Annotated in this window: 54 protein-coding genes and 1 other RNA gene (1 of these 55 running past the window's edge); 39 read left to right on the top strand and 16 right to left on the bottom strand. The window is 59.7% G+C overall.

Annotated features, from left to right (window positions below):
- The 16 genes from GA0061103_RS11850 to murB all read left to right on the top strand — a co-directional run.
- Positions 1–344 carry the 3' end of an N-acetylmuramoyl-L-alanine amidase gene (locus GA0061103_RS11850; RefSeq protein ID WP_092711368.1) on the top strand. The gene continues 418 nt to the left of window position 1, outside the view, so 344 of the gene's 762 nt are visible here — the last part of the coding sequence; its start codon lies off the left edge, out of view; it ends in the stop codon at positions 342–344.
- 266 nt (positions 345–610) lie between these two features.
- Complete coding sequence (locus GA0061103_RS11845; protein WP_092711367.1) at positions 611–1,168, top strand: lytic transglycosylase domain-containing protein; 558 nt, start codon at positions 611–613, stop codon at positions 1,166–1,168.
- A gap of 78 nt (positions 1,169–1,246) precedes the next feature.
- Positions 1,247–2,440, top strand: coding sequence for an NAD(P)/FAD-dependent oxidoreductase (locus GA0061103_RS11840; RefSeq protein ID WP_092712750.1), 1,194 nt, complete (start codon positions 1,247–1,249; stop codon positions 2,438–2,440).
- Between the two features lie 67 nt (positions 2,441–2,507).
- Positions 2,508–2,907: RNase P RNA component class A (gene rnpB / locus GA0061103_RS11835), an RNA gene on the top strand.
- A 430-nt stretch (positions 2,908–3,337) separates the two neighbouring features.
- Entirely contained in the window at positions 3,338–3,778 is a 441-nt protein-coding gene (gene mraZ, locus GA0061103_RS11830; RefSeq protein ID WP_092711366.1) for a division/cell wall cluster transcriptional repressor MraZ, read from the top strand.
- A gap of 14 nt (positions 3,779–3,792) precedes the next feature.
- Positions 3,793–4,818, top strand: a complete 1,026-nt coding sequence (gene rsmH / locus GA0061103_RS11825) for a 16S rRNA (cytosine(1402)-N(4))-methyltransferase RsmH (protein WP_092711365.1) — start codon at positions 3,793–3,795, stop codon at positions 4,816–4,818.
- Position 4,819: 1 nt separating this feature from the next.
- Entirely contained in the window at positions 4,820–5,341 is a 522-nt protein-coding gene (gene ftsL, locus GA0061103_RS11820) for a cell division protein FtsL (protein ID WP_092711363.1), read from the top strand.
- A complete protein-coding gene (locus tag GA0061103_RS11815) occupies positions 5,341–7,095 on the top strand; it encodes a peptidoglycan D,D-transpeptidase FtsI family protein (RefSeq protein ID WP_092711361.1) in 1,755 nt (584 codons plus the stop codon). Before ftsL ends, GA0061103_RS11815 begins: the two co-directional genes overlap by 1 nt.
- A 66-nt stretch (positions 7,096–7,161) precedes the next feature.
- A complete protein-coding gene (locus GA0061103_RS11810) occupies positions 7,162–8,625 on the top strand; it encodes a UDP-N-acetylmuramoyl-L-alanyl-D-glutamate--2,6-diaminopimelate ligase (protein WP_092711359.1) in 1,464 nt (487 codons plus the stop codon).
- Positions 8,622–10,082: a UDP-N-acetylmuramoylalanyl-D-glutamyl-2,6-diaminopimelate--D-alanyl-D-alanine ligase gene (locus GA0061103_RS11805; protein ID WP_092711357.1), complete on the top strand. Its 1,461-nt coding sequence runs from the start codon at positions 8,622–8,624 to the stop codon at positions 10,080–10,082. Before GA0061103_RS11810 ends, GA0061103_RS11805 begins: the two co-directional genes overlap by 4 nt.
- 11 nt (positions 10,083–10,093) lie before the next feature.
- Complete coding sequence (gene mraY / locus GA0061103_RS11800; RefSeq protein ID WP_092711355.1) at positions 10,094–11,215, top strand: phospho-N-acetylmuramoyl-pentapeptide-transferase; 1,122 nt, start codon at positions 10,094–10,096, stop codon at positions 11,213–11,215.
- Positions 11,216–11,222: 7 nt separating this feature from the next.
- Positions 11,223–12,635 (top strand): UDP-N-acetylmuramoyl-L-alanine--D-glutamate ligase, encoded by a 1,413-nt coding sequence (murD, locus tag GA0061103_RS11795; protein ID WP_092711353.1) that lies wholly within the window; start codon positions 11,223–11,225, stop codon positions 12,633–12,635.
- Position 12,636: 1 nt separating this feature from the next.
- Positions 12,637–13,791 (top strand): putative lipid II flippase FtsW, encoded by a 1,155-nt coding sequence (ftsW, locus tag GA0061103_RS11790; RefSeq protein ID WP_092711351.1) that lies wholly within the window; start codon positions 12,637–12,639, stop codon positions 13,789–13,791.
- Positions 13,792–13,972: 181 nt separating this feature from the next.
- Positions 13,973–15,094, top strand: a complete 1,122-nt coding sequence (murG, locus tag GA0061103_RS11785) for an undecaprenyldiphospho-muramoylpentapeptide beta-N-acetylglucosaminyltransferase (RefSeq protein ID WP_092711349.1) — start codon at positions 13,973–13,975, stop codon at positions 15,092–15,094.
- A complete protein-coding gene (murC, locus tag GA0061103_RS11780) occupies positions 15,091–16,506 on the top strand; it encodes a UDP-N-acetylmuramate--L-alanine ligase (RefSeq protein WP_092711347.1) in 1,416 nt (471 codons plus the stop codon). Before murG ends, murC begins: the two co-directional genes overlap by 4 nt.
- Positions 16,503–17,477, top strand: coding sequence for a UDP-N-acetylmuramate dehydrogenase (gene murB / locus GA0061103_RS11775; protein ID WP_092711345.1), 975 nt, complete (start codon positions 16,503–16,505; stop codon positions 17,475–17,477). Before murC ends, murB begins: the two co-directional genes overlap by 4 nt.
- A gap of 91 nt (positions 17,478–17,568) precedes the next feature.
- Here murB and GA0061103_RS11770 read toward each other — a convergent pair whose 3' ends face one another.
- Positions 17,569–18,900 (bottom strand): MFS transporter, encoded by a 1,332-nt coding sequence (locus GA0061103_RS11770; RefSeq protein ID WP_092711343.1) that lies wholly within the window; start codon positions 18,898–18,900, stop codon positions 17,569–17,571.
- Positions 18,901–19,155: 255 nt separating this feature from the next.
- Here GA0061103_RS11770 and aqpZ point away from each other — a divergent pair, with 255 nt between their 5' ends.
- The 9 genes from aqpZ (at position 19,156) to GA0061103_RS11725 (ending at position 30,127) form a co-directional block, all read left to right on the top strand.
- Positions 19,156–19,842 (top strand): aquaporin Z, encoded by a 687-nt coding sequence (gene aqpZ, locus GA0061103_RS11765; RefSeq protein ID WP_092711341.1) that lies wholly within the window; start codon positions 19,156–19,158, stop codon positions 19,840–19,842.
- 301 nt (positions 19,843–20,143) lie between these two features.
- Positions 20,144–21,070, top strand: a complete 927-nt coding sequence (locus tag GA0061103_RS11760; protein WP_092711339.1) for a D-alanine--D-alanine ligase — start codon at positions 20,144–20,146, stop codon at positions 21,068–21,070.
- Complete coding sequence (locus GA0061103_RS11755) at positions 21,058–21,990, top strand: cell division protein FtsQ/DivIB (RefSeq protein ID WP_092711337.1); 933 nt, start codon at positions 21,058–21,060, stop codon at positions 21,988–21,990. Before GA0061103_RS11760 ends, GA0061103_RS11755 begins: the two co-directional genes overlap by 13 nt.
- A complete protein-coding gene (ftsA, locus tag GA0061103_RS11750) occupies positions 21,987–23,318 on the top strand; it encodes a cell division protein FtsA (protein WP_092711335.1) in 1,332 nt (443 codons plus the stop codon). The genes GA0061103_RS11755 and ftsA overlap by 4 nt, the downstream gene beginning before the upstream one ends.
- Before the next feature lie 103 nt (positions 23,319–23,421).
- Positions 23,422–25,164 (top strand): cell division protein FtsZ, encoded by a 1,743-nt coding sequence (gene ftsZ / locus GA0061103_RS11745; RefSeq protein ID WP_092711333.1) that lies wholly within the window; start codon positions 23,422–23,424, stop codon positions 25,162–25,164.
- A gap of 329 nt (positions 25,165–25,493) precedes the next feature.
- On the top strand, positions 25,494–26,450 hold the full coding sequence (lpxC, locus tag GA0061103_RS11740) for a UDP-3-O-acyl-N-acetylglucosamine deacetylase (protein WP_092711331.1): 957 nt from the start codon (positions 25,494–25,496) through the stop codon (positions 26,448–26,450).
- Between the two features lie 288 nt (positions 26,451–26,738).
- Positions 26,739–27,608, top strand: coding sequence for an outer membrane protein assembly factor BamD (locus GA0061103_RS11735; protein WP_208603511.1), 870 nt, complete (start codon positions 26,739–26,741; stop codon positions 27,606–27,608).
- Between the two features lie 12 nt (positions 27,609–27,620).
- A complete protein-coding gene (gene recN, locus GA0061103_RS11730; protein ID WP_092711327.1) occupies positions 27,621–29,294 on the top strand; it encodes a DNA repair protein RecN in 1,674 nt (557 codons plus the stop codon).
- A 200-nt stretch (positions 29,295–29,494) separates the two neighbouring features.
- On the top strand, positions 29,495–30,127 hold the full coding sequence (locus tag GA0061103_RS11725) for a DapH/DapD/GlmU-related protein (RefSeq protein WP_092711325.1): 633 nt from the start codon (positions 29,495–29,497) through the stop codon (positions 30,125–30,127).
- Between the two features lie 165 nt (positions 30,128–30,292).
- Here the strand turns inward: GA0061103_RS11725 and GA0061103_RS11720 are convergent, their stop codons facing one another.
- Positions 30,293–31,033, bottom strand: a complete 741-nt coding sequence (locus tag GA0061103_RS11720; protein ID WP_092711323.1) for a CDP-diacylglycerol diphosphatase — start codon at positions 31,031–31,033, stop codon at positions 30,293–30,295.
- 346 nt (positions 31,034–31,379) lie between these two features.
- Here GA0061103_RS11720 and ligA point away from each other — a divergent pair, with 346 nt between their 5' ends.
- Entirely contained in the window at positions 31,380–33,530 is a 2,151-nt protein-coding gene (gene ligA / locus GA0061103_RS11715) for an NAD-dependent DNA ligase LigA (RefSeq protein ID WP_092711322.1), read from the top strand.
- A 42-nt stretch (positions 33,531–33,572) separates the two neighbouring features.
- Here ligA and GA0061103_RS11710 read toward each other — a convergent pair whose 3' ends face one another.
- Complete coding sequence (locus GA0061103_RS11710) at positions 33,573–34,109, bottom strand: GNAT family N-acetyltransferase (RefSeq protein ID WP_092711320.1); 537 nt, start codon at positions 34,107–34,109, stop codon at positions 33,573–33,575.
- Between the two features lie 337 nt (positions 34,110–34,446).
- On the opposite strand from GA0061103_RS11710, the gene GA0061103_RS11705 reads away from it, so the two are divergent.
- The 3 genes from GA0061103_RS11705 to GA0061103_RS11695 all read left to right on the top strand — a co-directional run bounded on the left by GA0061103_RS11705 (position 34,447) and on the right by GA0061103_RS11695 (position 35,939).
- Positions 34,447–34,773, top strand: a complete 327-nt coding sequence (locus tag GA0061103_RS11705; protein ID WP_092711318.1) for an ArsR/SmtB family transcription factor — start codon at positions 34,447–34,449, stop codon at positions 34,771–34,773.
- Positions 34,774–34,811: 38 nt separating this feature from the next.
- Positions 34,812–35,255, top strand: a complete 444-nt coding sequence (locus GA0061103_RS11700; protein ID WP_092711316.1) for an SRPBCC family protein — start codon at positions 34,812–34,814, stop codon at positions 35,253–35,255.
- Positions 35,256–35,444: 189 nt separating this feature from the next.
- Positions 35,445–35,939, top strand: coding sequence for a CreA family protein (locus tag GA0061103_RS11695; RefSeq protein ID WP_092711315.1), 495 nt, complete (start codon positions 35,445–35,447; stop codon positions 35,937–35,939).
- Between the two features lie 269 nt (positions 35,940–36,208).
- Here the strand turns inward: GA0061103_RS11695 and GA0061103_RS11690 are convergent, their stop codons facing one another.
- Positions 36,209–36,673 (bottom strand): chemotaxis protein CheW, encoded by a 465-nt coding sequence (locus GA0061103_RS11690; protein ID WP_069612836.1) that lies wholly within the window; start codon positions 36,671–36,673, stop codon positions 36,209–36,211.
- 448 nt (positions 36,674–37,121) lie between these two features.
- Between GA0061103_RS11690 and GA0061103_RS11685 the strand changes: the two genes are divergently transcribed.
- The 3 genes from GA0061103_RS11685 to GA0061103_RS11675 are packed head-to-tail and all read left to right on the top strand — an operon-like array spanning position 37,122 to position 39,779.
- Entirely contained in the window at positions 37,122–37,724 is a 603-nt protein-coding gene (locus GA0061103_RS11685; RefSeq protein ID WP_092711313.1) for an SCO family protein, read from the top strand.
- 7 nt (positions 37,725–37,731) lie between these two features.
- A complete protein-coding gene (locus GA0061103_RS11680; RefSeq protein WP_092711311.1) occupies positions 37,732–38,880 on the top strand; it encodes an FAD-dependent oxidoreductase in 1,149 nt (382 codons plus the stop codon).
- Between the two features lie 20 nt (positions 38,881–38,900).
- Positions 38,901–39,779 (top strand): 50S ribosomal protein L11 methyltransferase, encoded by an 879-nt coding sequence (locus GA0061103_RS11675; RefSeq protein WP_092711309.1) that lies wholly within the window; start codon positions 38,901–38,903, stop codon positions 39,777–39,779.
- 199 nt (positions 39,780–39,978) lie between these two features.
- Here the strand turns inward: GA0061103_RS11675 and GA0061103_RS35035 are convergent, their stop codons facing one another.
- A complete protein-coding gene (locus tag GA0061103_RS35035; RefSeq protein WP_167376577.1) occupies positions 39,979–40,119 on the bottom strand; it encodes a hypothetical protein in 141 nt (46 codons plus the stop codon).
- A 342-nt stretch (positions 40,120–40,461) separates the two neighbouring features.
- Between GA0061103_RS35035 and GA0061103_RS11670 the strand changes: the two genes are divergently transcribed.
- Complete coding sequence (locus GA0061103_RS11670; protein ID WP_092711308.1) at positions 40,462–42,297, top strand: aminopeptidase P family protein; 1,836 nt, start codon at positions 40,462–40,464, stop codon at positions 42,295–42,297.
- Between the two features lie 48 nt (positions 42,298–42,345).
- Here GA0061103_RS11670 and GA0061103_RS11665 read toward each other — a convergent pair whose 3' ends face one another.
- Together GA0061103_RS11665 and GA0061103_RS11660 are read right to left on the bottom strand one after the other, a co-directional pair.
- The gene (locus GA0061103_RS11665) at positions 42,346–42,657 is read right to left on the bottom strand and encodes an AzlD family protein (RefSeq protein WP_092711306.1); all 312 of its coding nucleotides are present in this window, start codon (positions 42,655–42,657) and stop codon (positions 42,346–42,348) included.
- Between the two features lie 2 nt (positions 42,658–42,659).
- Positions 42,660–43,382 carry an AzlC family ABC transporter permease gene (locus tag GA0061103_RS11660; RefSeq protein WP_092711304.1) on the bottom strand — a complete coding sequence of 241 codons (723 nt, stop codon included), beginning with the start codon at positions 43,380–43,382 and terminating at the stop codon, positions 42,660–42,662.
- 236 nt (positions 43,383–43,618) lie between these two features.
- On the opposite strand from GA0061103_RS11660, the gene GA0061103_RS11655 reads away from it, so the two are divergent.
- Complete coding sequence (locus tag GA0061103_RS11655) at positions 43,619–43,870, top strand: DUF2164 domain-containing protein (RefSeq protein WP_092711302.1); 252 nt, start codon at positions 43,619–43,621, stop codon at positions 43,868–43,870.
- A 7-nt stretch (positions 43,871–43,877) separates the two neighbouring features.
- Here GA0061103_RS11655 and panB read toward each other — a convergent pair whose 3' ends face one another.
- The 3 genes from panB to GA0061103_RS11640 form a co-directional block, all read right to left on the bottom strand.
- Positions 43,878–44,699 carry a 3-methyl-2-oxobutanoate hydroxymethyltransferase gene (gene panB / locus GA0061103_RS11650; RefSeq protein WP_092711300.1) on the bottom strand — a complete coding sequence of 274 codons (822 nt, stop codon included), beginning with the start codon at positions 44,697–44,699 and terminating at the stop codon, positions 43,878–43,880.
- A gap of 1 nt (position 44,700) precedes the next feature.
- Positions 44,701–45,576, bottom strand: coding sequence for a pantoate--beta-alanine ligase (gene panC, locus GA0061103_RS11645; RefSeq protein ID WP_092711298.1), 876 nt, complete (start codon positions 45,574–45,576; stop codon positions 44,701–44,703).
- 264 nt (positions 45,577–45,840) lie between these two features.
- On the bottom strand, positions 45,841–46,545 hold the full coding sequence (locus GA0061103_RS11640; RefSeq protein ID WP_092711296.1) for an SDR family oxidoreductase: 705 nt from the start codon (positions 46,543–46,545) through the stop codon (positions 45,841–45,843).
- A gap of 124 nt (positions 46,546–46,669) precedes the next feature.
- Here GA0061103_RS11640 and gcvA point away from each other — a divergent pair, with 124 nt between their 5' ends.
- Together gcvA and GA0061103_RS11630 are read left to right on the top strand one after the other, a co-directional pair.
- Complete coding sequence (gene gcvA / locus GA0061103_RS11635) at positions 46,670–47,560, top strand: transcriptional regulator GcvA (RefSeq protein ID WP_092711294.1); 891 nt, start codon at positions 46,670–46,672, stop codon at positions 47,558–47,560.
- A 111-nt stretch (positions 47,561–47,671) separates the two neighbouring features.
- Positions 47,672–49,069: a polysaccharide biosynthesis protein gene (locus GA0061103_RS11630; protein ID WP_092712748.1), complete on the top strand. Its 1,398-nt coding sequence runs from the start codon at positions 47,672–47,674 to the stop codon at positions 49,067–49,069.
- A gap of 6 nt (positions 49,070–49,075) precedes the next feature.
- Here GA0061103_RS11630 and GA0061103_RS11625 read toward each other — a convergent pair whose 3' ends face one another.
- The 4 genes from GA0061103_RS11625 to GA0061103_RS11610 form a co-directional block, all read right to left on the bottom strand.
- Positions 49,076–50,161 (bottom strand): glycosyltransferase family 4 protein, encoded by a 1,086-nt coding sequence (locus GA0061103_RS11625; RefSeq protein ID WP_092711292.1) that lies wholly within the window; start codon positions 50,159–50,161, stop codon positions 49,076–49,078.
- A gap of 81 nt (positions 50,162–50,242) precedes the next feature.
- Complete coding sequence (gene pncA / locus GA0061103_RS11620; RefSeq protein ID WP_092711290.1) at positions 50,243–50,866, bottom strand: bifunctional nicotinamidase/pyrazinamidase; 624 nt, start codon at positions 50,864–50,866, stop codon at positions 50,243–50,245.
- Positions 50,867–50,977: 111 nt separating this feature from the next.
- Positions 50,978–52,261, bottom strand: coding sequence for a sugar MFS transporter (locus GA0061103_RS11615; RefSeq protein ID WP_092711288.1), 1,284 nt, complete (start codon positions 52,259–52,261; stop codon positions 50,978–50,980).
- 282 nt (positions 52,262–52,543) lie between these two features.
- The gene (locus GA0061103_RS11610) at positions 52,544–53,158 is read right to left on the bottom strand and encodes a TetR/AcrR family transcriptional regulator (protein WP_092711286.1); all 615 of its coding nucleotides are present in this window, start codon (positions 53,156–53,158) and stop codon (positions 52,544–52,546) included.
- A gap of 145 nt (positions 53,159–53,303) precedes the next feature.
- On the opposite strand from GA0061103_RS11610, the gene GA0061103_RS11605 reads away from it, so the two are divergent.
- A complete protein-coding gene (locus tag GA0061103_RS11605) occupies positions 53,304–54,041 on the top strand; it encodes an SDR family oxidoreductase (protein WP_092711284.1) in 738 nt (245 codons plus the stop codon).
- Between the two features lie 133 nt (positions 54,042–54,174).
- Here GA0061103_RS11605 and gstA read toward each other — a convergent pair whose 3' ends face one another.
- Positions 54,175–54,810, bottom strand: a complete 636-nt coding sequence (gene gstA, locus GA0061103_RS11600) for a glutathione transferase GstA (protein ID WP_092711282.1) — start codon at positions 54,808–54,810, stop codon at positions 54,175–54,177.
- Between the two features lie 150 nt (positions 54,811–54,960).
- Here gstA and GA0061103_RS11595 point away from each other — a divergent pair, with 150 nt between their 5' ends.
- The gene (locus tag GA0061103_RS11595) at positions 54,961–55,323 is read left to right on the top strand and encodes a winged helix-turn-helix transcriptional regulator (protein WP_092711280.1); all 363 of its coding nucleotides are present in this window, start codon (positions 54,961–54,963) and stop codon (positions 55,321–55,323) included.
- Here the strand turns inward: GA0061103_RS11595 and GA0061103_RS11590 are convergent.
- Complete coding sequence (locus GA0061103_RS11590; protein WP_092711277.1) at positions 55,303–55,587, bottom strand: GIY-YIG nuclease family protein; 285 nt, start codon at positions 55,585–55,587, stop codon at positions 55,303–55,305. The genes GA0061103_RS11595 and GA0061103_RS11590 overlap by 21 nt on opposite strands.
- A 264-nt stretch (positions 55,588–55,851) precedes the next feature.
- Here GA0061103_RS11590 and GA0061103_RS11585 point away from each other — a divergent pair.
- A protein-coding gene (locus GA0061103_RS11585) for an IS630 family transposase (RefSeq protein ID WP_092711274.1) occupies positions 55,852–56,800 on the top strand; the annotation gives its coding sequence in 2 pieces (ribosomal slippage) (positions 55,852–56,187 and positions 56,189–56,800; 948 coding nt in all).
- Positions 56,801–56,810 lie beyond the last annotated feature (10 nt).

Below are 56,810 nucleotides of genomic sequence, written 5' to 3'. Positions count from 1 at the left end.
GGCACTCCGATGTCGCGCCTGTGCGCAAGGTCGATCCGGGCGAAAAATTCCCCTGGGAAAAGCTGGCTAAGGCCGGTGTAGGCCATTGGGTGGTGCCGGCGCCGATCACCGGCGGGCGCTTCTTCCAGAAGGGCGATATCGGCCAGCCGATAGAGGCGCTGCAGTCCATGCTGTCGCTTTATGGCTACAGCACTGAAATAACGGGTGAATTCTCGGAAAAGCTCAAGGGAGACGTAGAAGCCTTCCAGCGCCATTTCCGGCAGGGGCGCGTGGACGGCATCGCGGATTTTTCAACGATCGATACGCTTCATCGGCTGCTTTCTGCTCTGCCGCGCTATTCGTAATTTATCCGATCTTGTCGCCGGTATTTATAGCCGGCTATAAAAGCGAAAAAGCGTAACTCCCTGCTACGCCACATCTTTTCCCTATTATCTCCGCATTGCATTGGTCTAACGACGCTCGCTGAACGACGGTCGCGCCGTCTGGGTTTGTGTGTCGCGCGACCGTAGACGACTAATGGGGACTGTGCATTCCGGCGGCTCTTTTTGCCTCCAGCCGGACGTGATGGCTTGCGCTGTCCGCGGTCCCGCCCCTGGAGACAAAAGACTACATGAAAAATTTGATTGTTGCGGCTGTGGCATGCGTGGGCGTGCTGCTGGTGGGATACGATTCTGCCTTTGCAGGCCAGCGCCACGCAAAGCAGAAAACGGTTCCTCTCAAGATCGTCAGCCGCACCACCGGCTTTCCGGTTCCCAATGTTCCCGCCGAATTGCGCGACGCCGAGACCTCCTTCGCACGGCAAAATCGCTATTCCGCACTGATTGCCAAATATGCCAAGCAGAACGGCGTTGCGGTTGAACTCGCCACCGCCGTCATTAAGATCGAAAGCAATTTCAATCCGCAAACCCGGGGTAGCGCAGGCGAGATCGGCCTGATGCAGATCAAGCCGGCAACTGCCCGGCTGATGGGATATTCCGGACGGGCCAAGGGGCTCTACGATCCCGAGACGAACATCAAGTTCGGCATGAAATATCTGGCCATGGCGCAGGATCTCGGCGGCGGTCCGACCTGCAACACCATCCTCAAATACAATGCCGGCCACGGCGCCACCCGCATGAACCCGATCTCGAAGCGCTATTGCGGCAAGGTGCTTGCCCTTCTGGACTGACATTCATGCTAGGATTTCGGGTAGGGCGGAATCGCTTTCCGTGCTATCGAAATCGCGACTATGGATGAGGGTTACAGCATGGCAGCGGATTTCAGGTTCATCGTCGTTGGCCGGGGCATGATGGGGGCAGCCGCTGCCCGTCACCTGGCGAACCAAACGGACGGTGTTGCCGTCATCGGGCCGGATGAACCTGAAGATCGCGCCAGCCATCAGGGCGTATTCGGCAGTCATTACGACGAGGGCCGCATCACCCGTACGATCGACCCGGACACGGACTGGGCCCGTCTCGCAAACCGTTCGATCGGCCGTTATGCGGATATCGAACGGGATAGCGGCATTCAATTCTATGCCCCGGTCGGCTGCCTTGTTGTCGGGCCGAAGCGAGGTGGTGAAACAGCTTATGTCGGCGATGTCGTAGAAGCGGCCAGGCGGCTCGGCGTGCAAACCGATATTCTTGACGATGCCGAACTCAAGGCGAAGTTTCCCTTCTTCTCCTTCGTATCGGGAAGCGAAGGGGTCTTCGAACCGCACGGGGCCGGCCATATCAGCCCGCGCCGGCTGGTCAAGGCACAATCCCTATTGGCGGAAAAGGCAGGCGCGCGGGTCATCAAGCAAACGGCGCTGTCGATCCGCGACGAGGGCGGCCTAGCTGTCGTGACGACTGCCGAGGGCGAGACGTTCAGCGCCGAAAAGATCCTGCTCGCCGCCGGCGGTTTCTCCATTGCCGAGAGTCTCTTGCCGCGACCTGTTGAGATGAAGGTTTATGGCCGCACGGTCACGTTCTTCGAGGTCAGCGAGGCGGAAGCCCAAGCCCTTTCCGGCATGCCGTCGCTGATATCGAAGGCAGCTGATGACGTGGACAGCATCTATATGCTGCCGCCGATCCGCTATCCGGACGGCAGATATTACATGAAGATCGGTGGCGATCCCGACGATCTGCAATTCACGACCGAGGCGGAGCTGCGTGCCTGGTTCCGTACTGCCGGCCGCGACAAGGCGCGCGAGCATCTGGTGCGAATCTTCCATGAGCTCGTTCCCGGCGTGACGCGGCCACCGGCTTTCACCAATTCCTGTGCCGTCTCCTATTCGCCATCAGGCTACCCCATGATCGGCTATACGTCTTCGCCGCGGGTTGCTGTTCTGACGGGCGGCTGCGGTACGGCCGCCAAGAGCTCCGACGAAATCGGCCGGCTCGGGGCGGAACTGCTGCTCGCAGGTCGAATCAAGGACGAAGGCTACAGCACGGATTTCTCAGCGCATTTCCGCAATTGACATCCGCTCTTCACAAACCAGCATATTTCGTTGGCAATTGCGGGCGGTCTCGGTTAATGAGCCTGTGCCAGTTGGCCGGGCAGCCGCGCTTCATCAATGCCGAAAGGCGATGGGGTGAGGAAAGTCCGGGCTCCACGGAAACACGGTGCCGGATAACGTCCGGCGGGGGCAACCTCAGGGAAAGTGCCACAGAAAGCAAACCGCCCGATCTTCGGATCGGGTAAGGGTGAAAGGGTGGGGTAAGAGCCCACCGCGTCTCTGGAAACAGCGACGGCACGGAAAACCCCACCGGGAGCAAAACCGAATAGGGATGACACGGAGCGCGCAAGCGCTCCAGCCTGTTTCCGGGCCGGTCATCCGGGTGGGTTGCAAGAGGCGTCGCGCAAGCGCCGTCCCAGATGAATGGCTGCCACGTTCCGGCCTCGGCCGGAGCCATACAGAACCCGGCTTACAGGCCAACTGGCAAATCATCGCGTCACTTCGAGCGGCGCGTCCAACGCTTCTGCCAAATAATTTTTGAAGCTGCCGAATGACCTGAATTTCAGGGCTTTCCGGCCTCGATGGGCGAGGGTTTTCACCTGTGAAAACAATCCGTTTCGGGACGTATCCTGAAGCCGATCCTAACCTTTCGTTAAACTTAACGTCTTATGAATATTCAGGCTGCGGCCACGTCTGACGTGGCTTCATCCCATTGACGCCCATATGGTCCCATGGTATCCCAAAAGAACACTGCACAAGGGCAAATCAGAGCCCAATCATCGCAAAGCCATGATTGCTCCCGTTCTGGGAGTGTCGAAGGGGTGTCGGCTCTTTCGGCTTGCGAAGCTGTGTCCGATTTTGGCTGTGCCTGTAAGCGAGTAGCGGCTTGCAGGTCATGGGGGACGGGTGTTTCGCGTCATGAACCGCTTCCTGTCAAATGCGACCAACCGGATCGATTCCAAGGGGCGGGTTTCCGTGCCTGCGGCGTTTCGTTCCGTGCTGGCCGAGCGCAATATCCAGGAGCTTTATTGCTTCCAGGATTTTGTGTTTCCGGCGATCAGCGTCGGTGGTCTCGATCTGCTCGATCGCTTCGAGCGGCAGATTGCGGCGGACGATCCGTTTTCGCCGGCGGCGAACCAGATGTCGCTCCTCATTCACGGGGGCGGGGTCTTCATGAAGCTCGATGCGGAAGGGCGGCTGATGGTCACGGATTTCATCCGCGACTTCACCGGAATTTCAGGCGAAGTGACCTTTGTCGGTCGGGCGGATCATTTTCAATTATGGCGACCGGAGGCCTTCCTGGCCTTGCAGTCGCAGGCACGAGAGGAGCGCAGGCTGGCGGGCAGGCGCTCGGAATAGAGCGGAGAGGCGGAATGGCGGCGAATTCAGGCGGAGGTTCTTCTGATGCCGGTGGCGGACCAGTTCGTCACATTCCGGTTCTTCTTCCAGAGGTGATCGAGGCGCTGGCTCCGGCGCCCGGCAAGATCATCCTCGATGGAACGTTCGGGGCTGGTGGCTATACATCGGCCATCCTCAAGGCCGGCGCCAATGTGATCGCGCTCGATCGCGATCCGACGGCGATCATGGCGGGGCAGGCGCTCGTTTCCGCTCACGCCGGCCATCTTAATCTTATTCAATCGCAGTTTTCCGAGCTGGCCGATCATGCGCCTGATGGTGGCCTTGATGGCGTCGTGCTCGATATCGGCGTCTCGTCCATGCAGATCGACGAAGCCGAGCGCGGCTTTTCCTTCAGCAAGAACGGCCCGCTCGATATGCGCATGTCGGCAAGCGGCGTGTCGGCCGCAGACGTCGTCAACCGCGCCAAGCTCGCGGATCTCATTCGCATCTTCGTGTTTCTGGGCGAGGAAAAGCAGGCGCCGCGCATCGCGCATGCGATTGAGAAGCGTCGCGCTGAGGCGCCTTTCGTGACCACCCGCGATCTGGCCGGCCTGATCGAGATCGTGACGCCGCGAAAGGCGAAGGACAAGATTCATCCGGCGACGCGGGTCTTTCAGGCTTTGCGGATTTTCGTCAATGACGAGCTCGGCGAGTTGGCTCAGGCATTGTTTGCAGCCGAGCGCGCCCTCAAGCCGGGCGGGCGCCTTGTCGTCGTGACCTTCCATTCGCTGGAAGACCGGATCGTCAAGAAGTTCTTCGCCGACCGCTCGGGTCGTGCGGCCGGGTCGCGTCACATGCCGATCGTGAATGAGCGGCCTGCCACTTTCGAGCCGGTCGGCAAATCGATGATTTCTGCGAGCGACGCTGAGGCGGAAACCAATCCGCGCGCTCGCTCGGCCAAATTGCGTGCGGGGGTTCGCACTTTGGCTCCGGCGGAGGCTGCAGATCTTTCTATTTTCGATCTGCCCAATCTCGCCAGTCTCGGAAAGCTTGGGGGTTGAAATGCTGAAGACTTTTGACATCGTGCTGATCGGCGTCATGACGGCCATGGCCAGCGTGACCTATACGATCAAGCATCGTGCCGAGCTGAAGCTGGAAGAGGTTCATCGCCTCGAATCCGAAATCAAGCTTGAGAGGGATACGATCGATCTCCTCAAGGCTGACTGGGCGCTGGTTTCGCAGCCGAACCGTCTCGAGCGCCTCGTCAATAATTATAATAGCGAACTTCAACTGCAGCCGACGCTCTCGACGGCGATCGTTCAGCCGAGCGAATTGCCGATGCTGCGCTCGCAGCTTCCGCCGCCAACGGTAGTGGCCTCCAGCGATCCGAAGAGCGGCAAGGCAGGCGGTGTCAAGAGCGGTACGTCGGTGGCCTCGAGCAATGGCGATACGACGGATGCGCAGATCAGGAAGGCTATCGCCGATGTCGCGGCCGCGCCGGCACCACGACCGAAACCGCCCGCTCTTGCCAAGCGCAAGAAGCCGGATGTCGACAACATGGCAACGGGATCGGTGAGGGAGTAATGTCTTTTCTTTCTCGCATCATGGTCCTGAAGAGCAAGGCCCACTTCTCTACGGACGGTAACAACCGCCCAAGCGACGGATTCTCTCGTTCGAGCTTCGAGGGCGCGCGCAAGCGCAAGTCCAATCAGGCAAAAAGCCGCGTCGTCCTGTTGGTCGCAAGCTTCATCGCCGTCTATTGCGTGATTGGCGGCAGGCTTGCCCAATTCGCCATGACATTGCCGGATGTGACGTCAAGCATTCTGCCGCCGGATCGTCTGATGGCCTCGCGTCCTGATATCGTCGACCGCAACGGCGCCCTGCTGGCAACCGACATCCGCACTGTTTCGCTGTTTGCCGAACCGAACAAGATCATCGACGCGGACGAGGCTGTCGAGGAATTGCGCAAGGTCCTGCCGGATCTCGATACCAAATCCACCTACAAGAAGCTTTCGACGAAGTCCTCGCACTTTGCCTGGCTACGTCGGCAGTTGACGCCGAAGCAGCAGAACCAGATTTTGGCACTCGGTATTCCCGGTATCGGCTTCCGTCCCGAGAAGCGCCGCTTCTATCCGGGCGGTACGACCGCTCCTCATATCCTCGGCTACGTCAATATCGACAATCGCGGCGTTGCGGGCATGGAGAAATATATCGACGACCAGGGGCTCGCCGATCTCGCTGCTGCCGGCATGACCAACGATCAGCCGCTGCAGCCGGTAAAGCTTTCGATCGATCTACGCGTGCAGGGCATCGTTCGCGATGCGGTCGTCAACGCCGTCAAGAATTTTCAGGCCAAGGGCGCGGGTGCTGCGGTCCTCGATGTCCACACTGGCGAGGTTCTGGGCATGGCCTCGGCTCCGGACTTCGATCCGAATTATCCGAACGAAGGTGCCACGGAAGGCTGGCTCAACCGCATGACGAACGGCACGTTCGAAATGGGATCGACCTTCAAGACCTTCACCATGGCTATGGCGCTGGATGATGGCAAGGTAACGTTGCGTAATGCCTTCGATGCTACCAATCCGATCCGCATCGGTGGCTTTACCATCAAGGATTTCCACGGCCAGCGCCGCGTTCTGACCGTTCCGGAAATCTTCCAGTACTCCTCGAACATCGGCACGGCCAAGATCGCCGACATCGTCGGTATCGAGGGGCATAAGGAATTCCTCACCCGTATCGGTCTGCTCACGAAGATGCAGACCGAATTGCCCGAGGTGAAAATGCCGTCGCAGCCACGCGTCTGGAAGAAGATCAATTCGATTACGATCTCCTTCGGTCACGGTGTCTCGACGACGCCGCTGCAGACAGCTGTCGCGGGAGCGGCGCTCGTTAATGGCGGCAAGCTGATCGAGCCGACCTTCCTGCCGCGCACGCGCGATCAGGCCGATGCCATCGCCAAGATGGTCATCAAGAAGAGCACCAGCGATGACGTGCGCTTCCTGCTCGAGTTCAATGGCACCAGGGGTTCTGGTCGTAACGCCCGCGTTCCCGGCTACAATGTCGGCAGCAAGACCGGCACGGCCGATAAGGTGGTCAACGGCCGGTATTCCAATACGTTGAACTTCAATACCTTCATGGCCGTGTTTCCGATCGACAATCCGCAATACATCGTCATGACCTTCATCGACGAGCCGAAGAGCGGCGAGCGCGGCGGCGGGACGATTTCGGCCTTCACGGCCTTGCCGATCGCCCGTGATATCGTCGCCCGCTCGGCGCCGATTCTCGGGGTACAGCCCAGTTTTGGAAAAGATGACTCGGCCTTGCTGGCGTCTTATTAAGCGTGAAAGAATACACACGTCGATTCGCGAGGGGCGGACTGATCGAGAAGGCGAAAAGTACATTCGATGAACTTGCGGGATATTGCCGGGAATGCGTTTCCGGAACTCAACACATATATTGGCGGGGCGCTTGGCGATCTTGAGATAAGCGGGATCTCCGCTGACAGCCGTAAGGTGGCACCAGGCATGGCGTTTGTCGCCGTTGCCGGTACCAAGGCCGATGGCGCAAGCTTCATCGCCGACGCTGTTTCGCGCGGCGCTTCAGTTGTGATTGCAGGTCATGCGGCCGATGCCGGAAAGGTGCCGCTGCTGCAGGTCGTTGAGCCGCGACGGTTCCTCGCTGTTGCCGCCGCCCATTTCTACGGACGCCAGCCGGAAACGATGGTGGCTGTGACGGGAACGGCCGGCAAGACCTCCGTTGCTTCTTTCACGCGCCAGATCTGGGCCTATGCCGGCCATCCGGCCGCCATGATCGGCACGACGGGCGTCGTTTCTCCGACCCGCAACGAATATGGCGCGTTGACGACGCCCGATCCGGTGTCGCTGCACAAGCTGCTTGCCGAACTGGCGGATGAGGGCGTTACCCATGCGGCCATGGAAGCATCCAGCCATGGCCTCGACCAGTTTCGGCTCGACGGCGTGAGGCTTGCTGCTGCTGCCTTTACCAATCTTGGCCGTGATCACATGGATTACCATCCGACGGTCGAGGACTATATGGCCGCCAAGATGCGGCTGTTCCGAGACCTGCTGCCGAAGGGGTCGCCGGCTGTTATCTTTGCCGATGATGCCTGGTCCGTGCAGGCGATCGCCGCCGCCAGAGACGCTGGGCATGCTGTCCGCACCGTCGGGCGCAAGGGCGATTTCCTGACGTTGAAGCGCGTCGAACACTTCCGCCACAAGCAGATCGCCGAGGTTCATGTCGGCGACGACATCTTTGAAGTTCATATCCCGCTCGCAGGCGATTTCCAAATTGCCAATGCGCTGGTCGCAGCTGGCCTTGCCATTTCGACGGGTGTTGCCGCATCCGTTGCCATGACTGCGCTGGAGAAGCTAGTCGGTGCGTCCGGCCGTCTGGAGCTCGTCGGTCATACGCATGACGGCGCACTCGCCTATGTTGATTATGCACATAAGCCGGATGCGCTGGAAAACGTCCTGAATTCGGTGCGGCCGTTCACGACGGGCCGGGTCATCGTGGTCTTCGGTTGTGGCGGCGACCGCGATCGCGGCAAGCGTCCGATCATGGGCGAGATTGCCTGCCGGCTTGCTGATGTCGTCGTCGTCACAGATGACAATCCGCGCTCCGAGGATCCGGCGACGATCCGCGCGGAGATCATGGCGGCTGCCACCTGCGCAACCGAGATCGGCGACCGCGCCGAAGCGATCCGTAAGGCTGTCGAGCTGCTGAAATCCGGCGACACGCTGATCGTTGCCGGCAAGGGGCATGAGGAAGGTCAGACGATCGGCGGCGTGACGCTGCCGTTCTCCGACCATGCCGAATTGCGCAAAGCATTGGAGGATTTGAAGTCTTGAGCTGGCTATGGACAACTGAGGATTTGATCGCTGCAATCTCGGGCCGCTTCGTCGGATCGCTGCCAGAGGGCATTACGGGCATTTCCATAGACAGTCGCTCCATTCAGCCCGGCGAGGCCTTTTTCGCTATCAAGGGCGATCGCGTCGACGGCCATGACTACGCCAATATCGCTATGGCGAATGGCGCCGCCTTCATCGTGATCAGTGAGGCACGGCTGCCGGCGATGGGCAGCCTGACCGTGCCGAAAGTGGTCGTGGATGACGTCTTGGCCGCGCTTGCGCGGCTCGGTGTTGCCGCCCGTAAGCGTACGCAGGCGAAGATCATCGCTGTGACTGGTTCGGTCGGCAAGACGACGACCAAGGAGATGCTGCGCCGGGCGCTGACGCCGTCGGGCAAGGTGCATGCCTCCGTCGCCTCGTTCAACAATCATTGGGGTGTGCCGCTGACATTGGCCCGCATGCCGGAAGATACCGATTTTGGCGTCTTCGAGATTGGGATGAACCATCCCGAGGAGATCAGGCCGCTCGTCAAGATGGTGCAGCCGCATGTCGCGATCATCACTACGATCGCGCCGGCCCATCTCGGCAATTTCAACAGTATCAGCGAAATCGCGGCAGCGAAGGCGGAGATTTTTGACGGCGTCGTGCCCGGTGGTCATGCCATTCTCAATCACGACAACGATCAGTTCGAGATGCTGGAGAAGGCTGCTGCCGCGGCCGGCATAGAGCATATTCATAGCTTCGGACAGCATGCGAAGGCCGATGTGCGCCTTGCCGAGTTCAACGCCTCGGAAGAGAATTCGACACTGTGGCTGACGATCGGCGGCGAGACCATGGAAGTGGCGCTCGGTGCGCCGGGTCGCCATATCGCGGAAAACGCGCTTGCCGTGCTCGGTGCGGTCATGCTCGTTGAAGCCGACCTCGACGAGGCCGTCGATGCTCTTGCGGACCTGCAGCCTGAAAAAGGCAGGGGACAGCGCCACAAGCGCGCGATCGGCAACGGCTATTTCACGCTGATCGACGAAAGCTACAACGCCAATCCCGCATCCATGCGCGCGGCCATTGCGCTGCTGGCGACGACATCGCCGCATGCGGGACCAGGCGGACGTCAGGGCAGGCGTATCGCCATGCTAGGCGACATGCTGGAAATGGGGGATTACGCCCAGCGCGTGCATGCCAACCTTGCTGGGCCGCTCTTGGCGGCCGGTATCGAGTATGTCTGGCTGGCCGGTCCGGAGATGGCGGCTTTGAGGGATGAGCTGCCGGAAAGTGTTCATGTCGAATATCGCGAGACGACTGAGGAGCTCTCGGAATTCGCGCTCAATTCTGTCGCTTCTGGCGACGTCTTGATGGTGAAATCGTCGCTGGGAATGGGGTTTGGAAAGATCGTTGCGGGCTTGCTTGACAAGTTTCCCGCATTTTCCGACACGGGCCTCCACACCCATCAGGGGCTTTAGAAAGGGCTCTTATGCTGATCTGGCTTGCCGAACTGTCGGACCATATTCATTTTTTCAGTACCCACTTCAGATTCCTCAATCTGTTCAGATACATCACATTCCGTACCGGCGGCGCCCTGTTCACGTCAGCGTTGATCGTTTTCCTATTCGGGCCGCGAATCATCTCTTCCCTGCGCGTACGCCAAGGCAAGGGACAGCCGATTCGCGCCGATGGTCCGCAAACGCATTTCAAGAAGGCCGGTACCCCGACCATGGGCGGCCTGATGATCCTCGCTGGCATCGTCGTCTCGTCGCTGTTGTGGGCTGATCTTGCCAATGTCTATGTCGTTGCCACCCTGCTCGTGACGCTCGGCTTTGGTGCGATCGGCTTTTACGACGATTATCTCAAGGTGACGAAGCAGAGCGACAAGGGTTTTTCCGGTCGCGCCCGCCTCGGCATCGAATTCGTCATTGCCGCGATTGCCGTCTATTTCATGATGACGACCGCGCTGTCTTCCGGCCCTGCGGGTTCGACCTTCGGCTCGTCGGTTGCCTTCCCCTTCTTCAAGAGCCTGTTGCTCAATCTCGGCATGTTCTTCGTGCTGTTCGGCGCCTTCGTCATCGTTGCCGCCGGTAACGCCGTCAACCTGACGGACGGCCTCGATGGACTGGCGATCGTGCCCGTGATGATTGCCGCGGCCTCCTTCGGTATCATCTCCTATCTCGCCGGCAACTTCGTCTTTGCCGACTATCTGGCGATCAATTTCGTGCCCGGCACGGGTGAGCTTGCCGTGGTGCTTGGTGCCGTCATCGGTGCGGGTCTCGGTTTTCTCTGGTTTAATGCGCCGCCGGCCGCAATTTTCATGGGTGACACTGGTTCGCTGGCACTGGGCGGCATGATCGGTTCGGTTGCCGTCGCCACGAAGCACGAGATCGTCATGGCGATCATCGGCGGCCTGTTCGTCCTCGAGGCGCTTTCCGTCATCATCCAGGTCGGCTTCTTCAAAATGACCAAGCGGCGCGTCTTCTTGATGGCGCCGATCCACCATCACTTCGAAAAGAAGGGTTGGACGGAAAGCCAGGTCGTCGTGCGGTTCTGGATCGTTGCGGTCATTCTGGCGATGATCGGCCTCTCCACCCTGAAGCTGCGGTGAGGCACCGATGATCCCCGTCTCCACGCTGAAAGGAAAAAAGGTCGCGCTCTTCGGCCTTGGCGGTTCCGGCTTTGCCACGGCGCGGGCGCTTGTCGCCGGCGGCGCTGACGTCACGGCCTGGGACGATAATCCGGACAGCGTGGCGAAGGCTGCGGCCGAAGGGATCGCGGTCGCCGATCTGAGGACGATCGATTGGAATGGCCTGTCGGTCTTCGTTTTGTCGCCCGGCGTGCCGCTGACGCACCCGAAGCCGCATTGGACCGTCGATCTCGCGCACGCCGCCGGCGTCGAGGTCATCGGCGATGTCGAGCTTTTCGTGAGGGAGCGGCGGGCACATGCGCCGGATTGCCCGTTCATCGCCATTACCGGAACGAACGGCAAATCGACGACGACGGCATTGATCGCCCATATCCTGCAATCGAGCGGGCGCGATACGCAGCTCGGCGGGAATATCGGCACGGCCGTGCTGACGCTCGATCCGCCCAAGGCTGGCCGTTTTTACGTGGTCGAATGCTCCTCCTACCAGATCGATCTGGCGCCGACGCTCAACCCGTCCGCCGGTATTCTTTTGAACCTGACGCCTGATCACCTCGATCGCCATGGTACGATGCAGCACTATGCCGATATCAAGGAGCGGCTGGTGGCGGGCAGCGATGTTGCCGTCGTCGGCGTCGATGACAGCTATTCCTCCTTGATTGCCGACCGCATCGAACGGACGGGCGGCAAGGTCACGCGGATTTCGCGCCGGCATGCCCTCGCGGATGGCCTCTATGCCGAGGGCAGCCGCATCATGCAGGCATCGAACGGTGCGGCAAGCCAGATCGCCGATCTCGATGGTATCCAGACCTTGCGCGGCGGCCATAATGCGCAGAATGCGGCGGCGGCGGCCGCCGCTTGCTTGGCCGTCGGCGTGTCCGCCGAGGAGATCCGGGCCGGGCTGAAATCCTTCCCTGGCCTCAAGCATCGCATGCAGCCGGTCGGACGGCGTGGCCGGGTCGTCTTCGTCAATGATTCCAAGGCGACCAACGCGGATGCGGCGGCACCCGCGCTTTCGAGCTACGAGAATATCTACTGGATCGCAGGCGGCCTGCCGAAGGAGGGTGGCATCACCAGCCTGGCGCCGCTCTTTCCGCGTATCGCCAAGGCCTATCTGATCGGTGAGGCCGCGCCCGCCTTTGCGGCGACGCTCGGCGAGCAGGTTCCTTACGAGATTTCCGGCACGCTGGAACGCGCCGTGGCACATGCCGCCGCGGATGCGGACAGGGATGAACGGGAGACTGCGGCGGTGATGCTGTCACCGGCCTGCGCAAGCTTCGATCAGTATAAGAATTTCGAGGTCAGGGGCGACGCCTTCGTCAGCCATGTGGCTGCGATCGATGGCGTCACCATGCTGATCGGTTCAGCAACTGGAGGCAAATGATATGGTAAGCCGCGTTGAACGTGGGGCCTTGGCCGAATGGTTCTGGACCATCGACCGCGTGTTCCTCGCCCTTTTCATCCTCTTGATCGGCATCGGCTTCATGCTGTCCTTTGCAGCGTCGCCGGCGGTGGCGGAGCGCATTGGGCTCGAGCCGTTCCACTTCGTCAAGCGCCACGCCCTGTTCCTCATTCCGGCGATTGCGGCGATGATCGGCATTTCCTTCATGACGCCTAGACAGGTGCGAAGGACCGCCGTCATCCTGCTGATCGTGTCGCTGGCGATGATGCTTTTCGCGCTTTTCTTCGGCATCGAAGTCAAGGGCTCGCGGCGCTGGGTCAATATCGCCACCTTGTCGATCCAGCCTTCGGAATTTATGAAGCCGGCCTTCGTCGTCGTCTGCGCCTGGCTGTTTTCCGAACACGCCCGCCAGCCCGAGATTCCCGGCAATCTCTTCGCCATCATTCTTTTCGGCATCGTCGTCGCCTTGCTCGTCGCGCAGCCTGACCTTGGCCAGACCATTTTGACGACCGCGGTCTGGGGCGGCATGTTCTTCATGGCCGGCATGCCCTGGCTGTGGATCATCGTGCTTGGCGGTCTCGGCGCGGGCGGTTTCGTCACCGCCTATTACGTTTTCGATCACGTCGCGCAACGCGTGAACAAGTTTCTGACGGGTGAGGGCGATACGTTCCAGGTCGACACCGCCAAGGAAGCGATCGTTCACGGTACCTGGTTTGGCGTCGGCCCGGGCGAGGGCACCGTCAAGCGCATCATTCCCGACGCCCACACCGACTTCATCTTCTCGGTCGCGGCCGAGGAGTTCGGCGCCATCTTCTGCATGGTGCTCGTGCTGATCTTCGCCTTCCTCGTGCTGCGCGGCCTCTCGCATGCCTATAAGGAGAAGAACGATTTCAACCGCTTCGCCGTCGCCGGCCTCGTTCTGCAGATCGGCATCCAGTCGATCATCAACATCGGCGTGAACCTGCAGCTGCTGCCGGCCAAGGGCATGACGCTGCCGCTCATTTCCTACGGCGGCTCGTCGATGACCGCGATCTGCGTCACGGCCGGCTTCATTCTGGCACTGACGCGTCACAGGCCGGAAAAACGCGCACAGGACCGTACCATGTTCCGCGTGACGCACGGTTTGCCGGCGGAGTGATCGTCTTGGAACTGCCGCTTATTTGCTCTTCATATCTCCGGCCTTCCTCTCATTCTCCGGTCGCTTTTCACGAGGCGCCGGTCTATGAGGGGAGCTTGGCCCGCGCCGATGACGCGGTCGAGGCGGCTTCCTATATTAGGGAGATGCCCCGAGTAGTGGGGTATTCGCGGGAGCGAAAATTATGAGTAAAGGCATTGTCCTTCTTGCCGCCGGCGGTACCGGCGGTCACGTATTTCCGGCCGAGGCGCTGGCCTATAAGCTGAAGGAGCGCGGCTATTCCGTGCACCTCGTCACCGATAGCCGCGCCGAACGCTATGCCGGCAAGTTTCCAGCCGATGAGATTCATGTCGTGCCCTCGGCAACGATCGGTTCGAAGAACCCGGTAAAGGTCGCGCAAGCTCTTTGGACGCTGTGGACCGGCATGCGCGCAGCGCGCAAGCTGATCCAGCGTATCAAGCCCGTCTGTGTCGTCGGCTTCGGTGGTTATCCGACCGTTCCGCCGCTCCTCGCCGCCACGCGCATGGGCGTGCCGTCCATGCTGCACGAGCAGAACGCGGTCATGGGCCGCGCCAACAAGATGCTGGCGACGCGCGTTCGCGCCATTGCCGGCGGCTTCCTCACGGAAAATGGCGCCTTCGCCGAGAAAACGGTGACCACGGGTAATCCCGTTCGCCCGGCCGTGATCGAGGCTGCCAAGCGTCCCTATGTACCGTCTGTTCCGGATGATCCCTTCAATCTTGTCGTGTTCGGCGGCAGCCAGGGTGCACAATATTTCTCCAAGGCCGTACCTACGGCGATCAGCCTGCTCGAGGAGCCGCTGCGCAAGCGCCTTCGGATCACGCAGCAAGTGCGCCCCGAGGATATGGAGACGGTCAATAGCTGCACGAGAAAACTTGACATGGGCGCCGATGTCGCGCCGTTTTTCAACGATATGGCGGAGCGCATCGGCGCTGCGCATCTGGTTCTCTGCCGCTCCGGTGCCTCCACGGTTTCCGAGCTCGCCGTCATCGGTCGTCCGGCGATCCTGGTGCCTTATCCGCATGCGCTCGACCACGACCAGGCCGCCAATGCCGCGGCGTTGGCGGCAACCGGCGGCGTCAAGGTCATCGCGCAGTCGGAGCTGACGTCGGAGAAACTTTCCACCATCCTGCGCGGCGCCATGACCATGCCGGAAAAGCTTGCAAAGATGGCGGCATCGGCCAAGCAGGCCGGCAAGCCGGACGCTGCAAACTTGCTTGCAGACATGGTTGAGGCTATTGCCGCGGGACGTTCAATTCAGCAATTCAAGGGGGCAGGCGCATGAAGCTGCCGAAGGCAATCGGCCTTGTGCATTTTATCGGTATAGGCGGTATCGGAATGAGCGGGATCGCCGAGGTGTTGCATAACCTCGGCCATCGCGTACAGGGTTCCGATCAATCGGAAAGCGCCAATGTGCAGCGGCTGCGCGACAAGGGTATTCCGGTCCATATCGGTCACAAGGCAGAAAACCTCGGTGATGCCGAAGTCGTCGTTGTCTCCACCGCCATCAAGAAGAGCAATCCCGAGCTCGTTGCCGCGCGTGAAAAGCTGCTGCCGGTCGTGCGCCGTGCCGAAATGCTGGCCGAGTTGATGCGTTTCCGCAATGCCATCGCCATTGGCGGCACGCATGGCAAGACGACGACGACCTCGCTCGTGGCGACGCTGCTCGAAGCCGGCGGCCTTGATCCCACTGTCATTAATGGCGGCATTATCAACGCCTATGGCACCAATGCGCGCATGGGCGCCGGCGAATGGATGGTGGTCGAGGCTGATGAATCGGACGGTACCTTCCTGAAACTGCCGGCAGATGTTGCCATCGTCACCAATATCGATCCCGAACATCTCGACCATTACGGCAATTTCGATGCTGTGCGTGCCGCCTTCCGGCAGTTCGTGGAGAATGTGCCGTTCTACGGCTTCGGCGTCATGTGCATCGACCATCCGGAAGTGCAGTCTCTTGTCGGGCGCATCGAGGACCGCAAGGTCATCACCTATGGCGAAAATCCGCAGGCCGACGTGCGCTTTTCGAATGTACGCATCGATGGTACGCGCTCGCTGTTCGATATCGAGATCCGCAGACGCCGTACGGGCAAAGTGATCCAGATCAAGGATCTGGTCATGCCGATGCCGGGCCGCCACAATATTTCCAATGCGACCGCCGCCGTTGCCGTTGCCAATCGGCTCGGAATTTCCAGCGAGGCGATCGCCAAAGGGCTGGCTTCCTTCGGTGGCGTCAAGCGCCGTTTCACGCTGACCGGCGAGTGGAACGGGGTCAAGGTCTTCGATGATTACGGCCATCACCCTGTCGAGATCAAGGCGGTGTTGAAGGCTGCACGCGAAGCCTGCAAGGGCCGCATCATCGCCGTTCATCAACCACACCGCTATACGCGCCTGTCGAGCCTCTTCGAGGAATTCGCGGCCTGCTTCAACGATGCCGACAGCATCTTTCTGGCACCTGTCTATGCCGCCGGCGAAGATCCGATCGAGGGCGTCGATTCGCAGACGCTGGTTTCGCGCATCAAGGCCGGCGGTCATCGCGATGCACGCTATCTGGCTTCACAGGAAGATCTTGCCGCCATGGTTGCAGAGATTGCGCGGCCAGGTGATTTTGTGGTTCTGTTGGGAGCTGGTAGCATCACATATTGGGCAGCATCATTGCCAAAGGAATTGGAAGGCCTCTCGGGTAAGTCCGCATGAAACAGGTAGATGGGGAAAAACTTCTGGCGTCGCTCGGCGACGGCGTAAAAGACATCAGGGGGCGGCTGACGCCGGATGCTCCGATGGATCGTGTGACGTGGTTCCGCGCCGGCGGGTTGGCGGAACTGATGTTCCAGCCGCATGATACGGATGATCTCATCACGTTCCTGAAGATCCTGCCGGAAGACGTGCCGCTGACGGTCGTCGGCGTGGGTTCGAACATATTGGTGCGTGATGGCGGCATTCCGGGCGTTGTCCTCAGGCTTTCAGCCAAGGGTTTCGGTTCGGTCGAGCTTGCCGGCGAGAACCGCATCCTGGCCGGTGCGATCTGCCCGGACAAGCATGTCGCCGCCATGGCGATGGACAACGGCATCGGCGGTTTCCATTTCTATTACGGGATTCCAGGCAGCATCGGTGGTGCGGCGCGCATGAATGCGGGCGCAAACGGTGCTGAAACGCGCGAGCGCGTTGTCGAGGTGCATGCGGTCGATCGGAAGGGCGACAAGCATATTCTGACCAATGCGGAGATGGGCTATAGCTACCGTCATTCCGATGCCTCCGAAGGCCTGATTTTCACGCATGTCCTTTTCGAAGGCTATCCGGAGGATCGCGCCAAGATCCGCGCCGAGATGGATGCCGTGCGTGCGCATCGCGAGACTGTGCAGCCGATCCGGGAAAAGACCGGCGGTTCGACCTTCAAGAATCCGGACGGGCTTTCGGCCTGGAAGCTGATCGACGAGGCGGGTTGCCGCGGCCTGGTTATCGGCGGCGCTCAGATGTCGTCGCTGCATTGCAACTTCATGATCAACATGGAGCAGGCGACGGGCTACGATCTGGAATATCTCGGCGAGCAGGTGCGCCGCGAGGTTTTCGAAAAATCCGGCGTCAAGCTGGAGTGGGAAATCAAGCGCCTCGGCCACTTCATGCCGGGTCGGGAAGTCCGTCCGTTCCAGGGTGTGACGACGGAGTAGGTCCGGCTGCAATCGGCGCCAGCTTCACAAAATGATTCAAGAAAAAGGCCGAGTTTTTACCCGGCCTTTTCAATTGGTTATGACGAAGTTCTCAGACTTCGTCATTGCCTGAGAGCAGGATGCCGATCAGCGAGAGCACTGCTGCCGCCGCCAGATAATAACCGACATAGACGAGGCCGTAATTGGTCGCGAGCCATGTAGCGATGTAGGGCGCCAGGGACGCACCGACGATGCCGCCGAGATTGAACGTCATGGACGCGCCGGTATAGCGCACGGTGGTCGGGAAGGGTGCCGCCAGAGCTGCGCCGATCGGGCCATAGGTAAAGCCCATCAGCGCCAGACCGATGATCGAGCAGGCGAAGGCACCGGCAAGGCCAGCCGTCAGCAGCGACGAATAGAACAGGCCGAAGATCAGGATGCCGATCGTCGTCAGGATGAGGACCAGACGGCGCGAATACCGATCCGACAACAGGCCCGAGATCGGGATCATCAGGCCGAAGAAGACGACGCCGACGAGCTGAACGACAAGGAATTGGCCCTGGGAATAGCCGAGACCGGCCGGAAGCGCACCGTTGCCCGGGGGGCGAGTGCCCCAGCTCAGCGTGAATGCTGTCATCAGATAGAACAGCACGAAGGTCGCCACCGCGATGATGGTGCCGAGAATCAAGCTGCGGAAGTGCGAACGGAAGATGACCGCGATCGGAACGGAAACGCGCTCTTCCTTCTCGATGGCGCGCTGGAATTCCGGGGTTTCGGTGATCTTCAGGCGGACATAAAGACCGATGGCGACCAACACGATGCTGATCAGGAAGGGAACGCGCCAGCCGTAGTTGAGGAAATCCGCATCCGCCATGCTTTCGCGCAGAATCAGGAAAAGACCTGCCGAAAGGATGAAGCCGATCGGTGCACCGAGCTGCGGGAACATGGCATACCAGCTGCGCTTGCCTTCCGGTGCGTTTTCCGTCGCAAGCAATACAGCGCCGCCCCATTCGCCGCCAAGGCCAAGACCCTGGCCGAGGCGGCAAAGTGCCAGCAGAATCGGTGCGAGGACACCGATCGACTCATAGGTCGGCAGCATGCCGATCACGACCGTCGAGAGGCCCATGGTCATCAGAGCAGCAACCAGCGTCGCCTTGCGACCGATCCGGTCACCGAAGTGACCGAAGATCATCGCGCCGATCGGGCGCGCGAAGAAGGCAATGGAGAAGGTCGCGAAGGACTGCAGGGTTGCGGACGTCGGATCGCTTGCCGGGAAGAACAGCTTCGGGAAGACGATCACCGCCGCCGTTGCATAAACATAGAAATCGAAAAATTCGATCGTTGTGCCGATGAGGCTCGCGATCAGAACACGTGCCGGGGAATTCGCAACAGCATTGTTCGATGACGAGGGGGTCGGCGATAAGGGAGATATCGCGTCAGTCATGTTCCCACCAATTCAGATGATGCTAAGGCGCGCTTAGCGGATAAAAATTGTCCTTAGCGTAATTTTTGTTCAACGCAAACGTTAACTGCGCAAGAAATCAGCGGTTGCGTGCTATTATTTTGCCGTAATTGTTGATTCGTGAGCAATCAGGCGGGCGTTTGTTGTTGGAGAGGCGTACTCCGGCGAGTCCTTACCGGAATCTTTTTCACCAATGGCCGATTCTCGCTTGGATTGCGGGCTGAGGAGAAGGATTTCATGCAGAAAAAACTCATCGCTGAGTTTCTTGGGACGTTTTGGCTCGTATTCGGCGGCTGCGGCAGTGCGATCTTCGCAGCGGCATTTCCGAGCCTCGGTATCGGTTTTCTAGGCGTTGCCTTTGCGTTCGGTCTGACCGTGCTGACCATGGCTTTTGCCGTCGGCGGCATATCGGGAGGGCACTTCAATCCGGCCGTTTCGGTCGGCCTGACGGTGGCTGGCCGCTTTCCCGGCGGGCAGCTCATTCCCTATATTATCGCGCAGGTGATCGGCGCGGTCGCCGCGGCGGCGGTGCTCTATCTGATCGCAAGCGGCAAGGCTGATTTCCAGCTCGGAGGCTTTGCTGCGAACGGCTATGGGGAACATTCTCCCGGCGGCTATTCCATGGTGTCGGCATTGGTGGCCGAAATCGTGCTGACGCTGTTCTTCCTGGTCGTGATTCTGGGCTCGACGAGCAGCAAGGTGCCGGCCGGCTTCGCGCCGATCGCCATCGGCTTGGCGTTGACGCTGATCCATCTGATCTCGATTCCGATCACCAACACGTCGGTCAATCCGGCCCGCTCGACGGGGCAGGCACTGTTTGTCGGCGGTTGGGCTTTGCAGCAGCTTTGGCTGTTTTGGGTCGCCCCTATCGTCGGCGGAGCGCTGGGTGGACTGGTCTGGAAACTGGTCGACGACAGCGAGTGATATCGTCGTCATTTTAATGCCTTGAGCCCCGTATCGAACTATCGATGCGGGGCTCATTGTTTAAAAAAATCTAAATGTAGCGATTTCAAAAGTAGCAACTCCATGATTCCAATGGCAGAATTCTTTAAGTCGGTTTGATTCGAACCATTCGACCATCGCCGGGACGGCGGAAAGTTAACGAAAGTAAACGCTTCATTAACCTTAATGTCGTTCTAATCGACCTATTGAAAGCGGGGTGAGAATCGCGGTTAGGCGAGGCCCAGCAAAAGCAAAGTTAGAGACCGTGGAGTCGGGGGTATTGATGGGTGGCAAGCATGTGGCTGTCCTTTTGGGCGGATTTTCCTCGGAGAGGCCGGTCAGCCTTTCCTCGGGAAAGGCATGTGCCGATGCCCTCGAAGCCGAAGGCTTCCAGGTAACTCGCGTCGATGTCGATCATGACGTTGCCAGCCGCCTGGCTGAGCTGAAGCCCGATGTGGTCTTCAATGCATTGCATGGTCCTTTCGGCGAAGACGGCACCATTCAGGGCATTCTGGAATATCTGCAGATTCCCTACACACATTCCGGCGTGCTTGCCTCGGCGCTTGCTATGGACAAGTCCCGCGCGAAGACGGTTGCCGCCGCGGCCGGTGTTCCGGTTGCCGGTTCGATCGTCATGGATCGCTTCGATATCGTTCGCGAGCACCCGATGCCGCCGCCCTATGTCGTAAAGCCGGTGCGCGAGGGGTCCAGTTTCGGTGTCGTGATCGTCAGGGAAGGCCAGGCGCATCCGCCGCAGATCATTACGTCGGCCGAATGGCGCTATGGCGATGAGGTTCTGGTCGAGCGTTATATCCACGGCCGCGAGCTGACCTGTGGCGTCATGGGTGGCAAGGTTCTGGGTGTGACCGAGATCGTGCCTCTTGGCCACAGCTTCTATGATTATGATGCCAAGTACGCGGCAGGTGGTTCAAAACATGTCTTGCCGGCGGAAATTTCACCGAATCTTTACCAAAAGATACAAACATTATCGTTAAGGGCGCATGAAGCTATCGGCTGCCGCGGTGTTAGTCGATCTGACTTCCGTTTTGACGATCGCTTTTCCGAAGAGGGCGAACTTGTCTGGTTGGAGATCAATACCCAGCCCGGCATGACTCCTACCTCCCTGGTGCCTGAAATGGCCGCGCATGCCGGCTACTCTTTTGGTGAATTTCTCCGGTGGATGGTGGAGGACGCGTCGTGTTTGCGCTGACGGTCAAAAATATAAGGCGGTCCCGTCATCGCGTCCCGCTCGCCATCGACGACGTCGAGGACGCATTTGTCCTGCCGCGTCCGCTGCGCCGCGCCGTTCGCTTCCTGGTCAGTCTTGGTTCGGGTCGCATTAACATTCCCGCTCATACGGGAACTATCTCGACTCTCGTTCTCCTTGCTGCGACCGGGCTTTATGGCATGTCGGTCGGTGGCCACACCCAGGCGGTCGCGGAAGCAACGACGTCTGCTGCGGGTTTTGCGATTGAGGATGTGAAGGTCTCCGGCAATGACGAGACCTCAGAAATCGAGATCCTGCAGCTGCTCGGCCTCGACGGCACGACCTCGCTCGTTGCCCTTAATGCCGATGCGGCCCGCCAGAAGATCGCGAATCTGCCCTGGGTTCAGAATGTCGAGGTTCGCAAGGTCTATCCGCGGACCGTCGAGGTGAAGCTCAAGGAGCGCAAGGCCTATGCGATCTGGCAGCACGGTTCCGAGCTTTCGCTGATCCAGAAGGATGGCAGCGTGATTGCGCCGCTGCGCGACAACAAGTTCGCAAAGCTGCCGCTCTTCGTCGGTCGCGATGCCGAAACCGCAGCCGCCTCCATCGACGACCAGTTTGCCAAGTGGCCCGATGTTCGCGACCACGTGAAGGCTTTCGTGCGTGTCGCCGGCCGTCGCTGGGATCTCTATCTGGATAACGGCGTCATCATCAAATTGCCGGAAGACAACATCGATGGTGCGCTCGCACGGCTGACCAAGCTCGACAAGGACGAAAACCTTCTGCAGCGCGATATCGCTGCCGTCGATCTCCGTATCGATGATCGTACCGCCATTGAGTTAACCCCGGATGCCGCAGTTCGTCGCCAGGCCGCAGTCGATGCAAGAAACAAGGCTTTGAAGAAAGCAGGTCAGGATACATGAGCTTATTCGGTTCGTCCCATTTCGGCCTGCCTCGGTTGAAGCCGCTCTCTTCGAAGCGGTCGCATATCGTGTCGGTCCTCGACATCGGCTCGACAAAGGTCGTCTGCATGATCGGCCGCCTGACGCCGCGCGAGGAGAGCCAGGTTCTCCCGAACCGCACGCATAATATCGAGATCATCGGTATCGGCCATCAGCGTTCCCGCGGCATCAAGACCGGCGTGATCGCCGATCTCGATGCTTTGGAAGGTGTCATCCGTCTTGCGGTGGATGCTGCAGAACGTATGGCTGGCCTCACTGTCGATAGTCTGATCGTCAATGTTTCCGCCGGCCGTCTCGGCAGCGACATCTACACGGCGACCATCGATCTCGGCGGTCAAGAAGTCGAGTCCAACGATCTCAAGAAGGTTCTGGCCGCAGCCTGCCAGCAGTCGGTCCGCCAGGAGCGCGCCGTGCTGCATTCGCTGGCAACCGGTTATTCCCTGGACGGCGAGCGCGGCATCCGCGATCCGCTGGCCATGTTCGGCGATGCTCTTGGTGTCGACATGCATGTGGTGACGGCAGAGCGCGCGGCACTTCGCAATCTCGAGCTCTGCATCAATCGCGCCCATCTCTCGGTCGAAGGCATGGTGGCAACACCCTACGCCAGCGGCCTTGCAGCTCTGGTCGACGATGAGGTCGAGCTCGGCTGCGCTGCGATCGATATGGGCGGCGGCACCACGACGATTTCGGTCTTTGCCGAGGGCAAGCTCGTGCATACCGATGCCGTCAGCCTTGGCGGCCATCATGTCACCACCGACCTTGCCCGCGGCCTTTCCACCCGCATCGAGGATGCGGAGCGCCTGAAGGTCGTCCATGCCTCGGCGCTCGCGAATTCTTCGGAAGAGCGTGAACTGATTTCCATCCCGCCGATCGGCGAAGACGAGCGTGACCAGCCGACACAGGTGCCGAAAGCACTGGTGTCGCGCATCGTCAAGGCTCGTATCGAGGAAACCCTCGAACTCATTCGCGATCGCATTCAGCGTTCGGGCTTCAGCCCGATCGTCGGCAAGCGCGTCGTCCTGACCGGCGGCGCCAGCCAGCTGACCGGTCTGCCCGATGTGGCGCGCCGGGTACTTGCCCGCAATGTCCGCATCGGTCGTCCGATGGGCGTGTCTGGTTTGCCGACGGCAGCCAAGGGGCCGGCTTTTTCGACCGCTGTGGGACTGATGATCTATCCGCAGGTCGCAGACATGGAAACACATGCGCCGAGCAGCGGTCTGCTCTCGTCGTTTGGAGGCAACAACAGCCGGATCGGCCGCGTCGGCCAATGGCTGAAAGAGAGTTTTTGAGTGCCTGATCCCGGAAATCCATTCCGGGGCAAGCGTCAGGCAAGTGAAATCGAGTGAATTGGCCGGCGTGGCGATGCGGCCATAAAGAGAAGGAACGGGTACAATGACTATCAAGCTGCATAAGCCAGATATCACCGAGCTTAAGCCGCGAATCACCGTGTTCGGTGTTGGTGGCGGTGGCGGCAATGCCGTCAACAACATGATCACGGCAGGCTTGCAGGGCGTCGATTTCGTCGTCGCCAACACCGATGCGCAGGCGCTGACCATGACGAAGGCAGAGCGGATCATCCAGCTCGGCGTCAACGTCACGGAAGGTCTCGGCGCCGGTTCGCAGCCGGAAGTCGGCCGTGCAGCTGCTGAAGAGTGCATCGATGAAATCATCGATCACCTGAACGGGACGCATATGTGCTTCGTCACCGCCGGCATGGGCGGCGGCACGGGTACGGGTGCTGCTCCGGTCGTCGCACAGGCCGCTCGCAACAAGGGCATCCTGACCGTCGGCGTCGTGACCAAGCCGTTCCACTTCGAAGGCGGCCGCCGCATGCGTCTGGCCGAAATGGGCATCCAGGAACTGCAGAAGTCGGTCGACACGTTGATCGTCATTCCGAACCAGAACCTCTTCCGTATCGCTAACGACAAGACGACTTTCGCCGACGCGTTCTCGATGGCCGACCAGGTTCTCTATTCGGGCGTTGCCTGCATCACCGATCTGATGGTGAAGGAAGGTCTCATCAACCTCGACTTCGCCGACGTCCGTTCGGTCATGCGCGAAATGGGCCGCGCCATGATGGGTACAGGCGAGGCTTCCGGCCAGGGCCGTGCAATGCAGGCTGCTGAAGCCGCCATTGCCAACCCGCTGCTCGACGAAACCTCGATGAAGGGTGCACAGGGCCTGCTGATCTCGATCACCGGCGGCCGTGACCTGACGCTATTCGAAGTCGACGAAGCTGCAACCCGCATCCGCGAAGAAGTCGATCCCGACGCCAACATCATCCTCGGCGCCACTTTCGACGAATCGCTTGAAGGCATCATCCGCGTTTCCGTCGTTGCAACGGGCATCGACCGTGCGATGAACGAAGCCGCAGACAGAGGTATGGAATTCCGCCCGGCCGCGAAGCCCGCTATGCGTCCTTCCGCGGCCGCCGCTCCGGTAGCGGCCGCAGCTCAGCCTGCCCACGTCGCGCAGGCCCAGACCGCACAGGCTGCCGCTCCGGCTCCTCGCACTGTCGATCCGGTTGCTCAGACGATTCGTGCGGTAGAAGCCGATCTGGAGCGCGAACTGGAATTCCAAATGGGCCGCCAGGCACATGCCCAGCAGCAGCCGGTCATGCCGCAGGCCGCAGCGCCGGAAGACAACTTCCGTCCGCAGAGCCGCATCTTCGCAGCAGCCCCGGAAGCCCAGCCGGTCCGTCAGGCTCCGGTTCAGCCGCAGCCTCAGCAGCAGGCGCCGGTCATGCATCAGCAGCCGGTCATTCGCCAGGCTCCCGAGCAGGTCCGCATGCCGAAGGTCGAGGATTTCCCGCCGGTCGTTAAGGCCGAAATGGAACATCGCGCCCAGCCGGCAGCCGCCCAGGCGACCGAAGAGCGTGGCCCAATGGGTCTCCTGAAGCGAATCACCAATTCGCTCGGCCGCCGCGAAGAGGATCCGGCCTTCGACGACATGATGGCTCCGACGAACAACGCCGCTCCGCAGCAGCGTCGTGCGCCGTCGCCGGAAGCAAGCCTCTACGCTCCGCGTCGCGGCAACCTCGACGATCATGGCCGCCAGGCTCCGCAGGCTCGCATGGCAAGCCATGAGGACGATCAGCTCGAGATTCCGGCCTTCCTGCGCCGCCAGTCGAACTGACCCGCAAAGGGCAGCCTTTTAATAGGTTGCTAACCATCTTGATGAAATCCGGGGCCGAAAGACCCCGGATTTCCTTATTTTATACCTGTTGTAATATTTAAAATTATTCAATGATTTCAATCTGCTGCTTTCGTAACAAAACGAAAGAAACAGTGATTTGGAATGCGATGTCCTGGCGCGTATGTAGATATCAAGCAAGCCCGCTGAATCACATTCGATGACGAATGTATGTGAGGTGCGTGGCATAGTTAACAGACTGAACCGGCGATAAGGGTAAGTGTCCGAAGATGACCGCCCGGCCTGGATCAGATAGACGAAGGCAGAATTACATGGCAATTGGATTGCTTGGTTTTCAGACCACCATTGCAAACCCTGTGACACTTTCCGGTATTGGCGTTCATTCCGGTGCTAACGTGTCGATCACCTTCTACCCCGCCGAAGCCGGCACCGGTGTCGTTTTCCAGCGCCTGCACGACAATGGCGATGTGACCGAACTGCGTGCCGTTTCCTCGCAGGTCGGCAATACGGATCTCTGCACGGTTCTCGGTTTTTCTCCGGCGCGCTCCGTCGCGACGGTCGAGCATGTCATGGCGGCGATCTATGCGATCGGCCTCGATAACGTCGTCGTCGAAGTGTCAGGTGCGGAAATGCCGATCATGGACGGCAGCTCCTATCCCTTCATCGAGGCGATCGAGCAGGTGGGTGTCGTTTCGCTCGGCGTCAAGCGTCGCTACATCCGCGTCATCAAGCCGGTGCGGATCGAAGCAGGCGGTTCCTGGTGTGAGTTTCGTCCGTATGACGGCACGCGCTTCGAAGTCGAGATCGACTTCGAATGCCCGCTGATCGGCCGCCAGAAGTGGGAAGGCGACCTGACCGCCGAGACCTTCAAGACGGAACTGTCGCGCGCCCGTACCTTCGGCTTCATGCGCGATGTCGAGCCCCTCTGGGCTTCGGGTCATGCGCTGGGTTCGTCGCTGGAAAATTCCGTCGTCATTTCTGACGACAACACCGTCATCAACGTCGAAGGCCTGCGTTACGCGAAGGACGAGTTCGTCCGCCACAAGACGCTCGATGCGGTCGGCGATCTGGCTCTCGCCGGTGCACAGTTCATTGGTTGCTACCGCTCCTATCGCGGCGGCCATCGCATGAATGCGAATGCCCTGAAGGCACTGCTCAGCGACGCTTCGGCTTATGAAGTCGTCGAAACCTCTGCACCGCGTCAACGCGGTCACGGCCGCGAGTTCATTGCGGTCAACGCCCCTGAATTCGCTCCCTGGTCGGCGTGATTTTTTCGGGATCGAAATGAAAAAAGGCGGCCGCTCTGATGAAGGGCGGCTCTTTTTTTGACGGACGACTCATCGGGTTTGTCTTCGGTCGCGAAGCGGCGGCAGGACGGTGCGGGCCGATATGAGAAATCCCTGTCAAAACAGTGATTAAAGGCTGCGGATATGCGGTCTTTGCCACAAAAATGCGTTAATGCACCATCAATGCGTTGCCCTGATGGTGTTTTTGCGGCTAGAAACGCCAGCGAGAGAACGCCGTCTCCGCAACGACGGCTATGGGACAGTCATCCGATGGGTTTTGCAAGGTCTGAACGCATGAATATCACAGCACGGGCTTTGCTCGTATCGCTCCTTCTGGCCGGTACCGGTGCGGTGGTGACGGGGTGTAATACGAAAAAGGATATCGACATCACCAAGCTCGGTGTCGAGACCGATCCGCCGGAGATGCTCTACAATCAGGGCCTTGCCAACATCAAGGCCGGCAACATGACGGAGGCCGGCAAGAAGTTCGATGCCATCAATCAGCAGCAGCCCTTCTCCGAATGGGCTCGCAAGGCATTGGTGATGAGCACCTTCGTGAAGTATCGCACTGGTCGTTATGATGATGCGGTGCAGACCGGCAATACCTATCTCAAGCAATATCCGGGCTCGGAAGATGCCGACTATGTGCAGTATCTGGTCGGTTCGTCCTATGCCAAGCAGATCGTCGACGTGACGCAGGACCAGCGTGCGGCGCAGCAGACGATCGAGGCGATGACCAAGCTCGTCAATACCTATCCGAAGTCGCAATATGTCAGCGACGCTCAGGAAAAAATCCGCTTCGCCAAGGATCAGCTTGCCGGCAAGGAAATGCAGGTCGGCCGTTATTATCTGGAGCGCAAGGATTATCTGGCTGCCATTTCCCGCTTCCGCGTGGTGGTGGAGCAGTATCCGACGACGAACCAGATCGAAGAAGCCCTGGCGCGGCTCGTCGAAGCTTATTATGCGATGGGTATCGTACCCGAAGCGCAAACGGCGGCTGCCGTTCTCGGCCACAACTATCCGGACAGCCGCTGGTATAAGGATTCCTATCAGCTGCTGCAGAAGGGCGGCGTAGAGCCGAGTGAAAACTCGGGCTCGTGGATTTCCAGAGCGGGCAAAAAACTTCTTCTTGGGACGTGAGATTGAGCGCAGATGCTGATCCAGCTTTCGATCCGCGATATCGTTTTGATCGAGCGGCTGGATCTTGCCTTCGAGTCCGGACTTTCGGTGTTGACCGGCGAGACGGGTGCGGGCAAATCCATCCTGCTTGACAGTCTGTCGCTGGCTCTCGGCGGGCGCGGCGATGGCGGGCTTGTGCGCCATGGCGAGGATCGTGGCCAGGTGACTGCGGTTTTCGATGTCGGCACGCAGCACCCGGCCCGAAAGCTTTTGCGCGACAATGATATCGATGATGACGGCGATCTGATCTTCCGCCGCGTCCAATCCGCTGACGGGCGTACAAAGGCCTTTGTCAACGACCAGGCGCTTAGCGTACAGCTCATGCGCCAGATCGGCCAGCTCCTCGTCGAAATTCACGGTCAGCATGATGACCGCGCGCTCGTCGATACCGACGCGCACCGCACCTTGCTGGATGCCTTTGCCGGCCTCGCCGAAGAGGCGCAGGAGGTCGGCGGGCTGCACAAGGTCTGGCGCGATACCGATCGGACTTTGAAGAGGCACCGGGAGCAGGTCGAGAAGGCCGCGCGTGAAGCGGATTATCTCCGCGCCTCTGTCGAGGAGCTGGAGAAGCTCTCGCCGCAGGACGGCGAAGAGGATGAACTTGCCGAAAAGCGCTCGCGGATGATGAAGGCCGAGCGCATCGCCGGCGATATCGCCGAGGCTTCCGAATTCCTCAATGGCAACGCATCGCCTGTGCCGCATATCGCATCGCTGGTGCGCCGGCTGGAGCGCAAGAGCCACGAGGCGCCGGGCCTGCTGGAAGATACTGTGGCGCTGCTCGACGCCGCTCTCGACCAGCTTTCCAACGCACAGATGGAAGTAGAAGCAGCACTCCGCAAGACGGAATATGATCCGCGCGAACTAGAGCGCGTCGAAGAGCGTCTGTTCGCGCTGCGGGGTGCCTCGCGTAAATATTCGGTGCCGGTGACGGAACTGCCGGCCTTGGCAGCGCGCATGATTTCGGATCTCGCCGATCTTGATGCGGGCGAGGAGAGGCTGTCGCGCCTTGCCGCGGAGCTTTCCGCCGCCAAGGCGGAGTATGATGTTGCCGCGCGCAGTCTGTCGGAGAAACGTCGCCATGCCGGCGAGGCTCTTGCCGCAGCCGTCATGGCCGAGTTGCCGGCCCTGAAGCTTGAGCGCGCGCGTTTCATGGTGGAGATATCAAGCGATCCAGAGGCCGGGACGGCCGAGGGCATCGATGTCGTAGAATTCCACGTGCAGACCAATCCTGGCACGCGGCCGGGGCCGATTACCAAGGTTGCCTCCGGCGGTGAGCTGTCGCGTTTCCTGCTGGCGCTGAAGGTTGCGCTTGCCGATCGCGGCTCGGCGCCGACCCTCGTCTTCGACGAAATCGATACCGGCGTCGGCGGCGCGGTTGCCGATGCGATCGGCCAGCGGCTGAAGCGCCTGTCCGATCGCGTGCAGGTGCTGTCGGTCACCCACGCGCCACAGGTCGCGGCCCGCGCCGCAACGCATCTGCTGATCTCCAAGGGACCGGTTGCGGACGGCTCGGAAAAGATTTCCACGCGCGTCGCAACCATGGAACCGAAGGATCGCACCGAGGAAATCGCTCGCATGCTCGCGGGTGCTTCGGTAACCGAAGAGGCGAGGGCGGCCGCCAAGCGCTTGCTGGCTGGTAACGGGTGATCTCTCCTATGGTGTTGTCGAGGGATATGCCTGCGACGACTTGCCCGAAGCGGACATAGCAGCAAGCTCAGCGACGATAGCGCTGACGCGCGCCTGAACTCATCATCTGCCGCCGGCATGTTGCTTCGGTTTTTCGACGGTCTTGCGTCATATATCCTTCATCGTCCCCGGTTAGGCAGGCCAGAATCCGGAGACTTTCAATGCATTCGACTGCACAGCCAAATCGGCCAAAAATCGCAGAAACCGTCATCCACCCGACGGCGAACATAAGGGATTCGAGCGTTGGCAGATGCTGTGAGATTTTGGCGGACACATCTTTGCACACGGCCGAAATCGGAGATTTCTCTTACTTGGGGCCGCGCTGCATTGTCGGTGACGCAACGATTGGAAAGTTCTGTGCCATTGCGGCGGAAGTCAGGATTGGCGCTCCCAATCATCCAATGGACCGCCCATCCATGCACCGCTTCACCTACTGTCCGGAATATTATGCGGCAGGCGCCGTCCGGGATCACGCCTTTTTCGATCAGCGAAAGGAAGACCGCGCTGTCATCGGCAACGATGTCTGGATTGGTCACGGCGTGATCGTTTTGCCCGGCGTAAAGGTTGGAGACGGCGCCGTGCTTGCAGCAGGCGCGGTCGTCACCAAAGATGTCCAACCATATACGATTGTCGGTGGCATTCCCGCCAAATTCATTCGAGAGCGCTTCACACGAACCATCGCAGAGAGACTTGCGTCTATCGCCTGGTGGAATTGGCCCTTCGAAACCATCATGGAGCGGCTTGCCGATTTTCAGTCAAGCGACATCGAAGCCTTTTGCGAGCGCTGGTCTTAACCCGCCTCTGACGATTTTGCCGTCAGCCTTTGGCCTGACTATTCTGCGGAATGGGTGTGGTGTGCTGGTAGTGAGTGACGAAATACGGCTGTGTGACGTAGCTTGTCGTCGGAGCTTCGTAAGGCTCCTGGTTCCGCTGATGGGCACGCTTTTGTGCGACACGCATTAGAGCTGACACTTAGGATCGATCATGTCCTCCGCGGACCCGCGGGATTTGTGTGCTTCGTTTATTCTCGCGAGAATATAGAAACCACGCTGTCCATCCGGCAATATCGAGCCGAAAACGCCGACCACGACGTTTTCCATATTTGAGCGGGCGCCATCAACTCCGTCTGCGACGAGCTTCAGTGGGTTCAAATTCGAGAGGTCGTCGGCTGCATGGAAGGTTGCCCACCAACCAGCTCTGGTCTTCAAATCTGTAAACCGGCCGCTTTCAATCTCCGTCACATGGCTCTTCAGCAAAGCCCTGAAGCGAGGCGTCTCGCACCCCATGTGGATATGAAGCCGATCTTGCGTGCGCCAGCTGGCAGCGTTTATCGCAAGCGCAAAATTCTGTGGCGAAGCCTTCATTGCACGCGGATCGATTGCCGAAAGCTCTCTCCACGCTTCGTCAAAATAGTTCGGTGCTCCCGCGGCCAGAAGGCGTGGGTCTTCGATGCCGGGTACATCGGCAAGCGGTGCAAGGATCGTGCGTTCTTTGTCAGCAGGCTCGCGAAGAACAACGTATGAAGACAATGGGTCCTGCGACTGGACTAACTTGAGACACGGATATGGTGAGCCTGTGAGGGTAGAGTTGACTTCGCAAGCTCTAACGACCAGCCCCAAAGCGGAACGGCTGACGAACGAGCTCATGATCATGACTGCAATAACAAGGAAAATAGAGAGAACGGTAAGACGGTGCTTCATGCGTGGTTTCGAATTTCTGCTGATGATCCAATCACTTCCGGAGATGTGGTTCTCACAATATAGCCTACCTTAAATCCCCTGCGATAGACGCGGAAGAGCTGCTGCCCCAGGAATTGGATAGAGAATTCCACCAGGGATGTCTGGGCGCTGATATTTCCCGCACCTGTAACATGAAGAGCGACCGATCATGGCGTAAAGTTGTCGTGAGCGCCGCCGCTACCTTTATCGGCCCGGCTATTGAATTGCGGATTTTTCCCTTTGTTTTTACGTGCTCCGGGCTGAAAACCGCTTCGCACTTTTCGCGGAAGTGCTCTAAAACATCTTCGAAATCGGGGAGTGTAGATTCATGAGCACCGAACAGAAGCCCGTCGAGGATTTGACCGAGGAAGAAGCGGCGGCGGCGCTTGCCTATCTGGCTGCGGAGGTCGCGCGCAACGACGCGCTTTATCATGGCAAGGACGCACCGGAGATTTCGGATGCCGAGTATGATGCGCTGAAGCGACGCAATGATGCCATCGAGGCTCGGTTCCCCGCCCTGATTCGCGCCGACAGCCCATCGCGGCGGGTGGGGGCAGCACCTTCGGAGACCTTTGCGCCTGTCGTCCATGCAAGGCCGATGCTCTCGCTCGACAACACGTTCTCGCAGGAAGATGTCGAGGATTTCGTTGCCAGCGTCTATCGTTTCCTCGGTCGCCTGCCGGATAATTCGATCGCCTTTACCGCTGAGCCGAAGATCGACGGTCTTTCCATGTCCATCCGTTACGAGAATGGCCGCATGGTGAGCGCCGCGACGCGCGGCGACGGTACGACGGGCGAGAACGTCACCGCCAATATCAGGACCATCCAGGAAATCCCCCAGACCTTGCCCGCAGGCGCTCCTGCCGTCGTCGAGGTGCGCGGCGAGGTCTATATGGCCAAGAGCGACTTCCTGGCGCTCAACGCGCAGATGGAGGCTGAGGGCAAGCAGACCTATGTCAATCCGCGCAATACGGCGGCAGGATCGCTGCGTCAGCTCGACGCGAAGGTGACGGCGAGCCGCAAGCTGAAGTTCTTTGCCTATGCCTGGGGCGAGATGTCGGACATGCCGGCCGATACGCAATACGGCATGGTGCAGACCTTCAAATCCTGGGGTTTCCCGGTCAATCCGCTTATGGAACGGCTGAGCTCAGTCGCCGACATTCTCGGTCACTACGAGGAGATCGGCCTGCAGCGGCCAGATCTCGATTACGATATCGATGGCGTCGTCTACAAGGTCGACAGCCTGGAACTGCAGGCCCGCCTCGGCTTCCGTTCGCGCTCGCCGCGCTGGGCGACCGCGCATAAATTTCCGGCGGAACAGGCCTTCACGCGCCTGGTCGGCATCGACATCCAGGTCGGCCGCACTGGCGCGCTGACGCCGGTCGCGCGGCTGGAGCCGATCACGGTCGGCGGTGTTGTCGTCACCAATGCGACCCTGCACAATGCCGACTATATCAAGGGCATCGGCAACAAGGGCGAGCTGATCCGCGACGGCCGCGATATTCGCGTCGGCGATATGGTGATCGTGCAGCGGGCTGGCGACGTCATCCCACAGATCGTCGATGTCGTGATGGAGAAGCGCGAGCCGTCGAGCGCGCCTTACGAGTTTCCGAAAGTGTGTCCTGTCTGCGGCAGCCATGCGGTGCGCGATATCAATGAGAAGACCGGCAAGGTCGATGCGGTCACGCGCTGCACAGGCGGTTTCATCTGCCGGGCGCAAGCGACCGAGCATCTCAAGCATTTCGTCTCGCGCAATGCCTATGACATCGAGGGGCTTGGCTCGAAGCAGATCGATTTCTTTTTCGAGAGCGAGGATCCGGCGCTGCAGATCAGGATTGCGCCTGATATCTTCACTTTGGAAAAGCGCCAGCAAGCATCGCTTGCGAAGCTGGAAAATATCGACGGTTTCGGCAAGGTCAGCGTCGGCAAGCTTTATGCAGCGATCAACGAGCGGCGGCAGATCGCCTTGCATCGCTTCATCTTCGCGCTCGGTATTCGCCATGTCGGCGAGACGACGGCCAAGCTGCTTGCACGGTCCTACGGCACTTACGCGGCCTTCGAGGTGGGGATGAAGGAAGCGGCACCCCTTAGCGGTGATGCGTGGAACGACCTCAACAATATCGAGGGCATCGGCGAGGTGGTGGCGCGCGCCATCGTCGAATTCTACAAGGAGCCGCGCAATACCGAAGTTATCGCGAAGCTCCTGGAGGAAGTGCAGCCGCAGGAGGCCGAGCAGCCGGTGACCTCAGGCAGTCCCGTCGCCGGCAAGACGGTCGTCTTTACTGGTTCGCTGGAAAAGTTCACGCGCGACGAGGCCAAGGCGAAGGCTGAGAGCCTTGGAGCCAAGGTTTCCGGCTCGGTGTCGAAGAAGACCGATATCGTCGTGGCCGGGCCGGGTGCCGGCTCCAAGCTCGACAAGGCGCGCGAGTTCAATGTCCAGGTCATGACCGAGGACGAGTGGCTGGATTTGATCGGCTGATGATGGTTGGCGGCGGAATCATATCCGCCGCCGCGTGACTGCTCAGAATCTCAGCCGAGCCATCGTGAACGCATCCACATATTCGCCGTTGCGGAAACCGAAGGCGCGTAGACGCCCCTCGGTTTCGAACCCGAATTTCTCGTAGAGGCCGATCGCCCGCGCATTGTCGACATAGACGGTCAGTTCCAGACGCTTGATTGCCAGCCAGTTGTCGGCGGTATCGATGAGAGCGCGCAATAGCGCGGACCCGATGCCGCAGCCGGTAAAGTCGTCATGCACGCCCATACCGATGCTGCCGCTGTGAATCCGCCGGCCGGCAAGGCGGTTCATGCCGGCATTGCCGACAATCTGCCCGTCAAGCACGGCGACAAGGCCGGTCGAATTGGGCGATGACTTCTCCAGCCATTGCCGTGTTTCCTCGACGCTTTGAAAGGGCAGGCGAAGCGTGCCGGCGCGAAAGCCGGGGAGATTGGCGATCGTGGCGATTCCTTCCGCGTCGGACGGGCGCGAGGCACGAATCTCGACCGCGCCGATTTTGCCTGATCGTCGTTTGGCGGGTTCTTGCTCTTCGAAAGACATGGGCTCTCCTTGATATTGATGAGGAGAGCAAGGAAGCTTCAACCCTGCTCGCCTCGGCAGGGTTGAGATGGATCGCGGTCAGCTCAGCGCAACACAGCTTCCACTCGCCCTGCAAGGGGAGAGATGGTGTGAAGGTGCATCACGATTGTGCGGTTTGCGATCATGGGCGGATGATCCGACGCGATGCGGAAGTTGTCAATCGTTCCTTGCATAAATCCCTTGATGGAACCGCTGCCTCCCCAAGGCGCGATGAGGTTGCTTCGTTTCATATATTACTTGACAGGCAACCATTTGGTTGCCTATAAATAAGGAAAGGCAACCAAATGGTTTCGTATCCGTGGATGATGATGATGCGATCTTCAAGGCGCTGGCGGATGCCAGCCGGCGACAATTGCTCGACAGGCTCTATGAGCAGAACGGGCAAACCCTCAATGCGCTCTGCGAAGATCTGGACATGAGCCGCCAGGCGGTCGCCAAGCATCTTGCCATTCTGGAGGAGGCCAATCTCGTCTCCTCGGAGAAGCATGGACGCGAGAAGCTGCATTTCATCAACGCGGTCCCGATCAATGGCATCGCCGAACGCTGGATCAACAAGTTCGAACGCCGGCATCTGAGTGCGCTTTCGGCCTTGAAGAAGGCGCTGGAGGACCAGGGCGGTCCGTGAGCTGAAGAAGCAATAAAATTCAAACAAGGAGAAATGGCATGGCTGGAAGCAAATTCGTCTACGTCACCTTCATCCGCACCACGCCGGAAAAGCTCTGGTCGGCGCTGACCACGCCGGAATTCATTAAGCAATACTGGTTCGATATGGTCCATGACACCGAGTGGAAGGTTGGATCGCCGTGGAAAATGCTCTTTCCCGATGGCCGGATTGCCGATGCAGGAGAGATTGCCGAGTTCGATCCGCCACGGCGTCTCGGCATCAAATGGCGCAATGAGTGGCGTCCGGACCTGAAGGCCGAAGGCTGGTCGCGCTGTGTGATGGAACTGGAGCCGGCGGACGGCGTCGTAAAATTGACCGTTACCCACGCGATCGAGGTTGAAAACTCCAAACTCATCGAGGCGGTTTCCGGTGGCTGGCCGAAGATCCTGTCCAATCTCAAATCGCTGCTGGAGACCGGAACGGTCGCAATCAGCCAGAAGTGAGATGACGCGCTACCGGCGTGTATTCGGACGCCGTTGCTTTGGCGGCGGCATCCATTATGTGGATCATTGCCACATCGATCGTGAAGCGTGGCACGCGGATATAAGGCGTCCCACCTTGCATCGCTCAGGGACCATCTTACCTTAGCCAAGCCGCTCTTGCTCCCCGCGGCTGTTGTTGGAGGATGATCGATGCGTTCACCCAAATTCTTTGCCGCCGTTGCCGGGTCTTTTCTGGCTCTGGCACCCATTTCCGCTTCCGCCGAGGTCGTCGGCAAGGTCGGCGTGGATTGGACAGGCAATGATATTCTGGTCGATGCCGTGCCGGACCCCGAAGTCTCGGGCGTCACATGCCATGTAACCTATTTCGACCGCAGCGTGATCGACCGGCTGCGCAAGGGCAATTGGTTCGAAGATCCTTCCAACAATTCCATCGCCTGCCGTCAGACCGGTCCGATCGAGATCGGCAATATCAATCTGTCCGAGAGCGGCGAGGAGGTGTTCCGCGCCGGGCTGTCGCTCATCTGGAAGAAGCTCGTCGTCACCCGCATCTACGACAAGAAGAACGATACGTTGGTCTATCTCATCCATTCGCGGCAGCTGGTGGATGGTTCCGCCAAGATGGCCATTTCGACAATCCCCTTGTTCGGCCAGCAGGTTACGTGGAAGAATGGCAAGCCGAAATGATGGTATTTCTATACCTCAAAAATAACCCGTAGAAAGATAATACCAAAAAAAGTCATACTCTTGGGTTGTCGAATTCCTTCTAGTTGCTTTCGGTCTGCACCTTTTTGATGCAATTTCGAAGGCGAACACGGAGGCGACTCTCGCCCCTGTTCACGGCCTGCAAGACCGTGTGATTGGCTACACCCCTGCCAAAACCGGTTGTATAAAAAGCGATCGCCCTGGAGCTCGGCTCCAGGGCGATCTTCTTTTGGTAAGCTAACTTATTGAAATCAGGCTGCCTGTGCCAACTGATCCGCAATGACCGTATCGAGGTTGAGGAAGCAGACCATGGTCTTTTCCAGTGCCACGATGCCGCGGCAGAAGGCGCGCTGAGCTTCGGGGATGATTTCCGGAGCCGGCTGCAGATCTTCGCTTTTGATCGACATCATATCCGAGACCTGTTCGACCAGCAGGCCGACCAGCTTGCCGGCAATATCCGTGACGATGATTGCGGAGCGCTCTGAAGGTTCCGTCATCTTCATGCCGAGGCGGCAGGCCATATCGATGACCGGGATTACGGCGCCGCGCAGATTGATGAGGCCGAGCACGTATGGCGGCGTATGCGGCATCGGCGTCACCGGGGCCCAGCCGCGGATTTCGCGGATCGCCATGATGTCGATGCAGAATTCCTGATCGCCAAGGTGAAAGGAGACGATTTCCAGATAGGTGCCCGATTGCTTGATGGCGTTCGTCATATTCGAGAACTTCCCGTTTGGCATCGCCGCAAGCGACGCTCGCGATTGAAAAGAGAGATCGGCTGGAGCGGCTTGGGCAGCGGCAGCGTCCGGTGCTTCGGCGAAAGATACGCCTGGCGTTCCGGCGGGCGTCATGCCCTTCTGGAATAAAGAGGTTTGCCGCGCTTTCGGGCGGCGAGCGAAGTGGAATTCGACCTTTGCTGCAGATGTTGGCGCGGACTGGTTAGGATTGGTTTAACATGAATGCAGATTTTGTCTCTTCGGCCGAAGAAGAGCGGCGAAATGGGATGATCAAGGTTCGGAAGCCCCCCGAACCGCATGCTGCGACGATTTCGGCCTCCTCTGAACATCTTCTTGAATTGCGTCCTCCACTTCGAGCCGTTACATCGGCTAGGGGGCGATACTGCACTTTCGGCGCGATCGTCTGTATCGGTGAGGAATAGCATTCATGAGAAGCGTGCGGATTGCAGTTTGGGTGGCCGTGTTGATCGTGGCCGGACTATTGGGCTGGTTTAGCTTTGGCGGCGGCAAGTCGCCCGAGGTGGCGGCATCCGGGCCTTATGGCGTGCCCTTTACCCTCGTTTCGCAGAGCGGCCAGCCGATCAGCGACCAGGCATTTCGCGGTAAGCCGTCGGCCGTTTTCTTCGGTTATACCCATTGCCCCGATGTCTGCCCGACGACGCTGTTCGAGCTGAACGCCTGGCTGGAGAAGGTCGATCCTGATGGCAGCAAGCTCAATGCCTATTTCGTGACTGTTGATCCCGAGCGCGATACGCCCGCCATCATGGACCAATATGTCTCCAACGTATCGAAGCGCATCACCGGAATTTCCGGCGATCCCGCCAAGGTGATGGAGATGGTCAAGGGCTTCCGGGTCTATGCCAAGAAAGTGCCGGTCGACGACAAGCAACCGAATGGCGACTATACGATGGATCACACCGCTTCCGTCTTCCTGCTGGATTCGCAGGGCCGCTTTGCCGGAACCATCGCTTATGAGGAGGATCCGGACGTGGCGATGAAGAAGCTGGAGAACCTGGTCAAGAAGGGATAGGGCCTGCATGGGCGAGGGGATTGATGGACAGGGAAAATCCAGATCCATCCTGATTGTGGGGGCCGGACCGGTCGGCCTTGCCGCCGCTCTGGAGCTCGCCCGTCGCGGCTTCTCGCCGCGCATCGTCGATGACGGCATTGGTCCGACGCCGCTGCAGGAAAGCCGGGCGCTTGGCGTCAATGCCCGCACGCTGACGCTGCTGTCTCCTTCCGGCGTTGCGGAGCGCATCATCGCCGCCGCGCAACCGATCGAGCAGTTTCGGGTCCGCTCAGGCGAGAAAATTCTCATCGGGCTGGATACGCGAAAAGTGAAGGGCCGTTTCGGTGCCATTCGCGCCTTGTCGCAGGGCAATACCGAACGGCTCTTGATCGAGGCGCTTTCGGCCTATGGAATCGCACCGGAATGGCGGACGACGGTCGTGGCAGAGGCCTTGGCCGATTTCCAGAGGCCGGAGGTCGTCCTGCGTCGCGCCGATGGTTCGCAGGAAGTGGTTCGGCCGGATATCTTGATTGGTGCCGATGGCGCGCATTCGGTCGTTCGCAAGGCGCTCGGGGCCGGCTTCCCGGGCGAGGCGCTGGAGGCTTATTTCTTTCTCGCCGATTTTCGTTATGCGGCTCCAGTCGATACCAGTTACGGCGAAGTCTCGATCCTCGATCCCGGCATGATCGTGCGCCTGCCGGTCTCTGCCGACGTCATCCGCTATATCTCGACGCTGGAGGATTTCGAAAAGCATATCGCGCATCCGGCTGCCGTTTCGGAGAAGACCTGGGTCTCGCAGTTCCGTATCCACTTCCGTCATGTCGAGCCGATGGCCAAGGGCAATGTCTTTCTTGCAGGCGATGCCGCGCATATCCATTCGCCGGCCGGCGCTCGCGGCATGAATCTCGGCATCGAAGATGCCTGCTGGCTTGCCTGGCTCATTGCGGAAGGCCGCGAACAGGAGTATTCGGCCCTGAGAATTCCCGCCGTGAAGCAGGTTTTGAAGCAGACCTATGGCCTGACACGATTGGTGACGATGCAAAGCCCGCTGGCAGTTGCGGCGCGTAATGTCCTTGCGCCGCTATTGTTGCGTTTCGGCCCGATCCGCCGGACATTGCTTCGGAGTGTGGCCGGCTATGATACGCCGAAGCCGCCCTGGATCGACTGGGCCGAATAAGAACGAGAAAGAGCGACGAGTTGAGTGAAATCCGCCTTTATGTGACGACGACCGAGAAAAAGGCCGAGCAGGTCCTGGACCTGATGACACCAATATTCGAAGACGAAGAGTTGCCGATCGCAACGACGGAGATCGATGAGAAGAACAATGTCTGGGAAGCGTCGATCTATCTGTATGCCGCAGATGAGGATGAGGTCCGTGGCCGTTTCGAAGCGCTCCTGAAGCCAGCTTTCGCCGATCTCGCCATTCAAAAGGAAGTGCTTCCCGATATTGACTGGATCGCCAAGTCGCTGGAAGGATTGAAGCCGGTGCGTGCCGGCCGCTTCCTCGTGCATGGCTCGCATGACCGCGACAAGATCGGTTCCAGCGATATCGCCATCGAGATCGAGGCCGGGCAGGCCTTTGGCACCGGTCATCATGGGACGACGGCAGGCTGCCTGGAAACGATCGATAAGGTCGTTACCAGCCGGCGCGTGCGCAATGCGCTCGATCTCGGAACGGGCAGTGGCGTGCTGGCGATCGCCGTGCGCAAGCTGCGCAACATTCCGGTTCTGGCAACGGATATCGATCCGATTGCCGTCCGCGTCGCGAAGGAGAATGTCCGCAGCAACGGCATCGCCTCGGGTGTCACGCTGGAGACGGCACCGGGATTCCATTCCACGGCTTTTTCCCGCCACGGGCCGTTCGACCTGATCATCGCCAATATTCTGGCGCGCCCACTCATCAAGATGGCGCCGCAGCTCGTGGCGCATCTGGCACCCGGCGGTTCGGTGATTCTTTCGGGTATCCTTGCCGAGCAGCGCTGGAAAGTTCTCGCCGCCTATAATGGCGCAAACCTGCGTCATGTGCGCACGATCTGGCGCAACGGCTGGGTCACCATCCATCTCGACCGGCCCTGAGCCGCTCACCTCCGCAACTGCAATTGCTGAAACGAAAAAGGCGGTGCCGAAGCACCGCCTTGAGATCGGTTTTCACCGATCTTGCCCGCGAGCGTGTGTGGAGGAGTGCTCAAGCGGGCTCTAGCGTCCTGATCATAATCCGAGAGGGAGGAGGAGAACCGGATTGCGACCGACTTGGAACGCGTAGATCTTAAACTTCTTAGCGGCGACCGCCGCGGCTGGCGCCGATAGCCTTCGAGGTTTCGACTTCGAGCTGACGAAGCGAGCCTACGGAGTGGCGTACGGTGCGACGCTCGCCAGCCAGCGCCGGGCTAACATATGCGGAGCGAGAGATAGGCATTGTCTTAAGTCCTTAATTTGAGCTGGTTCTTCGTGAACCCGTTTGATGTGCCGGATATAGCGACTTGCTTTTCGATGTGGCAGGGGGGCGGCTTCATGGGAGCTATGCGTGATATGCATGTTTCGTGCCGTGAAGTTGTCATATTCGGACAGTGATGCTCACGAAATGGGCGGATTCGTTAACGGCCGGAGATGAGATAGAACGCTCTCATGTGGTGTGCCGCCGCCGTTATTACGCATATCGTCTCGATGATCTAAAATCACGTCGCGCTTCCGATCATGATGCTCTAACATACTGGCACCATTCGGTTTCACGGATTCTCCACCAGCCTCGGATCAGCTCATGTTTCAATCTTTCGACGTCACTTCCACACCGCAATTCGGTCGCGAGCGCGTTACCGGTTTGCGTGCCGCCTTCGGTGATCTCGGCATTGACGGCTTCCTCGTGCCGCGTGCCGACGAGTATCAGGGCGAGTATGTGCCCAAATGCTCGGAGCGTCTGGCATGGCTGACCGGCTTCACGGGATCGGCCGGTGTTGCGCTTATCACACACTCTCAGGCCGTGGTCTTTGTGGATGGCCGCTATGTGACGCAGCTTGCAGAGCAAGTAGACCGCAGCGTCTTCACCGGTGGCGATCTGGTGAATGAACCGCCGCATCTCTGGCTGCCGCGCCATGCGAAGAAGGGCTTCCGGCTTGGCGTAGATCCCTGGCTGCATACGGGTGCCGAAGTGCGGCGGCTGGAAAAGGCGCTGGCCGAGATCGACGGCAAGCTCGTCTTCTTGCCCCACAATCCGCTCGACAAGCTCTGGGCGGATCGCCCGGCCGAGCCGCTTGGCGGCGTCATTATTCAGGATATCGGCCAGGCCGGCGTCCTGGCGCGGGACAAGCTGGCGGCAATCGCGGCTGGCCTCAAGGAAAAGAATCTCAAGGCCGTCCTGATCACCGATCCGTCTTCGGTCGCCTGGATCTTCAATATTCGCGGCAGCGACGTGCCGCATACGCCGCACCCACTGGCGCGCGCGATCATCTATGCGGAAGGCGAGGCCGAGCTCTTCCTCGACAAGCGCAAGACCAAGGTCGAGGCGGAGGCCTATCTGACGCAGATCTGCAAGCAGCTGCCGCCGTCCGAGCTCGTCAAGCGCCTTGGGGCGGCGGCGGCAAATGGTGCGCGCATTCTGGTCGATCCGGATCTCGCTTCCTACGCCTTGACCGACATCATCCGTCGAGAGGGCGGCGAGGTCGTCGAGGGTAATGACCCCGCCAAGCTGCCGCGAGCCTGCAAGAATGCCGCTGAAATCAATGGATCGGCCGCCGCTCATCTGCAGGACGGCGCCGCCATGGTCGAATTCCTTTATTGGCTCGAGACGAGCAAGCCGGGCACGGTGACGGAGATTGCCGCCGCCAAGCGGTTGGAAGCCTGCCGCGCCCGCGTCGGCGAAAGCATGCAGAACCCGCTGAAGGACATCTCCTTCGACACGATCTCCGGTGCCGGCGAGCATGCGGCCATCATGCACTATCGCGTGACGACGGAGAGCGACCGGCTGATCCAGGCCGGCGAGTTGTTCCTGATCGATTCAGGCGCGCAATACATCAACGGTACGACTGATATTACGCGAACTATCGGTATCGGTGCCGTCTCCGAAGAGCAAAAGCGCCTCTTCACGCTTGTCCTGAAGGGGATGATCGCCATCAGCACGGCGCGTTTTCCGAAGGGGACCCGCGGCTGCGATCTCGATCCGCTGGCGCGCATCGCGCTCTGGAAGGCAGGCGTCGATTTCGCCCATGGCACGGGCCATGGCGTCGGCTCCTATTTGTCCGTCCATGAAGGCCCGCAGCGCATCGCCCGGCTCGCCGTGCAGGAGCTGCTTCCCGGCATGATCCTGTCCAACGAACCAGGCTATTATCGCCCGGGTCATTTCGGTATCCGTATCGAGAACCTGATCTACATTCGCGATCCTGAGGAAATCGAGGGTGGCGACATGCCGATGCTGGGCTTCGAAACGCTGACCTTCTGCCCGATCGATCGCAGCCTGGTCCTCGTCGAGCTACTGACGCATGAGGAGCTGCATTGGCTGAACGAATATCACGTGCGGACGCGCGAGGCCCTGATGCCGCTGATCCATGATCACGATATCCGGGCCTGGCTGGAAAATGCCACGCTTGCGCTCAGCCATTGAGAAACACAGACCCCATCCTGTCTAAGCGGGGTGGGGTCTTTTACTGCCTCAAGCGCCGATGGAATGGCGCCATGCCATGACGACGATCCAGCCGGCAACCAGCATAAAGGTCGAGGGATAGCGCAGGCCGACGAGAAGGGCCGCCAGCATTGCCACCTTGATATCCCAGCCGCCGATGAAGAAGGCGGGTGCGACGAGGGTTGTGAGCACGGCGGCGGGCACGGCATTCAGCGCGGCTTCGACCCGCGGCGGAATGCGGGTCATTTTGACGATGAGAATATAACCGCCGATACGCGTCAGGAAGGTCACCACGGCTGCGGCCGCGATGAGCAGGACCATGTGCGAATTGAAATCGAGCATGGTCAGACCTCGTGACTTTCGTGAGCGACGTCGGGCTTGCGGTTCGCCTTCACCGGCGGCAGCACCGCCGCAAGGGCGACGCCGGCCAGCGCGCCGATGCTGACATGCCAGGGCGAGCCGACGTAACGATGCGCAATGGCCGATGCCACGGCGCTGGCGGCGACAACAGGCAGAAAGTTGTCACGCTTGCGGAAGCCCATGACGATGCCGAGGAAATAGATCGGCAGCAGGATATCGAGACCGATGGCTTTGGGATCGCCGATCAGGCTGCCGAGAAGGCCACCTATCAGGCTAATGATCACCCAGGGAACATAGATCATCGCCGCAAAGCCGATGTACCAGGCGAAAGTTACGGGCTTGCCGCTTTCGTGGCGCTTGATCGTCTCCGCAAATTGCGGGTCGACCAGCAGGAAGAAGGTGAAGAATTTCTCCACTGCGGAAAAGTGCCTGATGTAGCGCGCGATCGCCGCTGAATAGAGCACATGGCGAAAGTTCACCGCCAGGATCGACAGCACGATGAGCCAAGCCTGAACATTGTGACCGAAGAGGTCCAGCCCCACCATCTGGCTGGCGCCGGCATAGACCGTGCCGCTCATCAGGGTCAATTCGCCGAGCGACATGCCCTGATCTCGTGCCAGCGCACCAAAAAGGGCGCCGAATGGCGCTGCCGCAAGGCCGACGGGAATGCCGCCCTTCAAGCCTTCAAGAAAATCCGCGCGACTCATGGTCCGCTCTGTCCTTCATGGAAAATCTGGCGCTTTCGCCCGGTTGCCGTGTCGAGGGCGCACATTCCGCATGGAAACAACGATGATTGTACCCCTTGCGCATTTGCTGCCGCGCTGTTCAATGGCGGGAGGTGTAAGCCGTACCCGTAGAACCAGCAATTGAATTTCCTTGATGGATCAATTGATTTCCTTGATCCAGGTCCTTGGGTGCGCTTGTAAAATGGGAGACGGTGAAGATGAAGAAAATCACCTTTACGAAGGAGGAGAAGGCTGCCATCGTCGCCCGCCTTCAGCGCTATTTCTCCGACGAGCTCGACCAGGCACTCGGCACGTTGCCTGCCGAATTCCTGCTCGACTTCTTCACATCCGAGATTGGCCCTTACTATTACAATCAGGGCCTGCGGGATGCCCATGCCGCATTGGTAAGCAAGATGGAGGATTTCGGCGAGGCGATCTATCTGCTGGAGAAGGAGCCCGCCAAGGGCTGATAGGAGCTTATTTTCTGGGCTGAAAGGTGTGCTCTGCAGCGGGGAAGGTGCGGGCCTTCACTTCCTCGGCATAGGCTTCCGTTGCCTTCGAAACCACGGGCGCCAGCTCTGCAAAGTGCTTGACGAAGCGAGGTTTGAAATCGCTGAAGAGACCAAGCATGTCATCGGAAACAAGGATCTGCCCGTCGCAGGCGGGTGATGCTCCGATACCAATGGTGGGGATGGCTACGGCGGTGGTGATCTCGCGGGCAAGCGGTTCGACAGTACCCTCGACCAGGAGCGCGAAGGCACCGGCCCCCTCTATAGCCTTGGCATCCTGCCGGACCTTCTGGGCCTCCTTGTCCGAGCGGCCGAGTGTGCGATAGCCGCCGGTGGTATTGACCTGCTGGGGCATGAGACCGACATGGCCGAAGACCGGAATGCCGCGACGCGTGAGGAAGGCCACGGTTTCGGCCATCTCTTCCCCGCCTTCCAGCTTCACGCCGTCGCAGCCGGTTTCCTTCAGGATGCGGGCGGCATTGCGAAAGGCTTGTTCCTTCGATTCCTGGTAGGAGCCGAAGGGCATGTCGACGATGATGCAGGCATGTTTTGCACCACGCATGACCGCCTGGCCATGCGCGATCATCATTTCCAGCGTGACGCCGACGGTCGTCTCCATGCCGTAGAGCACCATACCGAGGGAATCGCCGACGAGGAGCAGGTCGCAATGCGGATCGAGCAGGCGGGCGATCGGCGTCGTATAGGCGGTCAGGCTGACGATCGGGCGCGTGCCCTTCATCGCCTCGATGGCGGCGGTCGTCACGCGTTTGGTCTGTCCGACGGTGCTCATCTCAGGCTGTCCTTTCTTTGGCGGATGGCCTGCGGCCGATGACGCGGTTGTCGAGCAAGCGGGTGGTGCCGATGCGAACGAACAATGCAATGAGGATCGGCTGTCCCTGCAGTTTGGTCAGCGGCTCCAGCGTTTCAGGATGGCGAACGGCGGCGACTTCCACGGTCGCAAGCGGTTCCTCACCGATGAAGGCGTGCAGCGCTTCTTCGAGTATGGCGGGGTCATCCGCGCCGAGATCGTAGAGCCTTTCGGCTTCCGCCAGTGCCTTTGGAACGATGACGGCGGCGGCACGCTCTTCCCGCGAGAGATAGACGTTGCGCGAAGAGAGCGCCAAGCCATCGGCATCGCGGACGGTCGGTACTGGCACGACACGAACGGGCTGCGCGAGATCCTCGACCATGCGGCGGATGATCGCCACCTGCTGGTAATCCTTCTCTCCGAAATAGGCGCGGTCGGGCTGGACGATATTGAAGAGCTTGGTAACGACGGTGGCAACGCCGGCGAAGTGTCCCGGGCGAACCGCACCTTCCAGCTCCGCCCCGAGCTTCGGCACATCGACCACCGTTTCCATCGGGCGCGGATACATATCGATGACGCCGGGTGCGAAGAGAAAATTGACGCCGGCGTCTCGCAGCATGGCGCTGTCGCGGTCGAGATCGCGTGGATATTTCGCCAGATCCTCGTTGGCGCCGAACTGCAACGGATTGACGAAGATCGAGGTGACGACGACGTCGTTCTCGGCCTTGGCGCGGGAGACCAGTTCCATATGGCCGGCATGCAGGTAACCCATGGTAGGCACCAGGCCGATTTTCCTGCCGGCTTTGCGGTGTTCGCCAAGCCGTTCGCGCAGGACGGCTATCGTGTGGACGATCTCCATCGTGTCACTCCTCCGCAAGCAATGCCGCTTCCGTATTGCCCGCTTCCATCCCTCAAAATTGGCGGGACTTCTAACGTGTGCAGTGCAAAAAGGCAATTCGCCTACGCTACCGGCGACGGTTTCGCTCTCAGCCTGCGAGGTCGTAACCCTTGGCGGCAGGCTCGGCGAGGACGATTTGCCTGTCGCCGCCATACTCCAAACGAAATCACTCTCCCAAGCGGTACTCGAGAGAGCGAAAACGGGATGGCGTTGTTTTTTTAAGGACTAGACCGAGCGGGTCAATCCGCCATCGACCTTGAGATTCTGGCCTGTGATGTAACCGGCGCCGTCTGAGGTGAGGAAGGCCACGGTGGCGGCGATCTCGGCGCTGGTGCCGTAGCGCCCCATGGGCACGCTGTCGCGGCGTTCTTCTGTCGCCGGCAGGCTGTCGATCCAGCCGGGCAGGACGTTGTTCATCCGCACATTGTCGGCGGCATAGGTGTCGGCAAAGATCTTCGTATAGGAGGCGAGGCCGGCCCGGAATACGGCTGAGGTCGGGAACATCGCTGACGGTTCGAAGGCCCAGGCAGTGGAGATGTTGACGATGGCGCCGGACTTCTGTCTCTGCATGATGGGAGCGACGAGGCGGACCGGGCGAATGACGTTCATCAGATAGACGTCGAGGCCGGTGTGCCATTGCTCGTCCGTGATATCGAGGATCGGAGCGCGCGGACCATGGCCGGCGCTGTTGACGAGCGCATCGATCCGTCCCCACTTTTCCATCGCCGCATCGACCAGACGCTTCAGGTCATCATTGGACTGGTTGGAGCCGGTAACGCCGATGCCGCCGAGTTCCTGAGCGATAGCCTCGCCCTTTCCGGAGGAAGAGAGGATGGCGACATGGAAGCCATCGGCGGCAAGGCGCCTGGCGCTTGCTGCGCCCATACCGCTGCCGCCCGCGGTGATAACAGCCACTTTTTCTATCGACATTCGTGCTTCCTTCCTCGTCCGGTTCCCGCAAGATCGATTGCCCTAAATCCGCCGATGAAATATCATCTTCTTCGCGCGAGAGCCAAGCATCTAAACTCTTGTCTATCAGTAGAAAAACTATCGCATGAATGGTTCACCGGGTAAACTTCCCTCTCTGAATGCCCTGAAGGCGTTCGAGGTCGCTGCGCGCCATTGCAGCTTCCGGCTGGCTGCCGAAGAGCTCGGAGTTACGCAGGGTGCTGTCGCCCAGCAAGTCCGCGGGCTGGAAGCTGAGCTCGGCGTAAAACTGTTCGAGCGGATGCCGCGGGCCTTGGCTCTGACCGGCGAGGGGCGAGGCTATATTGCCGACATCAGGCGTGCCTTTGAAATCATCGCCCGCGCGACGGGTGACCTCAGCCCGCAACCTGTCAGGCTTACCATCAGCACCACGCCGACATTCGCATCGAAATGGCTGATCCCGCGCCTGCCGGATTTTACAGCCCGTCACCCCGATCTCGATCTCCACATTCTCGCGACAGAACGCGTATCGAGCTTCCAGGCGGATGGAGTGGACCTTGCTGTCCGTTATGGCCGGCCACCCTTTGGACCGGGACTTGTTGCAGAGCTGCTCTTCGAGCAGGAGATCATTGCCGTTTGCAGCCCTGTGCTGCTGCATGATCGGAAGCCGCCAAAGACACCGGAGGAGCTGGAGGACTACGTGCTTCTTCACGATGCTCATAATTCCTGGCCCGAGTTTATCGACAGGCATCTTGGGCGGGCTTCGCAGGCATCCTACAAAGGGATCAGTTTCAATCAGACTTCGCATGCGATCGAGGCCGCTATCGCTGGACAGGGCATCGTGCTTGCGAACCGCGATTTCGTCGTGCGTGATCTGGCGGAAGGCCGGCTGACGCAGATAATTGAGGGATCGCTAAGCGGTCCTTCCGACTTTTATCTCGTCTGGCCGCGTTATCGGAAGTCCTCTGCCCTCGAGACGGTGATTGCCTGGATGAGCGAGGAGGTGAGACGGAAGTGATCGGCATGATGTCATGACGCTGCCGGCATTTTGGGCCGTGGTTTTGGTGTCGGCTCCACTTCGCTCCCTGAGATTAGCGCTTTCCTCAATCTTTTGCTGTTAGCTGCCGCCATGGCAAAGATCGTGGCGTTGGCTGCATATTTCTATCAGGCGGCGGTGGCTTTCGGGCTGCTGATCGCCGTTGCACATCTGCTCGCTCCAGCGGATTACGCGGCCTATTCGCTGTTCATCTCGATCAGCCAGTTCGCGGCGATTTTCTGTTTCGAATGGGTTCGTTTTGCCTGCAGCCGCTTTTATCCGGGGCAGGCGCCTGGAAGCGAGGCTCTGGAGCGCAAGGCGCTCACTGTGGAATTTGCGGCGTGCTCGGCGATTTGCCTGATCGCCGCTTCCGCCTCGATCTTCTTTTCTGTCTCGGCAGAGATTGCCTTGCTTGGCGGCCTGGTTGCGATCTTCCAGGGCGGCAGCGACCTGCATCTTACCATGCTGCGCTTCCGTCAGGAGTTTCGCGTCTTTTCGCGGTTGCAGGGTTCGCGGGCCACCATTTTGGCAATCGGTACGCTTGCGGGCGCTGCCGTTGCTCCGAATTTCACATGTACCGTCATCGGTCTGATGGCCGGCTATCTTGCCTATGGGCTCCTTGCCGCATTTCTGACCCGCAACAGTCTTCACGAGGCAGCTTCCTTCGAGAAGGCGCTGGTACGCAAGCATTTCGTCTATGGCAGCGTTGCCGCGAGCGCCTCTGTTATTGGCATGCTGACGCCGTTGGGACTGAAATCGATCCTTACGGCTACGCTGGGAGCGGGCGGCGCTGCCGGCGCGCTTCTTGCGCTTGATCTGCTGCAGAGACCCTTCGTCCTGATCGTTTCTGCCCTGCAGGCCATTCAATATCCCGATGTCGTCACGACCTATGATCGCGATGGGCGGACGCCTGCCTTTGCCAAGCAGCTTGGCGAATATTATTCGCTGCTGACCGGTCTGACGCTGATGACCGCCGCCGGCATTTTCGCGCTATTGCAGCCGGTTGGGCAATTGGTCATCGCCGCTGGTTTGCGCAAGGAGTTTCTTGCCGTCGCCCCCTTCGTCATCGGCCTTGCGACATGCCGCGCGCTGACGGCCAACATGATGCCCACTCCCGCGCATCTACAGCACCGGCTGTTGACGATCTTCGTGCTCGCGGTGCTGGATTGCGTGCTGCTGAATGCGGGTACGCTCATCGGCGGCTATCTCGGTTCCTTCGGCGATGCTGCCCTCATGGCCGGCGGCATGATTGGCGCGCTATGCGCCATGACGATCGGCGTCAAGGTGATGATGTCTCTTGCCTTTGATTTCGTCTGGCCGCCCGTCGTCCTGTCGACCATCGGGCTGGCTCTGCCGGTGCTGGCAACGGCCGGTTTTGGCTATTCGCTCTGGATATCGGTGGCTGTGGGCGTTGTTGGGGGCGCGCTCTTCTGCATGCTCGGCCTCTATAGCTACTTCGTCACGATGTTCCGGCCGCAGTCCCGGTCCTGAAATCTCCTAGAGATCTTTCAGGATAGACAAGACGCGATCGGCGCTGCCGTCCCAGGAGAAGCGTGTAACGTTCTCATGGCCGCGTCGGCGCAGATCCTGGCGCAACGCCTCGTCCGTCGCGATCCTTCGCATGGCGGAGACAAGTTCGTCCTGCCGGAAGGGATCGAAGTAGAGCGCGGCATCGCCTGATGCCTCGCGCACGGCAGGAATATCGGCCGCAAGCACCGGGCAGCCCTGGGTCATCGCTTCCAGCGGCGGGATACCGAATCCCTCGTAAAGGCTCGGGAAGACGAAGGCTGTTGCGTGACGCTCCAGGGCGACGATCTCGGCGTCGCTGAGCCGGCCCGGAAAGAGTAGGCTGTCGTTCGATTGCTGGTTATCCGATTTGAAGACGGTCGGCGCGGAGCCGCCGACGACCACGAGCTTCTGATTGTCATCCTTGAGCGCCTCGAAGGCGCGGATCGCGAAATCGAGGTTCTTGTTCGGTTTCATCGTCCCGACGAGCAGGAAGAAGCCGTTCGTCTTCAGGCCAAGCCGTTGCATGACGGCCTCATCCGGCTCGATGGCGGCGTAATGATCGACGGCATTGTAGACGACGTCGATGCCGGCTGATGGAACCCGGAACACCGAGGCGAGCTCCTGCCGCGAGAATTCGGAGACAGTGCCGATCTTGGCGGTGCGCGTCAGCACCGTACCAAGCGCGCCGTGCAGCAGGCGGTAGCTGCGCTTGAAGGATTGCGGGTGGCGGAAGATCGTGACGTCATGGATGACGACGGCCTGGCGGCGGTGCAGAAGCGGGCCGCTGCCGCCGAAGCCGATCAGGCGGCTGCCGCGCGAATGCGAAAGCAGCGATGTCTGTTCCCAGACGTGACCGGGGCCGGAGCCGAAACTGTCGATTTCGATGGAGGAAAGCTTGATATCGACGGGCGTATTCAGCGGCACGGCCAGACGCCAGCGCAATCCCTTCAGCGAGGCGGGCAGCGTGCCTGCGGAGATCCTGCGGTCGAGTGCCAAAGTGAGCTCGCGCGCGAAGCGCTGCACGCCCGACAGGGGCTGGCCGAGAAAACGCCCGTTGATGACAATCGACTGCACGCTGGAGATCCCGATATTTCATTGATCGGGTACAGGTTGCACCATTTTGTTTAGAGAAGGTTTAGCTCGGTTCGCGCGATTTTAGGCAAGCGCGTCTTTGCTGCTGACAATGGCGACGCCACGGGCTCGCATGTCGTCGATTGCCGATTTGACGCCGGCAGGATCGATGCCACGGCTTGCATCCTCGATGAAGCGGACGCTGACGCCGGGTAGCATTTCCGCGGCATCGAGGGCTGAGAACTTGACGCAATAATCGGTTGCCAGTCCGCAAAGGTCGAGTTCGGTGACGCCTTTGTTACGCAGATAGGCCGCCAGTCCGGTAAGGGCGGCCTGGTCGTTGTCGCGGAAGGCGGAATAGCTGTCGACGGCGGGATTCTGGCCCTTTTGCTGGATGAAATCGACGGCGGCCATATGGAGGTCGGGATGGAAGGCGGCGTCTTCGGTATTCTGGACGCAATGGTCAGGCCACATCATTTGCGGTTTCCCCGAGAGCATGCCGATTTCGAAGGGTTTCTTGCCGGGATGGGCGGAGGCGAAGCTGCCGTGGCCGGCGGGATGCCAGTCCTGCGATGCGATGATGAGGTCGTATTGGCCGCTGTCTATGAGCCGGTTGGCAACGGGTACCACCTGGTCTCCCTCGGGAACCGGAAGGTTGCCGCCGGGGCAGAAGCCGTTCTGGATGTCGATGAGCAGCAGCGCTTTCATGAGGCCTGTCCTTCCGTTTTGTTGCGCTGCACGATGCCAAGCGGCGCGCTTCGGATCAAGCCCCTTGCGCCCCGCCGATAAAGCCGGCGAGGCGCGATGGTTTGCAAAGGCTTACGCCGGCTTGTGGCCCTTGAGGCCATAAAAGGCGATGTAGAGGTAGCAGATGATCGGCATGAGGAAGGCAAGGTGAATGCCGATCGTGTCGGCAAGACCGCCCTGGATGACAGGCAGGATGGCGCCGCCGACAATGGCGAGGCACAGAATGCCCGAGCCCTGGCTCGTATATTTGCCGAGGCCATGCAGCGCCAGGCTGAAGATCGTCGGGAACATGATGGAGTTGAAGAGGCCGATGGCCAGTATCGACCACATGGCGACATGGCCCGTTGTCAGCACAGTCACCACCAGCAGCACGATGGCGACCGCGGCGTTGAAGGCGAGCGCCTTGCCGTCATCGATATGCCGCATGATTGCCGAGCCGATGAAGCGGCCTATCATGGCGCCACCCCAGAAGTACGAGACGTAATGAGCAGCATCGGCCTCGGAGAGATGGGCGATATCGGGCTGGCTCAGGAAGTTGACAAGGAAACTGCCAACGCTGACTTCAGCGCCGACATAGAGAAAGATGCCGACAGCGCCGAGCACGAGATGGCGATACTGCCAGGCGGAACCGCCGCCGCGCATCGGCTCGACGGTTTCCTCGTCTTCGACTTCGGGAAGCTTCAGCGCCGCGAAGATGGCGGCAAGCAACAGCAAGGCTGCAGCGAGAAGCAGATAGGGGAACTTGACCGCGCCTGCTTCGGCAAGACGCATCGCATCGAGTTGCTCTGGGGTCGCGTTGGCGGCAGCAACGGTCGCGGCAGACAGGATCAACATCGCGCCGAAGTAGGGAGCTATCGTCGTGCCGAGTGAATTGAAGGCTTGTGTCAAGTTCAGGCGGCTGGCGGCGGTATCCGGCGGTCCCAAGACGGTGACATAGGGGTTGGCGGCGACCTGCAGGATCGTGATGCCGGTGGCGAGCACGAAGAGCGCACCCAGAAAAAGGGCATAGACGCGATAGCTGGCGGCCGGAATGAACAGGGCGCAGCCAACGGCCGCGATCGCGAGGCCGACGACAATGCCCCATTTATAGGTGATGCGCTTCACGAGCGCGCCGGCCGGCAGCGATACGATGAAGTATGCGCCGAAAAAGCAGAGCTGAATGAGCATCGCCTGGGTGTAATTGAGCTGAAAGACGCTCTTCAGGTGCGGGACCAGAATGTCGTTTAGGCAGGTAATGAAGCCCCACATGAAAAAGAGTGAGGTGAGTGCGATAAGCGCGAATTGGTAATTGCCCTGGCCATGGTGTGCGGATGCACGCGCGCTGGTGGGCGCAGAGCTTGTTGCTGAGCCAGCCACTTTTTTATCCTCGGTTCTTGTTGTTGCCAGGCTTCGATAGCGACCCGGGCGTAAAAGCCCGAACGGGCCGGAAGAAGGACTGGCAGCGGCTTGCCGAAATGCCCGCGGGAAACGCGGGACCCCGAAGCCGCTTCAATCGATATAATCGATTGGATTATCATTGGTAGCTTGCTAGGTATGCGTATTCTGCAATGCTGCAATGCAATCGCTTGCAAGGACGGAATGTCTAGCCATGCCTTCCGGCTTTTGGGCTGCACACGCGATTGGGGCAGGCTGCGGACGTCAGTCGAGGCTGTGCAAATAGCCAAGAACGGCGCGTTTCACGCGCAGAGCCAGCTGGTTTCTATCCTGGTCGCCATGTTCGCCGGCGGCATCGACCATTCCCTTGATGATCGCGACCACGTCGCGGCTCGCCACATCGATATCGGCCTGCCGCGGCAAATCCGATCGCAGCAGGGTTGCGCGCGTAAGCTCTAGGAATCGCCTTTTGACCGCTTCGGTGGCGGCATCGAGCGGCAACCGCGCCTCCTCGAAATCGAGCAAGCGGGCGAGCGCGGGCCGGCGAAGCTGCTGCTCGACGCAAGGGAGGATGAGCGCCGACAGGGCCTCGCTGCCGGTAGGTTTGCCGGCGGCGATTTCCGCCTCGTCGACGAGACGGGAAGTTTCGCGCAGGATCAAAGCGCCGATCAACGCATCCTTGCGCGGAAAGTACTGATAGAGCGAGCCGACGCTGACGCCGGCCTTCTCCGCGACGGCGTTGGTGGAGAAGGCTTCATGGCCGCGCTCCTCCAAAATGCGAGCTGCAGCCTCGACGATCGCCTCGACGGTTGCGAGCGAACGGGCCTGTCTTGGCGCTTTTCTCGGGGCAGCGCGGCTGCGGAGCGGGCTTTCGGACATGTTCCTGGAATGCGAGTAGCAAAAAGCGAATTATCGCTCATATTACAGTTCACGACCCAATGAAACAAGCGTTTCAACGACATGCCGGGATTGAGCCCCCAGGCATGGCCGAGAGCGTGTGTGCGAACGACAAGGAGAATGACGCATGTCCAACGAAATCAAGACCGCAATTGTCACCGGTGCATCCAAGGGCATCGGGGCGGCCATTGCGAGGCAGCTTGCCGCCGACGGCTTTCAGACTGTCGTAAACTACGCGTCGAGTTCGGAAGAGGCCGCTGCTGTTGTCGCCGGCATTACAACGGCGGGCGGCCGAGCGCTTGCGGTCCGCGCCGATGTCTCCGATGCCCAAGCCGTGACGGCATTATTCGATCACGCCGAGGCGGAGTTCGGAAAGGTCGATGTGCTGGTCAACAATGCCGGCATCAGCAAGTTCTCATCTATGGCCGAGGTTTCGGATGAGGATTTTCAGCAGCAGGTCGCGGTCAACCTGACGGGCACCTTCAATGGGATGAGAGAGGGGGCAAGACGGGTGCGCGATGGCGGCCGCATCATCAACCTCTCCACGAGCATCATCGGCCACTATTCTCCCGGCAACGGCGTCTATGCCGCGACGAAGGCGGCGGTGGAGGCGATGACGCATATTCTCGCCAAGGAACTCGGCCCGCGCGGCGTCACCGTCAATGCCGTCGCGCCGGGGCCGATTGCTACGGAGCTGCTGTTCAAGGGGCGGTCCGAGGCGCTGATCCAGCGGCTGGTCAACGACATTCCGCTTGGTCGCCTTGGGCTGCCGGAGGATATCGCCCAGATCGTATCGTTTCTGGCCGGGCCGCAGAGCGGCTGGGTCAACGGCCAGATCATCAGGGCAAATGGCGGGCGCAATTGAGATAAGGCAGCGAGTCGCAGAAGTCTTCATAGCGGCATGATCCGCTATCGCCGGGAATAGCGCGATACCGAATGGTGCCACCGTGAGACCGGCAGTGTCTCGCGGTGGATTTCCCGTTGCTGCGTTGCGAGGCTTAGTCGAAAGCCAATCCTTCCTCGGCAATGGATTTCCGGACGGCGTCGCGCTGCCTCATGCGGCCATACCAGGCTTCGAGATTACGCAGCCCATCGAAATGGATGCCGGCCTTGTAATAGGATTTCAGCCACGGAGCCTGGCCCCATCCCGTCAGCGCAAACAGATAGGCGTCGGCAACCGTAAAGTTGTCGCCCATCAGGAATGCGCGATCGGCAAGATGCGTGTCGATCCACTGAAATCGCTTTTCGAGCTTCGGCCGAGCTGTCTCGACATAGTTTCCCGCCAGCCGCGCATAAAGGAGCGGAATGAAGCCCTTATGGATTTCCGTCGACAGGAAGCCGAGCATTTCCTGTAGCCTGTAGCGCTCCATCGTGCCGGCAGGCGCGGCCAGTCGAGCCTCGGGCTTCAGATCCGCCAGATATTGGACGATGGCCGGCCCCTCACGCAAAAGATTGCCGTCGGCAAGCTCGAGCAACGGGACATAGCCATGCGGGTTGATGCCGTAAAAATCCAGCCCGGTTTCGGTCTTGTGGCTGGTGTGATCGACCTTGATGAGGTCCACGTCCAGGCCGAGCTCGTTGATGACGATATGGGGCGAGAGCGAGCAGCTTGCGGGCAGATAGTAGAGTTTCACTGGGGGTCTCCATGGTATTTTCCGGTGCCAGCTTTCGCTTGGAAAGGCTGTCGCTGAACCATGTAGTCCCATTGGTATAGAATAGTAAGAACGGAAAAGTTTGACATCTAGGTACAAAAATTATACCGCGATGCGCATGAGGTATGCGCGATGAAAAAGACCGTAACTGGCTGCTCCGTCGAGGAGGCGATGCATTTGCTGGGAGGCCGCTGGCGGTTGCTGATCGTGTCCTATCTGGTGGATGGACCACAACGCTTCAACGGGTTGCGGCGACTGATGCCGGGGATTTCTCAGAGGATGCTGACGCTCGATCTGCGGGCGCTGGAGGAGGCCGGCCTTATCAGGCGGACGGTCTATCCGACGGTTCCCGTGAAGGTTGAGTATTCGCTGACCGAGGATGGGAGACGGTTGGAGAAGGTGGTGGCCGTGGTCAAGGAATTTGGGCTGTGGCTCAAGGATCGAGATGCGCAGAAGGTTGAAGAGCGTGAGGCCTCACCAGAGCTCGTAATATAGATCCCGCCAGTCCGGATTTGTCTTTTCGATCAGCTCGATCTTCCACTGGCGATACCAGCGCTTCAGGGATTTTTCCCTTTGTATGGCTGAAGTAATGTCGGCGTGGTCTTCATACCAGACGAGCCGTGTGCAGCCGTATTTCCATGCAAAGCCGGGCGTCAGACCTTCACGATGTTCGTAGATGCGGCGCTCTATATCGGCTGTGACGCCGATGTACAAAGTGCCTCGTTTGTGGTTGGTGATGATGTAGGTATAGCCACCCATGCGTGTAGGATGATGGTGGCGAGGATGGTCGTCAAGAGGTGAGATTGCGGATGATCATTTATTGTGTCGGATCATAATGCTCGCGCTCTCGTTTGCCACCGACAGCATACCTCACGCTCCGTCATCCTCGGGCTTGACCCGAGGATCCAAGCACAGGCCTTGATGTTTAAGCATACTAGAGCGTTTCTGATTTTGTTTGAATCGTGGATTCCCTTTTGGTGTCGAATGTGATTCAAGATGCTGGCTGAGAGGAGGTCAGCATTGATGGTCGCACCTCTTTCGAATGATCTGCGTGAACGTGTGGTTGGTGCTGTTGTGGCGGGAGAGAGCTGCCGCTCGGTGGCGGCGCGGTTTGGTGTCTCGGTCTCATCTGTTGTGAAGTGGTCGCAGCGGTATCGCCGCAGCGGTTCCGTCGCGCCCGGTCAGATGGGAGGGCATCGCAAACGCCTTTTGGAACCGCATCGCGCTTTCATTGCCGAGCGGATTGCACAGACCCCGCAGATCAGCCTGCACGGCCTCAAGGACGAACTGGCGGTGAGAGGCGTCATCGTCTCACATGACGCCGTTTGGCGTTTCCTGCGCCGCGAGGGACTGCGCTTCAAAAAAAACGATGTTTGCCCTTGAGCAGGCGCGCACTGACATCGTCCGTCGGCGCAAGCGCTGGCAGTCATGGCAGACGCGACTTGATCCTCGAAGGCTCGTGTTCATCGACGAAACCTGGATTAAAACCAATATGGCTCCGCTGTACGGCTGGGGTGTTAAGGGTAAGCGCCTGCGTGGTTTTGCTCCGCATGGCCATTGGCGCACATTGACCTTCGTCGGCGCGCTACGGGCCGATTGTCTCACCGCACCCTGCGTCTTCGACGGCCCGATCAATGGCCAATGCTTCAAGGCCTATGTCGAGCAACAACTCGTCCCGACGCTGCGACCAGGCGACATCGTCATCATGGACAATCTGGGCAGCCACAAATCCAGGCAGATACGCCAGTTGATCAAGGCCGCCGGCGCAAGGCTCTGGTTTCTGCCGCCCTATTCACCAGACCTCAATCCAATCGAACAGGCTTTCGCCAAGATCAAACATTGGATGCGAAAAGCACAAACACGCACCATCGAAGACACCTGGCGATATCTCGGCTCACTCGTCCAGACAATCGGTCCACACGAGTGCGCCAGTTACATTGTCAATGCTGGATACGCTTCAAACAAAATATGAAACGCTCTAG

This window comes from Martinezella multihospitum (assembly GCF_900094585.1).
Taxonomy (GTDB): Bacteria; Pseudomonadota; Alphaproteobacteria; order Rhizobiales; family Rhizobiaceae; genus Rhizobium; species Rhizobium multihospitium.
This window is presented reverse-complemented; position numbering and strand designations above follow the sequence as displayed.

Coding starts and splice junctions, on each gene's coding strand:
- GA0061103_RS11845 (WP_092711367.1), top strand. CDS start 611: ATGAAAAATTTGATTGTTGCGGCTGTGGCATGCGTGGGCGTGCTGCTG.
- GA0061103_RS11840 (WP_092712750.1), top strand. CDS start 1,247: ATGGCAGCGGATTTCAGGTTCATCGTCGTTGGCCGGGGCATGATGGGG.
- mraZ (WP_092711366.1), top strand. CDS start 3,338: ATGAACCGCTTCCTGTCAAATGCGACCAACCGGATCGATTCCAAGGGG.
- rsmH (WP_092711365.1), top strand. CDS start 3,793: ATGGCGGCGAATTCAGGCGGAGGTTCTTCTGATGCCGGTGGCGGACCA.
- ftsL (WP_092711363.1), top strand. CDS start 4,820: ATGCTGAAGACTTTTGACATCGTGCTGATCGGCGTCATGACGGCCATG.
- GA0061103_RS11815 (WP_092711361.1), top strand. CDS start 5,341: ATGTCTTTTCTTTCTCGCATCATGGTCCTGAAGAGCAAGGCCCACTTC.
- GA0061103_RS11810 (WP_092711359.1), top strand. CDS start 7,162: ATGAACTTGCGGGATATTGCCGGGAATGCGTTTCCGGAACTCAACACA.
- mraY (WP_092711355.1), top strand. CDS start 10,094: ATGCTGATCTGGCTTGCCGAACTGTCGGACCATATTCATTTTTTCAGT.
- murD (WP_092711353.1), top strand. CDS start 11,223: ATGATCCCCGTCTCCACGCTGAAAGGAAAAAAGGTCGCGCTCTTCGGC.
- ftsW (WP_092711351.1), top strand. CDS start 12,637: ATGGTAAGCCGCGTTGAACGTGGGGCCTTGGCCGAATGGTTCTGGACC.
- murG (WP_092711349.1), top strand. CDS start 13,973: ATGAGTAAAGGCATTGTCCTTCTTGCCGCCGGCGGTACCGGCGGTCAC.
- murC (WP_092711347.1), top strand. CDS start 15,091: ATGAAGCTGCCGAAGGCAATCGGCCTTGTGCATTTTATCGGTATAGGC.
- murB (WP_092711345.1), top strand. CDS start 16,503: ATGAAACAGGTAGATGGGGAAAAACTTCTGGCGTCGCTCGGCGACGGC.
- GA0061103_RS11770 (WP_092711343.1), bottom strand. CDS start 18,900: ATGACTGACGCGATATCTCCCTTATCGCCGACCCCCTCGTCATCGAAC.
- aqpZ (WP_092711341.1), top strand. CDS start 19,156: ATGCAGAAAAAACTCATCGCTGAGTTTCTTGGGACGTTTTGGCTCGTA.
- GA0061103_RS11760 (WP_092711339.1), top strand. CDS start 20,144: ATGGGTGGCAAGCATGTGGCTGTCCTTTTGGGCGGATTTTCCTCGGAG.
- ftsA (WP_092711335.1), top strand. CDS start 21,987: ATGAGCTTATTCGGTTCGTCCCATTTCGGCCTGCCTCGGTTGAAGCCG.
- ftsZ (WP_092711333.1), top strand. CDS start 23,422: ATGACTATCAAGCTGCATAAGCCAGATATCACCGAGCTTAAGCCGCGA.
- lpxC (WP_092711331.1), top strand. CDS start 25,494: ATGGCAATTGGATTGCTTGGTTTTCAGACCACCATTGCAAACCCTGTG.
- GA0061103_RS11735 (WP_208603511.1), top strand. CDS start 26,739: ATGGGTTTTGCAAGGTCTGAACGCATGAATATCACAGCACGGGCTTTG.
- recN (WP_092711327.1), top strand. CDS start 27,621: ATGCTGATCCAGCTTTCGATCCGCGATATCGTTTTGATCGAGCGGCTG.
- GA0061103_RS11725 (WP_092711325.1), top strand. CDS start 29,495: ATGCATTCGACTGCACAGCCAAATCGGCCAAAAATCGCAGAAACCGTC.
- GA0061103_RS11720 (WP_092711323.1), bottom strand. CDS start 31,033: ATGAAGCACCGTCTTACCGTTCTCTCTATTTTCCTTGTTATTGCAGTC.
- ligA (WP_092711322.1), top strand. CDS start 31,380: ATGAGCACCGAACAGAAGCCCGTCGAGGATTTGACCGAGGAAGAAGCG.
- GA0061103_RS11710 (WP_092711320.1), bottom strand. CDS start 34,109: ATGTCTTTCGAAGAGCAAGAACCCGCCAAACGACGATCAGGCAAAATC.
- GA0061103_RS11700 (WP_092711316.1), top strand. CDS start 34,812: ATGGCTGGAAGCAAATTCGTCTACGTCACCTTCATCCGCACCACGCCG.
- GA0061103_RS11695 (WP_092711315.1), top strand. CDS start 35,445: ATGCGTTCACCCAAATTCTTTGCCGCCGTTGCCGGGTCTTTTCTGGCT.
- GA0061103_RS11690 (WP_069612836.1), bottom strand. CDS start 36,673: ATGACGAACGCCATCAAGCAATCGGGCACCTATCTGGAAATCGTCTCC.
- GA0061103_RS11685 (WP_092711313.1), top strand. CDS start 37,122: ATGAGAAGCGTGCGGATTGCAGTTTGGGTGGCCGTGTTGATCGTGGCC.
- GA0061103_RS11680 (WP_092711311.1), top strand. CDS start 37,732: ATGGGCGAGGGGATTGATGGACAGGGAAAATCCAGATCCATCCTGATT.
- GA0061103_RS35035 (WP_167376577.1), bottom strand. CDS start 40,119: ATGCCTATCTCTCGCTCCGCATATGTTAGCCCGGCGCTGGCTGGCGAG.
- GA0061103_RS11670 (WP_092711308.1), top strand. CDS start 40,462: ATGTTTCAATCTTTCGACGTCACTTCCACACCGCAATTCGGTCGCGAG.
- GA0061103_RS11665 (WP_092711306.1), bottom strand. CDS start 42,657: ATGCTCGATTTCAATTCGCACATGGTCCTGCTCATCGCGGCCGCAGCC.
- GA0061103_RS11660 (WP_092711304.1), bottom strand. CDS start 43,382: ATGAGTCGCGCGGATTTTCTTGAAGGCTTGAAGGGCGGCATTCCCGTC.
- GA0061103_RS11655 (WP_092711302.1), top strand. CDS start 43,619: ATGAAGAAAATCACCTTTACGAAGGAGGAGAAGGCTGCCATCGTCGCC.
- panB (WP_092711300.1), bottom strand. CDS start 44,699: ATGAGCACCGTCGGACAGACCAAACGCGTGACGACCGCCGCCATCGAG.
- panC (WP_092711298.1), bottom strand. CDS start 45,576: ATGGAGATCGTCCACACGATAGCCGTCCTGCGCGAACGGCTTGGCGAA.
- GA0061103_RS11640 (WP_092711296.1), bottom strand. CDS start 46,545: ATGTCGATAGAAAAAGTGGCTGTTATCACCGCGGGCGGCAGCGGTATG.
- gcvA (WP_092711294.1), top strand. CDS start 46,670: ATGAATGGTTCACCGGGTAAACTTCCCTCTCTGAATGCCCTGAAGGCG.
- GA0061103_RS11630 (WP_092712748.1), top strand. CDS start 47,672: ATGGCAAAGATCGTGGCGTTGGCTGCATATTTCTATCAGGCGGCGGTG.
- pncA (WP_092711290.1), bottom strand. CDS start 50,866: ATGAAAGCGCTGCTGCTCATCGACATCCAGAACGGCTTCTGCCCCGGC.
- GA0061103_RS11610 (WP_092711286.1), bottom strand. CDS start 53,158: ATGTCCGAAAGCCCGCTCCGCAGCCGCGCTGCCCCGAGAAAAGCGCCA.
- GA0061103_RS11605 (WP_092711284.1), top strand. CDS start 53,304: ATGTCCAACGAAATCAAGACCGCAATTGTCACCGGTGCATCCAAGGGC.
- GA0061103_RS11595 (WP_092711280.1), top strand. CDS start 54,961: ATGAAAAAGACCGTAACTGGCTGCTCCGTCGAGGAGGCGATGCATTTG.
- GA0061103_RS11590 (WP_092711277.1), bottom strand. CDS start 55,587: ATGGGTGGCTATACCTACATCATCACCAACCACAAACGAGGCACTTTG.